General features: G+C 51.3%; 42 protein-coding genes. 16 read left to right on the top strand and 26 right to left on the bottom strand.

Translation table 11 applies throughout. The features are described from left to right. Positions 1-629, bottom strand: a 629-nt coding sequence (locus ACTS3T_RS15775; protein ID WP_462935255.1) for an ATPase domain-containing protein, incomplete at its 3' end; no start/stop codon positions are given. A gap of 336 nt (positions 630-965) precedes the next feature. Here ACTS3T_RS15775 and rpaB point away from each other — a divergent pair. The 7 genes from rpaB (at position 966) to ACTS3T_RS15810 (ending at position 7290) form a co-directional block, all read left to right on the top strand. After that, positions 966-1694: a response regulator transcription factor RpaB gene (gene rpaB, locus ACTS3T_RS15780; RefSeq protein ID WP_377966382.1), complete on the top strand. Its 729-nt coding sequence runs from the start codon at positions 966-968 to the stop codon at positions 1692-1694. Positions 1695-1732: 38 nt separating this feature from the next. Further along, entirely contained in the window at positions 1733-2767 is a 1035-nt protein-coding gene (gene plsX, locus ACTS3T_RS15785) for a phosphate acyltransferase PlsX (protein ID WP_377966384.1), read from the top strand. After that, entirely contained in the window at positions 2768-3766 is a 999-nt protein-coding gene (locus ACTS3T_RS15790; protein WP_377966386.1) for a beta-ketoacyl-ACP synthase III, read from the top strand. Between the two features lie 57 nt (positions 3767-3823). Beyond that, complete coding sequence (locus tag ACTS3T_RS15795) at positions 3824-4876, top strand: Rieske 2Fe-2S domain-containing protein (protein ID WP_377966388.1); 1053 nt, start codon at positions 3824-3826, stop codon at positions 4874-4876. A gap of 184 nt (positions 4877-5060) precedes the next feature. Continuing rightward, entirely contained in the window at positions 5061-6137 is a 1077-nt protein-coding gene (gene bchI / locus ACTS3T_RS15800; RefSeq protein WP_377966390.1) for a magnesium chelatase ATPase subunit I, read from the top strand. A gap of 14 nt (positions 6138-6151) precedes the next feature. Further along, entirely contained in the window at positions 6152-6640 is a 489-nt protein-coding gene (gene ruvC, locus ACTS3T_RS15805; RefSeq protein WP_377966392.1) for a crossover junction endodeoxyribonuclease RuvC, read from the top strand. A gap of 71 nt (positions 6641-6711) precedes the next feature. Further along, positions 6712-7290, top strand: coding sequence for a hypothetical protein (locus ACTS3T_RS15810; protein ID WP_377966394.1), 579 nt, complete (start codon positions 6712-6714; stop codon positions 7288-7290). 194 nt (positions 7291-7484) lie between these two features. On the opposite strand, the gene ACTS3T_RS15815 is transcribed toward ACTS3T_RS15810, so the two are convergent. Continuing rightward, on the bottom strand, positions 7485-7829 hold the full coding sequence (locus ACTS3T_RS15815) for a hypothetical protein (protein ID WP_377966396.1): 345 nt from the start codon (positions 7827-7829) through the stop codon (positions 7485-7487). A 224-nt stretch (positions 7830-8053) separates the two neighbouring features. Between ACTS3T_RS15815 and rpsO the strand changes: the two genes are divergently transcribed. The 3 genes from rpsO to aroF all read left to right on the top strand — a co-directional run bounded on the left by rpsO (position 8054) and on the right by aroF (position 10084). Next, positions 8054-8323, top strand: a complete 270-nt coding sequence (gene rpsO / locus ACTS3T_RS15820) for a 30S ribosomal protein S15 (RefSeq protein ID WP_377966398.1) — start codon at positions 8054-8056, stop codon at positions 8321-8323. 39 nt (positions 8324-8362) lie between these two features. Then, the gene (locus ACTS3T_RS15825; protein ID WP_377966400.1) at positions 8363-8845 is read left to right on the top strand and encodes a PAM68 family protein; all 483 of its coding nucleotides are present in this window, start codon (positions 8363-8365) and stop codon (positions 8843-8845) included. Between the two features lie 180 nt (positions 8846-9025). Then, positions 9026-10084, top strand: coding sequence for a 3-deoxy-7-phosphoheptulonate synthase (gene aroF / locus ACTS3T_RS15830; protein ID WP_377966402.1), 1059 nt, complete (start codon positions 9026-9028; stop codon positions 10082-10084). Between the two features lie 51 nt (positions 10085-10135). Here aroF and ACTS3T_RS15835 read toward each other — a convergent pair whose 3' ends face one another. The 3 genes from ACTS3T_RS15835 to ACTS3T_RS15845 form a co-directional block, all read right to left on the bottom strand. Further along, positions 10136-11392 carry a GspE/PulE/PilB domain-containing protein gene (locus ACTS3T_RS15835; protein ID WP_377966404.1) on the bottom strand — a complete coding sequence of 419 codons (1257 nt, stop codon included), beginning with the start codon at positions 11390-11392 and terminating at the stop codon, positions 10136-10138. Positions 11393-11526: 134 nt separating this feature from the next. Further along, the gene (locus ACTS3T_RS15840) at positions 11527-12660 is read right to left on the bottom strand and encodes a HetZ-related protein 2 (protein WP_377966406.1); all 1134 of its coding nucleotides are present in this window, start codon (positions 12658-12660) and stop codon (positions 11527-11529) included. Positions 12661-12815: 155 nt separating this feature from the next. Further along, positions 12816-13076 (bottom strand): hypothetical protein, encoded by a 261-nt coding sequence (locus tag ACTS3T_RS15845; protein ID WP_377966408.1) that lies wholly within the window; start codon positions 13074-13076, stop codon positions 12816-12818. Positions 13077-13521: 445 nt separating this feature from the next. On the opposite strand from ACTS3T_RS15845, the gene ACTS3T_RS15850 reads away from it, so the two are divergent. Then, positions 13522-14229: a sugar transferase gene (locus ACTS3T_RS15850; protein ID WP_462935256.1), complete on the top strand. Its 708-nt coding sequence runs from the start codon at positions 13522-13524 to the stop codon at positions 14227-14229. Between the two features lie 157 nt (positions 14230-14386). Here ACTS3T_RS15850 and nei read toward each other — a convergent pair whose 3' ends face one another. Beyond that, a complete protein-coding gene (nei, locus tag ACTS3T_RS15855) occupies positions 14387-15217 on the bottom strand; it encodes an endonuclease VIII (protein WP_377966412.1) in 831 nt (276 codons plus the stop codon). A 116-nt stretch (positions 15218-15333) separates the two neighbouring features. Between nei and ACTS3T_RS15860 the strand changes: the two genes are divergently transcribed. The 4 genes from ACTS3T_RS15860 (at position 15334) to ACTS3T_RS15875 (ending at position 21499) form a co-directional block, all read left to right on the top strand. After that, on the top strand, positions 15334-16572 hold the full coding sequence (locus tag ACTS3T_RS15860) for an LL-diaminopimelate aminotransferase (protein ID WP_377966414.1): 1239 nt from the start codon (positions 15334-15336) through the stop codon (positions 16570-16572). 114 nt (positions 16573-16686) lie between these two features. Beyond that, on the top strand, positions 16687-17811 hold the full coding sequence (locus ACTS3T_RS15865; protein WP_377966416.1) for a THUMP domain-containing class I SAM-dependent RNA methyltransferase: 1125 nt from the start codon (positions 16687-16689) through the stop codon (positions 17809-17811). A gap of 356 nt (positions 17812-18167) precedes the next feature. After that, positions 18168-20381 carry an APC family permease gene (locus ACTS3T_RS15870; RefSeq protein ID WP_377966418.1) on the top strand — a complete coding sequence of 738 codons (2214 nt, stop codon included), beginning with the start codon at positions 18168-18170 and terminating at the stop codon, positions 20379-20381. Between the two features lie 62 nt (positions 20382-20443). Then, positions 20444-21499 (top strand): hypothetical protein, encoded by a 1056-nt coding sequence (locus ACTS3T_RS15875; RefSeq protein WP_377966420.1) that lies wholly within the window; start codon positions 20444-20446, stop codon positions 21497-21499. Between the two features lie 49 nt (positions 21500-21548). Here the strand turns inward: ACTS3T_RS15875 and nfi are convergent, their stop codons facing one another. Next, entirely contained in the window at positions 21549-22271 is a 723-nt protein-coding gene (nfi, locus tag ACTS3T_RS15880; RefSeq protein ID WP_377966422.1) for a deoxyribonuclease V, read from the bottom strand. A 199-nt stretch (positions 22272-22470) separates the two neighbouring features. Here nfi and ACTS3T_RS15885 point away from each other — a divergent pair, with 199 nt between their 5' ends. After that, positions 22471-25269 (top strand): UPF0182 family membrane protein, encoded by a 2799-nt coding sequence (locus ACTS3T_RS15885; protein WP_377966424.1) that lies wholly within the window; start codon positions 22471-22473, stop codon positions 25267-25269. Between the two features lie 6 nt (positions 25270-25275). On the opposite strand, the gene ACTS3T_RS15890 is transcribed toward ACTS3T_RS15885, so the two are convergent. The 19 genes from ACTS3T_RS15890 to ACTS3T_RS15980 all read right to left on the bottom strand — a co-directional run. Beyond that, positions 25276-25773, bottom strand: a complete 498-nt coding sequence (locus tag ACTS3T_RS15890) for an OsmC family protein (RefSeq protein ID WP_377966426.1) — start codon at positions 25771-25773, stop codon at positions 25276-25278. Positions 25774-25926: 153 nt separating this feature from the next. Continuing rightward, on the bottom strand, positions 25927-26346 hold the full coding sequence (locus tag ACTS3T_RS15895) for a YidH family protein (protein WP_377966428.1): 420 nt from the start codon (positions 26344-26346) through the stop codon (positions 25927-25929). 32 nt (positions 26347-26378) lie between these two features. Then, on the bottom strand, positions 26379-27026 hold the full coding sequence (locus ACTS3T_RS15900) for an HAD hydrolase-like protein (RefSeq protein ID WP_377966430.1): 648 nt from the start codon (positions 27024-27026) through the stop codon (positions 26379-26381). Between the two features lie 106 nt (positions 27027-27132). Further along, the gene (locus ACTS3T_RS15905) at positions 27133-28083 is read right to left on the bottom strand and encodes a hypothetical protein (protein ID WP_377966432.1); all 951 of its coding nucleotides are present in this window, start codon (positions 28081-28083) and stop codon (positions 27133-27135) included. Positions 28084-29142: 1059 nt separating this feature from the next. Continuing rightward, positions 29143-30159, bottom strand: coding sequence for a dihydroorotate dehydrogenase-like protein (locus ACTS3T_RS15910; RefSeq protein WP_377966434.1), 1017 nt, complete (start codon positions 30157-30159; stop codon positions 29143-29145). Positions 30160-30343: 184 nt separating this feature from the next. Continuing rightward, positions 30344-33919, bottom strand: a complete 3576-nt coding sequence (nifJ, locus tag ACTS3T_RS15915; protein WP_377966436.1) for a pyruvate:ferredoxin (flavodoxin) oxidoreductase — start codon at positions 33917-33919, stop codon at positions 30344-30346. 480 nt (positions 33920-34399) lie between these two features. Then, positions 34400-34624 carry a HypC/HybG/HupF family hydrogenase formation chaperone gene (locus tag ACTS3T_RS15920; protein WP_377966438.1) on the bottom strand — a complete coding sequence of 75 codons (225 nt, stop codon included), beginning with the start codon at positions 34622-34624 and terminating at the stop codon, positions 34400-34402. Beyond that, positions 34615-36975 (bottom strand): carbamoyltransferase HypF, encoded by a 2361-nt coding sequence (gene hypF, locus ACTS3T_RS15925; RefSeq protein ID WP_462935257.1) that lies wholly within the window; start codon positions 36973-36975, stop codon positions 34615-34617. Before hypF ends, ACTS3T_RS15920 begins: the two co-directional genes overlap by 10 nt. A gap of 27 nt (positions 36976-37002) precedes the next feature. After that, positions 37003-37761, bottom strand: a complete 759-nt coding sequence (gene hypB / locus ACTS3T_RS15930; RefSeq protein WP_377966442.1) for a hydrogenase nickel incorporation protein HypB — start codon at positions 37759-37761, stop codon at positions 37003-37005. Between the two features lie 2 nt (positions 37762-37763). Further along, positions 37764-38105: a hydrogenase maturation nickel metallochaperone HypA gene (gene hypA / locus ACTS3T_RS15935; RefSeq protein WP_377966444.1), complete on the bottom strand. Its 342-nt coding sequence runs from the start codon at positions 38103-38105 to the stop codon at positions 37764-37766. Between the two features lie 211 nt (positions 38106-38316). Beyond that, positions 38317-38745 (bottom strand): hydrogenase maturation protease, encoded by a 429-nt coding sequence (locus ACTS3T_RS15940; protein ID WP_377966446.1) that lies wholly within the window; start codon positions 38743-38745, stop codon positions 38317-38319. 1 nt (position 38746) lies between these two features. Then, positions 38747-40174 carry a Ni/Fe hydrogenase subunit alpha gene (locus ACTS3T_RS15945; protein WP_377966448.1) on the bottom strand — a complete coding sequence of 476 codons (1428 nt, stop codon included), beginning with the start codon at positions 40172-40174 and terminating at the stop codon, positions 38747-38749. 38 nt (positions 40175-40212) lie between these two features. Then, positions 40213-40824, bottom strand: a complete 612-nt coding sequence (locus ACTS3T_RS15950; protein WP_377966450.1) for a CP12 domain-containing protein — start codon at positions 40822-40824, stop codon at positions 40213-40215. A gap of 19 nt (positions 40825-40843) precedes the next feature. Then, positions 40844-41392, bottom strand: a complete 549-nt coding sequence (locus ACTS3T_RS15955; protein WP_377966452.1) for an NADH-quinone oxidoreductase subunit B family protein — start codon at positions 41390-41392, stop codon at positions 40844-40846. Then, on the bottom strand, positions 41380-42096 hold the full coding sequence (gene hoxU, locus ACTS3T_RS15960; protein WP_377966454.1) for a bidirectional hydrogenase complex protein HoxU: 717 nt from the start codon (positions 42094-42096) through the stop codon (positions 41380-41382). Before hoxU ends, ACTS3T_RS15955 begins: the two co-directional genes overlap by 13 nt. Positions 42097-42242: 146 nt before the next feature. Beyond that, complete coding sequence (gene nuoF, locus ACTS3T_RS15965) at positions 42243-43880, bottom strand: NADH-quinone oxidoreductase subunit NuoF (protein WP_377966456.1); 1638 nt, start codon at positions 43878-43880, stop codon at positions 42243-42245. An 11-nt stretch (positions 43881-43891) separates the two neighbouring features. After that, the gene (gene hoxE, locus ACTS3T_RS15970) at positions 43892-44422 is read right to left on the bottom strand and encodes a bidirectional hydrogenase complex protein HoxE (RefSeq protein WP_377966458.1); all 531 of its coding nucleotides are present in this window, start codon (positions 44420-44422) and stop codon (positions 43892-43894) included. A gap of 355 nt (positions 44423-44777) precedes the next feature. Next, positions 44778-45731, bottom strand: coding sequence for a M23 family metallopeptidase (locus ACTS3T_RS15975; RefSeq protein WP_377966460.1), 954 nt, complete (start codon positions 45729-45731; stop codon positions 44778-44780). A gap of 36 nt (positions 45732-45767) precedes the next feature. Beyond that, positions 45768-45962, bottom strand: a 195-nt coding sequence (locus tag ACTS3T_RS15980) for a hypothetical protein (protein WP_462935258.1), incomplete at its 5' end; no start/stop codon positions are given.

Consider the following 45962-nt stretch of genomic DNA (forward strand, 5'->3'; position numbering starts at 1 on the left):
GGGATGGGGGGATGGGGGGATGGGGTAGCTGTTGGCTTAATGGGGGGCAAGCTTTGATCTTCAAGCCTTAAACTTGCCTCTTCCCTATCTCCCTCCCCTACTTCATCGCCCCCGTCTCTTTTCTCTTCACTCCCCGCGTCCCCGCGTCCCCGCGTCCCCGCGTCCCCTCCACTACCAATTCCCAACCGCTGCGATCGCAGCTTTACCTGTTGCCCCGACTCTTCAGCGCAAACATATAGCACCGGAAAGCTACGGGCTAGCTGATTAGCAACCTGTAACAGCAAAGTAGATTTGCCAATGCCTGGATCGCCGCCCACCAGCGTCAGAGAACCCGGAACAATGCCGCCGCCTAGCACCCGATCGAGTTCTCGATAGCCAGAGCTTAAACGGGCTTGAGGATGATCTTGAACTTGCTCTAGCGTTTGGGCAAGGCGCGGCTGGGGGGTTGAGGTACCCTGACGACGGCTCGAACGCGTTCGAGCCGTCGCTACTGGACTTGTTGCCGCAGCTTCGGTCGCCACCTGCTCAACTAGAGTATTCCAGCTACTACAAACCGGACAACGACCAAAAAACTGAGAGGATTCAGCACCGCATTCGTTGCAGACGTAAACTGTGCGAGATTTTGGCATACCCTATAAAACTAGACTAAAAAAAAGCTAATAATTTAGACCCACTTCTGAAGCCAACAAAAAATAGCAACATTAATTTACAGAAACGAAAGGATTCCTAAAGATAATCTCAACTTTTTTAACGACAAGATTTGACCTATCTAGAAGTTTTTTTTCGGATCCAGTTGAGTCGTTGAAGAATCTTAAAAAAGCTTGAAAACACCTAAGGCTCAGAGTTGCAAATAGATCAAGAACGAATAGAATGATTTATTATCTTAATATCACTGTACTAAAGTTTATTAACAGAAACTTACCTGTTGATTTAGGTATAGAACGTTCGGTAGGAGCCAGAAAGAATTGGAAAACGCAAAAGAAAAAATACTAGTTGTCGATGACGAGGCCAGCATCCGCCGAATCCTTGAAACTCGCCTCTCCATGATTGGCTATGACGTCGTCACGGCTGCCGATGGCGAAGAAGCTTTAGAAACTTTTCGCAACGCCGTCCCTGATTTGGTTGTCTTAGACGTGATGATGCCCAAGCTAGATGGCTATGGCGTCTGCCAGGAACTGCGTAAAGAATCCGACATTCCTATCATTATGCTGACAGCGCTAGGGGATGTTGCCGATCGCATTACTGGATTAGAGCTAGGAGCAGATGACTATGTGGTTAAACCGTTTTCGCCTAAAGAGTTAGAAGCGCGTATCCGCTCTGTTTTAAGACGAGTTGAGAAAAACAATACCTCTGGCATACCTAGTTCAGGGGTGATTCAGGTCAACAATATCCGAATTGATACTAATAAACGTCAGGTTTACAAAGGTGACGAGCGTATTCGCTTGACAGGTATGGAGTTTAGCCTCTTAGAACTGTTGGTAAGCCGCTCTGGTGAACCTTTTTCCCGTTCCGAAATCCTCCAAGAGGTCTGGGGCTATACGCCAGAGCGTCATGTTGATACTCGCGTCGTTGATGTTCACATTTCGCGGCTACGAGCCAAGCTAGAAGATGATCCTAGCAACCCAGAACTGATTCTGACTGCTAGAGGTACGGGTTATCTCTTCCAGCGAATTGTCGAACCAGGGGAAGAGTAGTCTGATAGAATTTCTTAAAGTTTCTACAGATTCAATCAATGGGGTTGACTCAGGCACGAATCGCAATTGACGCGATGGGTGGGGATTATGCGCCCGCCGAAGTTGTTTCTGGAGCTATTCGAGCTGCAGCCGAGCTTGGCGTGGAAATTCTTTTAGTTGGCGATCCAGAGGCGATTCGAGCTTCTACGCCACACCCTGAGAATTTGTCTCAGGTCGAAATCGTTCCCGCTGAAGGCACGATTGAAATGCACGAGGAGCCGTTGAGTGCCCTACGCCGTAAGCCGCAGGCTTCCATTAACGTGGCGATGGAGTTAGTCAAGCAGGGGCGGGCGGATGCTGTGGTTTCAGCAGGGCATTCCGGAGCCGCTATGGCTAGCTCTTTGCTGCGCTTAGGTCGCATTAAGGGGATTGATCGGCCTGCGATCGGGGCGGTTTTTCCTACGGTGATGGCTGACAAGTCAGTGCTGATTCTAGACGTTGGAGCCAACGTAGATTGCCGTCCCAAGTTTCTAGAGCAGTTTGCTGTAATGGGTACGGTTTATTCGCAGTATGTTTTGGGGGTTCAAGAACCCAGGGTTGGGCTGCTCAATATTGGCGAAGAACCTAGCAAAGGCAACGATCTGGCTTTGCGAGTTCACCAAGCCCTGAGCGACAATCCCGCCGTTCCTTTTGTGGGCAACGCCGAAGGCAGAGATATTCTCTCAGGTGATTTTGATGTGGTGGTATGTGATGGCTTTGTTGGCAATGTGCTGCTGAAGTTTGCGGAGGCGGTGGGGGAATCTATTCTGCAAATTTTGCGCGAAGAGTTGCCCCAAGGCGTGCGTGGTAAGCTCGGTACCCTGGTGCTGAAGAACAATTTACGACGTATTAAGCAGCGTGTTGACCATGCTGAACACGGCGGCGGTTTGCTGCTAGGTGTGGCTGGTATTGTAGTAATTAGTCACGGTAGTTCTCAGGCACCCTCTATTTTTAATGCTGTCCGTTTGGCGAAGGAAGCCGTGGATAATCGGGTGCTAGAGCGAATTAGAGCGCAGTACCAGAAGGTCGCTGCCCCTGCAACAGACGGAGAATAGATGCAGCAACAATTCAAGAACGGTGTTTCAATCATCGGCAGTGGTTCAGCTAAGCTAACGACTGCTCTCAGCAACGAGGATCTGAGTAAAATTGTTGAAACTTCGGATGAGTGGATTGCGACTCGAACCGGTATTCGGCAGCGGCATATTGCGAGTTCTCAAAACTCGCTGAGTAGCTTAGCGACGGAAGCCGCTCTTAATGCCATCGGTATGGCTAATCTGACGCCGATGGACATTGATTTGATCATTTTGGCGACCTCAACGCCAGACGATTTGTTTGGCAGCGCTAGCCAGGTACAGGCTGAGATGGGAGCTAGTCGAGCGGTTGCCTTTGATTTGACGGCAGCTTGTTCGGGCTTTGTTTTTGCTTTGGTGACAGCCGCTCAGTATGTTCGTACGGGTGTTTACAGGCATGTGGTGGTGATCGGGGCAGATTTGCTGTCGCGCTGGACAGATTGGGGCGATCGCCGTACCTGTGTGCTTTTTGGGGATGGGGCTGGCGCTGTGGTGGTGCAGGCTAATGAGCGCGATCGCTTACTGGGTTTTGAGCTTTGCAGTGATGGTTCGCTCAATCACTGTCTCAATCTGGCTTACCACTCCGAATCTAACCCGCTGATGGGCGATATTTCTGTGCAAACGGGACATTTTGCCCCTATCAGCATGAATGGCCGGGAAGTGTACCGCTTTGCCGTTAGCAAAGTACCTGAAGTCATTGAAAAAGCGCTGTTTCATGCTGGCTTATCAACTAGTGATATTGGCTGGCTGCTGCTGCACCAAGCCAACCAGCGAATTCTGGATGCTGTAGCTCAGCGTTTGAGCGTACCAAGCGATCGCGTGATCAGCAACATGGCTCGTCATGGCAATACCTCCGCCGCTTCTATTCCAATCGCCCTAGATGAAGCAGTGCGCGACCAGCGAATTCAGCCCGGTGACATTATTGCTTCTTCTGGCTTTGGTGCTGGCCTTACCTGGGGCGCTGCCATTTTTGAGTGGGGCTAGCATTGGAGCTACGTCTGCTAAGCTGCAAATCTGGCAAATATTGACGAGAAACAACCCGTGTCGGCGACTCCTCCGTTCTTTTTGCGTAATCTTTGGTATCACGCCATGCCCAGCCGTGCCCTCAAAGCAGGCAAACTGCTGGCGAAGACGCTTTTAGGCGAACCTGTTTTGTTTGGTAGAACCGCAGAGGGTAAGGCATTTGCGTTACAGGATATCTGCCCTCACCGAGCCATTCCGCTAAGCTGTGGCTGGTTTGACGGCAACGCTGTCCAGTGTTGCTACCACGGTTGGAAATTTGACTCAGCCGGACACTGCACTGAAATTCCGTCCCTCATGCCGGATCAGCAGCTAGATCTTAATCGCTTTAATGTGCAGGCTTATTCAGTTCAAGAGACGCAGGGCAATATTTGGATTTACATGCCCGAATCTGACCCCGCTAAGGCTGAGCCACCCCGGTTTGAGATTCCTAAAATTCCCGGTTTCGAGCCGCAAGCCCAGCCCAATGTCACCTATACCATGCGGTTTCCCTGCTTTATTGACCATGCGGTTGTCGGCCTGATGGATCCGGCGCATTCTCCCTATGTGCATCAGGCGTGGTGGTGGCGCACAAGCGAACTACATGACGAGGTTAAATGGTTTGATCCGTCTCCTTACGGCTTTACCATGCGGCGACATCGCATTGATCATGCCGGACGGCTATACGGGCTGATAGGCGGCATTCCAGAAACTGAAATTATTTTTTATTTACCCGGTCTGCGCACCGAAGAAACCACCACTCGCAAACATCGGGTGGTGAATTTAACCACGGTTACGCCCATTTCAGCTACCGAAACGGATGTCACCTTTGAGCTGTATTGGGATATTCCCTGGGGGTGGCTCATCAAGCCGTTGACGATTCCTTTGATCAAAGCCTTTTTGGGGCAAGATCGAGATGTGGTTGCCAAGCAGCAAATTGGCTTGAAACAAGATCCGGTATTGCGGCTGATTAAAGATTCGGATACCCCTGCCCGCTGGTACTATCAGCTTAAAAATGAATATGCGCGATCGCAGGCTGAAAAGCGTGAATTCGTCACCCCGGTCAAGTCTCAACAGCTACGCTGGCGGGCATAGGCCACAGTCGAACCTGTAGCCGCGTCACGTCAAGAATACTGACGCTGACTTGATTGCCTGACTCCCTCCTATGGCACAATGAGGAACAGTCATAAATTTTCGGTTAAATCTGTTAAATCTGTTCACGCATTTTAATGCGAGAGTCAAGATTTTTGTTCATTGCTGTTGCCAGTTTTGCAAGTCTATGTCAGCTCCCCGTCGCGCTGTTTTTCCCTTTACCGCTGTTATCGGCCAGGAAGATATGAAGCTGGCTTTGTTGCTCAATGTGATCGATCCCAAAATTGGTGGGGTGATGATTATGGGCGATCGCGGTACGGGCAAATCTACCACCATTCGTGCTTTAGCAGACTTACTGCCTGAAATTGAAGTGGTTGCAGATGATCCGTTCAATCGCGCCGCAGACGACCCCGCCCTACTGAGCGAACGCACTGGACAAGCCATTGCTACCGTGAAGAAGAAAGTACCCATGGTGGACTTACCCTTAGGGGCAACAGAAGACCGCGTCTGCGGCACCATTGATATTGAAAAAGCGCTGGCTGAGGGAGTAAAAGCGTTTGAACCGGGTTTGCTGGCAAAGGCCAATCGGGGCTTGTTGTATGTCGATGAGGTCAACCTGCTAGACGACCACCTAGTTGATGTGCTGCTCGATTCAGCGGCTTCTGGCTGGAATACCGTAGAGCGAGAAGGGATCTCGATTCGGCACCCGGCTCAGTTTGTTTTGGTGGGGTCAGGTAACCCTGAAGAGGGTGAACTCCGACCGCAACTGCTCGATCGCTTTGGCATGCACGCCGAAATTCGCACCGTCAAAGACCCAGAACTGCGGGTCAAAATTGTTGAAGAGCGCTCTGAATTCGATCGCGATCCCAGTGCTTATCTGGTACAGCACCAGACTCCTCAAACTGAACTACAGCAGCGGTTGGTTGAGGCGCAGGAACGGTTGAAGACGGTCAATATTGACCATGACTATCGGGTCAAAATCTCGCAGGTTTGCTCTGAGCTAGATGTAGACGGTCTACGGGGCGATATTGTCACTAACCGCGCCGCCAAAGCGCTGGCTGCTTATGAAGGTCGCACTGAGGTAACGGTAGACGATATTGGTCGGGTGATTGCCCTGTGTCTGCGGCATCGTTTGCGCAAAGACCCGCTAGAGTCAATTGATTCTGGCAACAAAGTCGAAAAAGTCTTTCGCCAGGTCTTTGGTTTACCGGAACCAGATGCCGAAACGGCAGCTAATGGTCGCCAGCCAGCCGGGGTGCGGTAGTCATCGCCATAGCAATGACGCAACGAATTCTTGGCTTAGACCCAGGGCTGGCAATCCTGGGTTTTGGCGTCTTAGACTGTCAAAATAGGGGGCAACTAGACGAATCTAGCGTTGCCATCCTTGACTTTGGCGTGATTGAAACCCCGGCTAAAACTGCTGTGGGCGATCGCCTTTGCACAATTTATGACGATCTCCATAGTTTGATTCAGCAATGGCAGCCAGACCTCATCTCCATTGAAAAGCTATTCTTTTATCGCATGGGCAATACCATTTTGGTTGCTCAGGCACGGGGGGTAATTATGTTGGTGCTGGCTCAGCAAAAGATTCCTTTTATTGAATTCACCCCCGCCCAGGTGAAGCAAGCGCTTACTGGCTACGGCAATGCCGATAAACAAGCTGTACAAGCCGCCGTTGCCAGAGAATTAAATTTAGCCAGTATCCCGCGCCCTGATGACGCTGCCGATGCCTTAGCACTGGCGCTAGCGGCTTGGTTTCAACGCTAGCTTTAGCATAAATGGCGCTTCTGGCCGATTAGCCAACAACCTTAACACCCTGGCCAAACTCACTTAAACCTATGGGACGCAACGCCAAACTTCGCAAACAACGACGCCAAGAACGACAGGGGGAAGCGGCGGCTACCGCAGCGAACAAGCCGTTGTTTCGCCAACCCCGAAAGAAAACGCAGCTAGAAGTGGCGGCTCTACCGTCGCCAGATTTACCCACTGCCCCACCTAAATCTTTTTTAAGTAAGCTATTTTCGCGATCGCTGTCTCCGTCTGCGCAATCGCTTAGCAGCACGGCTGAGGAAATGGAACGCTTTTTTGCGACTTACCAGCAGTGGTTAGGGGCGATCGCTTGGGAAGGTTATCAAACGCTGGGGCCAGGTTTGCTGCTAGCCGTCAATACTGATTCGCAAACAGTGCAAATCGAGTACGTAGCCAAAAAAGCGCTGAGCCGTCATTTCCCGGCTGAGTCAATCGACTCGGTTCAAGAACTGACAAAACTCTGCGATTTTGAAAGCGAAATCACGCTAGTTTATACCACCCTAGCGGGAGAAACGATGCTGGGTTCGCCGCGATCGCCAGAGCCGTCACCTGCCGAATGCCATCAGCTCTGGCAAGCAGGCCAATTGGTCATGCCTGAACGGCCATAAAAAACTGCTTCTCAACCAACCGGAGAGAAGCAGCTATCCCTATAGCCAAAGGTAAAAGATTGGGGGCAGAGAACAGAAGAAAAGCCTTTAATAGAAGGCTTTTAGCCATTAAAGTGTTTCAACACTTGTGGCGACAGCTCTCTCACACCCCCACAAACAGAAAGCGTTGTTGGTGAAACCTCGGCTCTGTTTGCCTACGAGTTTTGCTTAACAACAGGCGTAATGCCTTGACGCTCTAAGCAAGATTGAAATTCTTCTTCTGCCTGACTAATTTCGTATTCGCTGTAGTTGTCTTTTAAGTCGAAAACTCGCTCTAAATAGTCGTTGCCGAATTCGCCCAAAGCTCGCTGTAAATCGCCTTCGGTGAGTTGTTGAGGCAGACATTTGGCGATCGCCGTTACATCCTTACCATTAGGATCGACAAACCCATCACTGCTAGCCGCTTGAGCAGGCGCTGCTTGAAACCAAACCAGCACGCCTAAAACGGCTGCCATCAACCAACGACTCAAGGGTTGGCAAACTTGCTTAAAAATTTGCATAAGAAATTTTCCGTTAACAACTCCTCCACAGTTACAAATATTCATACTCTTATCCTCTCCCTAAAGGGATGTATTGCCAGCTAATGAGTCTTACCCTGGGGGGGTAGTGGCAGCCAGCCAACGGCTAGATCCGCCAAATCTCTGGTGCTGCATCCCAGAGCCGCTATGATAATATAGTTGACTCTGGCAAAAAGCGTTCAAAGTCGGAATATTACGTCAAATCTATGTCTCTGCTACAAGCCCGTAAACAAGAAATTATCTCTGACTATCAAGTACACGAAACAGATACCGGATCGGCAGACGTTCAGGTGGCTATGCTGACCGAGCGCATCAACAAACTAAGCGCTCACCTCAAGCAAAATAAAAAAGACTATTCCTCGCGGCGAGGTTTGCTGCAAATGATTGGTCGCCGCAAGCGTTTGCTCGGCTATATCCAAAAACGAAACAACGATCACTACCGTGAACTCATTGGCAAACTGGGTATCCGAGGTTAAGTCGGTTAATTAACTGTTGTTTCCCGTTGTCTAAAGCTCATGCCTTCAGAGTCAAAGCGCGATCGTCTACCGTTTGAGCCTAGCAGTAATCGTAAAAAGGCCGAAAAAACGGCTGCAAAACCAGTCAATCAAGGCAGCGAAGCCCCCAAAAATAGTGGCTCTGCTTCTAAAAAGAAGTCTAACCCGGCTCAGCGCAATGCTATCCCAGAGGTGGTGAGCCAGCGGATGCTGCGGCGCATGGCTTTCTTTTCGGGTTTGCCTACCGCTCTAGGGGTGGCTATCTTCTTCGGCAGCTATTTTTTGCTGACTCGGCAAATTATTGAGTTTCCTAAAGTGGTGGTTTTACTGTCTACGCTGGGCTGCTTTGGGCTGGGCGTCGTGGGTCTGAGTTACGGCGTTTTATCAGCTTCTTGGGATGAGGAGCGCGTAGGTACCCGTTTGGGCTGGGGCGAATTTGGCACCAACTTTGGCCGCATGACAGCCGCTTGGCGATCAGGCCGGACTGATTCAAAGGCCAACTAGCGCCGACCCAAAATTGCTAACTGTTTCCTGCATCCGCTTGAATGAGTCCTCAGTTGACCTTAGTTTTGGGTTGGCTGAGGACAAATGTTATTTTAGGGGCGGTTCCCGAAAGTTTTTTCAGCAAAACGCCAAGCTGTGGTTTGGCGGGTACTCACGTTTACACTAGCGGACTTCACCCGAATGATTGTCGTTCTCAAACCTGGTACGCCTAATCTCGAAATTGAACAGCTCACGCAAGAGTTCCAAAGCCAAGGCCTCAATCCTGAAAAAATTGTGGGTAAACACAAGGTCGTTATTGGCTTGGTGGGGGATACTGCCGATTTGGATCCGCTACAGCTGCGAGAACTCAGCCCCTGGATTGAGCAAGTCTTACGCGTTGAAAAGCCTTTTAAGCGGGCAAGTCGCGATTATCGCCACGGTGAAGCTAGCACAGTTACGGTTACAACTCCGGGCGGTTCAGTCGCTATTGGAGAACACCAGTCGCTGGTGGTGGTGGCTGGGCCTTGTTCAGTAGAAAATGAAGCGATGATTATTGAAACGGCTCAGCGGGTCAAAGCTGCAGGGGCTCATTTTCTGCGGGGGGGAGCCTACAAACCGAGGACTTCGCCTTATGCTTTTCAAGGTCATGGCGAAAGTGCTTTAGAGCTTTTAGCAGCTGCTCGACAGGCTTCGGGGCTAGGCATCATTACCGAAGTAATGGATACGGCTGATGTTGAAAAAGTGGCTGCGATCGCCGATGTATTGCAGGTGGGCGCTCGTAACATGCAAAATTTTGCATTGCTCAAAAAGGTCGGCGCTCAAGATAAGCCCGTTTTGCTCAAGCGCGGTATGTCTGCCACCATTGAAGAGTGGCTGATGGCGGCTGAGTATGTTTTGGCGGCAGGCAACCCTAACGTTATTTTGTGCGAACGGGGTATTCGCACCTTCGATCGCCAGTATGCACGCAACACGCTAGATTTATCTGCTATTCCGGTATTGCGGAGTCTGACTCATTTGCCAATTATGATTGATCCCAGTCATGGGACGGGACGGGCTGAGTATGTGCCCGCTATGGCTATGGCTGCGATCGCAGCGGGAACAGATGCCTTAATGATTGAGGTGCATCCTCATCCTGCCAAAGCGCTATCGGATGGCCCCCAGTCTTTATCGCCGCAGCAGTTTGATCAGCTCATGCCTCAGTTAGCCGTTTTGGGCAAAGCGATGAATCGCTGGCCTCAGCCTGCTGCTGCAATGATTTAACCCGTTTTGTGCTTAAGCTGGCAGGTTATTGGTGCGAGTTGAAGAGTTTGCTTACGCATCTGTTTGGGGTGGCTCAGGGGGCTTTGCGCCGCTGTTTTGAGTGCGCAAAATGTTTTGCACCTCTAGTTCCATTTGTTTCAGCAGTTCAATAATGGCTGGCAGCGCTTCCACTTGATTGGTGGCCACAACAAGGTTTTGCCGCGCCCGATCGCGAATTTCACAGATCCGCTGCTGTAGGGTTTGGGCAATGCCTAAGGCATCGCGGCCTAGCTTATCAATTTGTTGCTGTTGATAAAACTTTAAGGCAGCACCGCGTAAAACCTGTAGCGTGGCTTCTTCTCCCTGCGCTCCTGGCATGACGCGAAACCGGAGTAAAACCCGCGTGTTGTTGTAAAGCCGTTCAATTTCTACTTGTTTAGCTTTTTGCAGGGGAATCAGTGAAATGTGCGTCAAAAGCTTGAATTCATTGATCACGCCTTGAAAGCTGTCAATCTGTAAGTTATCTAAAATAGACTGGGGCACCCCATCTTTGCTCCATAGCACTCTGCCGCTATCGGCTAATCTTTCAAAGTAAAGACGGCCAATGCCTTCATCTAGCACTCGGCTAAGTAGTGCCTGCATCATTTCTTTGGGAGCTAGCGATCGCAGCGATTCAATCGATCCAAGCTGATGTTCAGACTCAACTTGCAGATGCAAGGGCGGACGCACCCCAGGACGGGCTGTTGGCTGGGCGGGCACCGTTGGCTCTGGCTGCTTACGAGGCTGGGACGACGGCGTAGATTGAGGTGTAGCGGTTGATGGCTGGCTAGCAGCGGCGGCGGCACTGGCTTCTAACTGTTCAGGGGTATCGACGACCAGCGTTGGCTGTTGATTTTGTTCTCGATAGTCGTCTTGGCGATTGGGGGCGCGTCGCTGTTCCTGCACGGGAGGAGCCGCTGGCTCTTGGACTTGAGAAGCTTGCTCGGCTTTTTGTTTCGCCTTGGCTGAGTGGCTGAGGTATTTTGAAAGGGTGTCTCGGTGCCATTCTGACGAAATTTGCCAGGATACAATTGAACAGTTGATATAAGCTACCAATCGGCGGACGTAGTCTGCGGCTGCGCGATCGGCAGGATTAACCATTCCCAGATTGAGGCAACTTCCTTCAATTGAAAGCGGCAAAACCTGGTAATATAAACAAGCCTCAAACGGCAAAATGCCATCGACTAGAGTGAACATTTGCCTTAAGTCAGCTCGCTGGGCAGCAGGAGATTGCTCAGCGCTAGGCGGTTTACTAGACGAATCAGCGGGATTTTCAGGAGCGGTTGGCATGGCGGCGGGTGGATCAACTGAGCCTGTTACTATTTTCGAGCCTATGCACCTGCATCAGGGAGTTACGGCTGTATATCAGGCAACTCGTAACAGATATCTAAAGATACCCTAGATTTAGAGGTGGCAATCGCTACTCAAACAGCAGCGTTACGCAAGTTCTGCGCAGTTAGATAAAGCTTAGCCCACTCTGAGATCACTTGTTTAGAACGCAAATTGAGTTCTTTGGCGATCGCGTCAATGCTTTTACCCGCTTTGAGGGCTTCTAGCAAATGCTGCTGTTGGGGATCACAGGTGGTCAAAAAATCTTGCCATTGAGCAGGGGTTAAGCCTAAGTTGTGTTCCTTTAAAGAAGTCTTCAGCCAGCTATGAACCAGTTGCGGCTGTTCTTTGAGGGTGAAGACCCGAATGGCGTGGTAGCTAATCTTTTCTCTTAAGCGATAGACCTGCTGAATGGGAATGGCTAGCTGCTTGGCGATCGCTTCCTGACTATAGCCTTGGAGATGCAGCTCTAGCCACTGCACGGCTTGAGCGTCTAAATGTTCTGCCAGGTAGATTAAAAAGCGGTCTTTAACCTGGGTGCGAACCGTTTGCTGCTCGATCCAGTCTTGCTGCTCTTGGTAACTGGCTAACGCCTGAACATCGAGCAGGCTGAGCGAACTTTCGTCATCATTAGTGGCAATTTCCTCCGAAATCAGCCGCACCAGGTCGCTAGTGGGAACCTGCGTCATGCCGCCTTTTTGGGAGCGCCGCAAATAATTGACAAAGCGGTACACCAGCAACGGCTGGTTGCGAATAGGGCGTAGACAGTACTCTTCAATACTGGCTAGCATCAAGGTATTGCGTAGACGATAGCTGGGCGTACAGTGAGAAATCCAGTCTATTTGCCGCCGCAAATGGTTATCGCTTTGCAGCATTTCCTGGATGACTTCTTGCAAAACATCCATGACTGTACGGCGGCGATCGCGGCTCAGGGCAATCCAGGTGCGAATTTTGCTGCGAATTAAAAACAGACTGCCCAGGCGCTTTAGCAACTGTTGATAGGCGCGATCAGGACTAACGCCCCAGTAGCGCTGCTGTAAAATGCGATAGCGATATTCAATTGCCTGACGGGCAACGGCTAGCTCAGCATCGCTGTATTGGTTGAAGCGTTCCTGATTTTCGCCAATCAGCCAGCGCGTCACCGCTGCATAAACTGCCAGATTGTGATCTGGGTAGTCTTTTTGCAGACGTGCTTGCCACTTATGCGTCAGGTCTTCAGCCAATGACATTCGTAAGCAGACTCCCGCTCTCCAATACAACCGCAAGTGGCCAAAAATGCTCAGCCCGGATACCCATACGGGGTTGGCTTTGATCCTACCAGTCGGTCACTGCAGCAAACTACATCATAAGGAATTCAGGGGAAATCTGCTCATTTAACCTGAGCTTACTCGTTTTTGGGCTGTTGCTTTTCCAGCGCCGAGGTCAGCCGTTGCAGCGTTTCAGTGAGTTGACCCAGTTGGGCTAAAGAGCGATCTTGATTTTCTACTAGCGTTTGAATCGCATCTGTGAGCGCAAAAATTTGATAGCCCTGCTGTTGAGTTTGCTGGGCGATCGCATCAACCCGTTCAGACAGGCGATTGATTGTTTCTGTACTGGCTAGCACCGTTTCTCCAATCTTTTGAATCACCTGATCATTCTGACTCAAAACAGTTGGCTCCCACCAAAATTCAGTGGTTATTATAATACCGTCTCTGTTTGATCAAGTCTTGATCGCTTCGACAAATTAGAGGCGGATCTATTCTGACAATTGGAAAGTGGAACTAATTATTGACAGCAGCGTCTAAAAGCCTGAGTTTAGAGGGTTTTAAGGCTGATATGGTATTCCTGATAACCTTTGAGAACTGCTTTTCCCCATTTCGGCAGCAAGTTTCCGAAAAATTGTTTGACTTCATGAGAACTTCATCAAATAGCGGTATTTGTTGATTGCATTGCAAAGATTCTCAGAATCTACCTCTAGGTGCTAGGCCAACTTTAAATAGAGTTTGTAACTTCGTAAGTAATCCCACTTAAGTAAATGTATATGCTGCACTTCCGTGCTACAGCCCATGACCCAATCGTCTAACCTGAAAGCATCGAAGCCAGCTTTTGCAATGGCTGCTTCCAACAACTTGTCAGAAGCCTTAGTGCAGCCAACGACCGCCCTCGCGCTAGAAACGGTAGCGATTCCAGCTAGTGTTTTTGATCGGCGGCCACATCCGTCTGCACTCAGCGCTGTTAAGCGTCTGATTGATATTGCCGGAGCGCTCGTTGGACTGATTGTTTTAGCAATTGCGTTTGTGCCAATTGCGATCGCGATTAAGCTCGATAGCCCAGGCCCTATTTTTTATTCTCAAACCCGCTATGGCTTGCAGGGCAAACCGTTTCAGATCTGGAAGTTTCGTTCGATGGTGGCCGATGCCGACAGGCTCAAAAGTATCGTTCAAAACGAAGCCGCAGGTTTGATTTTCAAAAATGAAGCTGATCCTCGCATTACTCGAGTCGGTCGGTTTTTGCGCAAAACCAGTTTGGATGAATTTCCGCAGTTTTGGAACGTTTTAAGCGGCGATATGAGTATTGTAGGGACTCGCCCCCCCACCAGCGACGAAGTTGCCAACTACTCAGACTATCACTGGCGGCGTTTGGATGTTAAGCCAGGGCTGACCGGGCAGTGGCAGGTGAGTGGCCGTTCTCAAATCAAAGACTTTGAAGAAATTGTCAGCCTCGACTTGCAGTATCAGTCTCGCTGGACGCCTGTTTATGATTTGCAAATTATTATTCGTACGGTGCTGGTGCTGCTGCGGGGTACGGGTGCTTGCTAATGACTGCATAACTAAAGGCAGAAGTTAGCATAAAAAGCTTTTTGGCAGCGGTTTATATCAATTCTCGATTTTGGATTTTCGATTTTGAATTGAACAATCTTTGCGCTGCATCCGTTTCGTCATTCTCCTCTGTACCTTTCTTTTGGAAGAATCGGTATTACTCGGCTTGCGACCCCTGGCAGCTAGGACAGTAGTAATAGCGTCGTCCCCCGGCTGAGTCTTTGATAATTTGGCGATCGCACTGAAAGCAAGGTTTGCCTTGACGCCCAAACACCCAATGGCGGTAATCTTTACGGGCATAGCCTGCGGCTTTAAGCTGGTTAGCTAGGTCGAGGTCGTTGGTAATGCCGTGATAGCGATAAGACTGATAAGGCAGGGCGATCGCGGCGGTGGCAAATTTTTGCAGTTGCTCAGGGGTGCATTCTAGCGGTCGCTGAGTGGGGTGAATGCCTGCTACATACAAAATTTCGCTGCGCAGGTAATTGCCGATGCCCGCTAAAAACTGCTGATCGAGCAGCAATGATTTAAACTGGCGTCGATAAAAGGGCTGGGTTTGTACTCTGGCTAAAACCGCTGCTGGGGTTGCTTCTGGTCGCAGCACATCTAGCCCAATTCGCTGAATAAAGGGGTGAGCTGAAATCTCCTTGTTGTGGAGCACTTCAATGTCAGAAGCGCTATAGAGCAAGGCTGATTTTTTCGCGGTATGTAAGGCCAAGCGTAGCTGCCGATTGGTTTCTGGATAGCTGTGGGCTGGCCGCACAAACCATTTGCCATAAAGCTGATTGTGACTATAAATATTGAGCTGATTGCTAAAGCGAATCAGCATTGCTTTGCCGTAGGTTTCAACGGCTTCAACCTGATATCTGGCTAGATCGGCTTCATACGGTTTGAGCTGAGCAAAGGCAAAAAAGACCGCTTTCATCGGCTGGTGGGCGATCGCTTGGGCAATTTTATCAGCGGCTCTACGAATTTCCGGGCCTTCGGGCATTTCAATGGCAAAGTAACAGCTTTTCTTATTATCAACAGCCGGCCTGTCTGACTGCGATCGCCTTTCCGTACACCTGATAAGCTGAATGAGGGCGTTTGTATGACTCAATTGGATGTATGGCAACCGTTAACGACAACTACTTAAAGCTGAAGGCGGGGTATCTCTTTCCAGAAATTGCGCGGCGGGTCAGTGTTTTTGCTGAGGCAAACCCGACGGCACCTATCATCAAGCTGGGCATTGGAGATGTCACTGAGCCACTGCCCGAAGCCTGCCGGACTGCCATGATTCAGGCGGTTAAAGATATGGGCGATCGCGAGACGTTTAAGGGATATGGCCCAGAACAGGGCTATCTTTGGCTAAGAGAAAAGATTGCCGCCCAAGACTTTCAGGCACGAGGCTGTGATATTGAGGCTGCAGAAGTGTTTGTCTCCGATGGAGCCAAGTGCGATACAGGCAACATTCTTGACATCTTCGGCAAAGACAACAAGATCGCCGTCACCGATCCGGTCTATCCCGTGTATGTCGATACCAACGTGATGGCTGGCCATACCGGAGCGGCCAGCGACAGCGGCGAGTACGAAGGGCTGGTTTATCTGCCCATGACCGCAGATAATCACTTCTCACCAGCGCTACCGACGACAAAGGTTGATTTAATTTATTTGTGTTTTCCCAACAACCCCACTGGCGCAACCGTCACCCGAACCGAGTTAAAGCAATGGGTTGACTACGCCCGTGAGCAAGGGGCAATTATCTTTTTTGATGCTGCCTACGAAGCCTATATTACGGATCCTGAACTGCCGCACTCTATCTATGAAATTGAAGGGGCACGTGACTGTGCTATTGAGTTTCGCTCTTTTTCTAAAAATGCTGGCTTTACCGGAACCCGCTGCGCCTACACGGTTGTCCCCAAAGGTCTGATGGCTAAAGCCAGCGATGGCGCTGAGGTAGAACTGCACAAGCTATGGAATCGGCGGCAGTCTACCAAGTTTAATGGCGTCTCCTACATTGTCCAGCGCGGCGCAGAAGCGGTTTATTCGCCAGCGGGTCAGCAGCAAATTCAGGGGCTGATTGATTTTTACCTTGAAAATGCGCGGATTGTGCGAGAGCAGCTAACCCAAGCAGGCATTGATGTCTATGGCGGCGTCAATGCCCCTTACGTTTGGGTGAAGACGCCTGAGGGGCTATCGAGCTGGGACTTTTTCGATAAGTTGCTCAATACCTGCTACGTGGTGGGAACGCCCGGTTCGGGTTTTGGTGCCGCTGGTGAAGGCTATTTTCGCATTTCGGCTTTCAACAGCCGCGAGAATGTGAACGAAGCGATGCAGCGAATTGTCCAAACTTTTAAGGCGCAATAGCAAAGCTAAAGGCAAAAGGCTGAAGGCCGCGGGCAGCATGAAAGCTTTTCGGCCTTCAGCTTGCGACAATTCTAGGGGCTTAACCCTGGTGGCTACCGTTATAGATTCGACTGAATGGCGCAGTATTTTGCAACCGTGGCTCGTGGGCTAGAAGCCCTGGCTGCTACCGAACTAGAAAATTTGGGTGCTAAACAAGTGACCCCTGGCTTTTGCGGGGTTGAATTTGTCGGCGATCGCCCTTTGCTGTACCGGGTTAACCTCTGGGCTAGGTTGCCCTTTCGCATTTTGTGCCAGCTAGGGGAATTTGCCTGCCAGGATGCTGACGACTTATATCGAGGGGTGCAAAAAATCGACTGGTCGCTTTACCTGACGCCAGACCATACCCTGGCTGTCACAGCTACAGGCAAAACTCAGCAGCTCAACCACAGCCACTTTACAGCGCTACGGGTCAAAGATGCCATTGTTGATCAGCAGCAGTTGACGGTGGGTCAGCGCTCTAGCATTGATACCGAAGCGCCTGACGTGCGGGTCAATGTGCATATCTATCGCGATCGCTGTACCGTGAGTCTGGATAGTTCGGGAGAGAGCCTGCACCGTCGCGGCTATCGCCCAGCGATGGGAGATGCGCCGCTCAAAGAAACTTTAGCGGCGGCTCTGATTCAGCTTTCAGACTGGCAGCCAGATTTGCCTTTTTTTGATCCTTTGTGTGGTTCCGGCACTTTGCCCTTAGAAGCCAGTTTGATTGCTTTGAAGATTGCACCAGGACTTTATCGCGATCGCTTTGGTTTTGAAACTTGGCCTGATTTTGACATTGACCTGCTAGATCAGTTGCTAAAAGAAGCTGATGATTGCCAACTCGAACAGTTACCCGCGCCGATTAGCGGTAGCGATCGCAATCCTGAAGTGATTCAACAGGCGCGTACCAATGCTACTAACTGTGGCGTGGGCGATCAGGTAACGTTTTCGCTCACTGACTTGGAAGCTGTCGAAGCCCCTAGCGATCGCGGCGTCTTGCTGTGCAATCCGCCCTATGGTGAAAGACTGGGTGATGATGCCGATTTGGGCGCATTTTATCGGCTGTTAGGGGATGTTTTGAAGCAGCGGTTTAAGGGCTGGACGGCTTATGTTCTCAGTGGCAACAAGTCACTGGCTAGCTACATTGGTCTGAAGTCGTCACAGCGCTTTGCGGTTTTCAATGGGGCGTTGCCCTGCCAGTTGATGAAGTATGAACTTTACTAAAATTCAAGCCCTAGCTAAAGGTAGAGGGCTGAGAAGGGCAGAAAGCTGAGGGCAGAATGTAGAAGGAAAGCTTTGCTGTCAGCGGCTTTCAGTGATTGAAGGGTTGCTGGGGACTACCGCAATAGATGGCTGCAAAAGCCGCTGATAAGACAGGCTATATGGCCTCTTGGCAATGGGCAGAGGTTTTTAGTGGGGAATTGTTTTCGCAGCTTGTTCAGCCGCCATAGCCGTTGATTTTGGTCAGTTTTGACTTAGCGCTGTTTTGCTGGGGTCGTCAACCCAAGCAAGACACAGATTGGAATAGGTCGTTAAGCTGAGGGAGAAAGCCGCCCTTTGTTGTTCTTACCGCCTCGGTTATGCAATTTTTCTCCAATCGCCCCGCCAAGCCGCCTGAAACTGTGCCTGCCAATAGTGAAGGCTTGGGTACCTTTGGCGGCGTCTATACCCCGTCTATTTTGACCATCTTGGGCGTGATTATGTATCTGCGCTTTGGTTGGGTGGTGGGCAATGTGGGGTTGCTAGGTTCATTGCTCATTGTGACGCTCTCTACTGCCATTACGCTGCTGACGGCTCTTTCTATTTCGGCGATCGCGACTGACCGGGTCGTCCGGGTGGGGGGAGCCTATTACATGATTAGCCGCTCTTTGGGCATTGAAACGGGCGGGGCTGTGGGCATTCCGCTCTATTTTGCTCAAGCTCTATCGGTAGCGCTTTATACCATTGGTTTTGCAGAGAGCGTCATTGGCGCTTTTAGCCAGCTCAATCAGTTTTATGTGGCTCTGATCACTACGGTTGGGGTAGCGGCTCTAGCGCTGGTTTCGGCGAAATTTGCTATTCGGGCGCAGTACTTTATTATGGCGGCGATCGCCCTTTCGCTGATTTCTCTGCTGCTGGGTCAACCGTTAGAACCCACCCGAATTGAAATGTGGGGTACCCCCGGCGGTGAGTCGTTTTGGCAGGTGTTTGCGGTTTTCTTTCCGGCGGTTACGGGCATCATGGCGGGTGTCAACATGTCTGGCGATTTGCGCAATCCCATTCGCGCTATTCCGATGGGGACATTGGCCGCAGTTGGGACGGGCTACGTCATCTATATGGGATTGCCGCTGATTTTAGCAACGCGGGTGGATGCCTCTACGCTGGTGAGCGATCCGCTGATTATGCAGCAAATCTCGCTTTGGGGGCCAGCTATTTTTTTGGGGGTGTGGGGTTCGACTTTATCCAGTGCGTTGGGCAGCATTTTGGGGGCACCTCGGATTTTGCAAGCCCTGGCGCGAGACGGGGTTTTGCCGCAGTGGATGTCATTTTTAGGCAAAGGCAGCGGTGCTGAAGATGAACCGCGCTTGGGCACAGCCGTAACGCTGGTGGTGGTGATTGCGGCGGTGTGTATTGGCGACCTCAACCTGATTGCCCCGGTTTTGACCATGTTTTTCTTAACCACTTACCTGGTTTTAAACGTTTCGGCAGGGATTGAAGGCTTTTTGAATAGCCCTTCGTTTCGACCCTTGTTTCGGGTGCACTGGTCGCTGTCGCTGCTGGGAGCGATTGGCTGTCTGGCGGCTATGCTTTTGATCAACCCCGTCGCTACGCTGGTGGCAGGGCTGATTGTGCTGGGTTTTTACCTCTGGTTAGAGCGGCGCGAATTGAGCGTTACCTGGGGCGATGTTCGCCAGGGCGTTTGGATGATGCTGTTGCGGACTAGCTTGTTTCAGCTCAGCCAGCGGAGCCAGACGGATGCTAAAAACTGGCGTCCGCACTTTTTGGTGTTGTCGGGGGCTTTGCCGCGTCGTTGGGGGTTGGTAGAGCTAGCCAATGCGCTCAATCACAATCGCGGTTTGTTTACGGTGGCCAGTATTTTACCCACGGGTTCGCGCGATTTGCCCCGGCAAGAAAAGCTAGAAGAAACCATTCGCGACAATATGCAAGCGCGCGGTATTCAAGCGCTAGTGCGGCTGCTAACAGCCCCTGATCCGTTTGAAGGGGCGAGGCGTCTGGTGGAAATCTACGGCTTGGGGCCAATGGTGCCGGATACGGTGTTGCTGGGGAACAACGAAGAACTTAGTAGCCGCGATCGCTATTGCTGGCTGATTGACCAACTGCACCAGGCCGAGCGTAACGTCTTGATTTTTCGAGATGCGCCCGCAATGCCTCCCAATCGTCACCGCAAAATTGATGTTTGGTGGGGCGGTCTACATGCCAATGGAGGGTTGATGCTGCTGCTGGCCGATTTACTTCGCGCCAATATTGATTGGCGTGGGGCTACCCTTTGCCTCAAGCTGATGGTTGAAGATGCCGCCGCCGCGGCAACGGCAGCCGCTAACTTAGCTCACTTAATGCAAACGTTGCGCATTGGTGCGGTGCCAGAAGTCTTGGTTATGGATGGCCGCTCGTTTGCTGAGATTGTGCAGGCTTCGTCGCAGCACGCCGATATGGTGTTTTTGGGCATGGCGACACCGGGGCCAGACTTTGGCAATTACTACGCCAAGCTGCAACTGCGCACGCAGAACTTACCGCCGACGGTTTTTGTCTTGGCTTCGCCTAGTTTCTCGTTTGCCGAAGTGCTGATGGAGTAAGCGCCGTTCCTCCCTTAGCCGAGCGATGGCATAATAGTGCGTCTGACTTCTAACTGTGTTTTATGTCATCTCCTCGTTCGTTCACCTCAGATTTAACCGCCAACGGACAAGATTCGCTCACAGATTTGAGCTTTCAGCTACCCGATCCGGCAGATGAACACATTTCAGAACCGGAGTTTTTACAGCAAATTGAGCAAGCCTGGCAGGTTTGCGATCGCTTTGATTTGCAAACCGATATCTGGCGGGGTCGAATTTTGAGGACGGTGCGCGATCGCGAAAAACGCGGCGGCGAAGGACGCGGCACTGGATTTTTGAACTGGCTAAAAGACCGGGAAATCAGCAAAAGCCAAGCCTACAGCCTGATTGAGCTAGCCGATAGTGCCGATACGCTGCTAGCGGAGGGGCTGCTCGAACCCGAAAGCGTCAATCAGTTTAGCAAGCGGGCTTTTGTCGAAACGGCGCAGGCCGCCCCGGAAGTGCAGCAGTTAGTCAGTGAAGCGGCGCGGCGCGGTGATGCCATTACCCGGCGAGAAGTCCGACAGCTTTCTGACGAATGGACGGCCATGACCTCAGACCTGTTGCCCCCGGAAATTAAAGAAAAAGCGGCTAATGACACAATTCCGACGCGCTATCTGGCTCCTCTGGTGCGCGAAATGGAAAAACTGCCCGAATCGCATCAAGATACGCTACGGACTGAAGTGGCGCTCAATCCTGACGTCGATACGCTCAAGCAGGTCACCGCCGAAGCCCGCTATTTGTCTAAATATCTGGCGGCAGCAGTGCAGGTGCAGGCGCTCAATCGCGATGACCTCAACCTGGAGCAGGCGTTAGAAGAAGCGTTGCGGGTCGGTTGTCTGAATGCGACGGCTGATTTGGTAAACCAGGCGGCTCAGCTAGAGCAGGCAGTGGCTAAGCTTTATACGGCGTGGCAGCGTCTGAAAAAGCTAGCCGATCGAGTCTATGTAGATAGCGGTGCCAGTACGCCCCATCTGCGATCGCTGCTAGATTGTCTCGGCCCGCTGAGCAGCGAAATTATTGAAATTCAGCTGGGAGAAGCTGAGAGTTCGTTCTCGCGCACAATTCGGCTGCGGCTGCTCTCGACCGATGCTGAAGCCTGAGGGTGGGCAACGTCGGCTTAGCCAGCAAGGGCTGACGCTGTAGGCTAAGTTAGCCAAATAAGTTCATTTGCTGATTGTTATGGCAGGGCGGTGGCGACTGGGGGCCGCTGCGGCGGTTTGAGGCTAGCTTGTCAGCCCAGCGGGTTGTCTCTGGCAGGCGATATTTAGGCGTACATTGCAACACATAGGCGATCGCGGTTTCTAAGCTAATACGATGACCGCTAGAAATATAGAGCGGCTGCGTATTCGTGCGGCTGCGTAAGACAGCACCAATGGTTTCGTTTCTGTCATGCAACGGAACCCAACTGCCTTTTTCAGGCGGTAGTTCAGCGTGTGTGCCTGTAAGCCGTGACTTAGCCACGCCAATGCTGGGTAAATCAACCAGCAACCCCAAATGAGCCGCAATACCGAGCCGCCGGGGATGGGCAATGCCTTGGCCGTCACACAGCAGCAAATCGGGCTGGGTTTGCAGTTGGCTTAGGGCTACCAGAATGGCGGGAACTTCTCGAAACGACAATAGCCCCGGAATATAGGGAAAGGTGGTCGGCTGATAGGCGATTTGAGATTCTACCAGTTGCAACGCGGGAAAGCTCAGCACCGCTACGGCAGCGCGGGTAACGGTTCCCGCTTCGGTAAAGCCAACATCCACCCCAGCGACCGTATGAACCGAGCCTAGGCGATCGCTGGTTTCAATTTGCGATCGCAGCTTTTGTTGCAGCGCGATCGCCGCTTGCGGCGTGGTCGGCCAATCGGGGGGGAGACTTAGCTTCATAATTAAGAAAGGGACAGACGAACTAGCTGCGATTAAAGAGAGCAGACTAGCCCCGTCATCACCGGCTTAGACGCTTGAGGACTGTTTTTATTGTGGCGCTACAGCTTGAGAAAAACAAAGTCCGGTTGAGGTCAGCGGAAGCAGGTGTTTAAGCTAGGAAATAGAGATGCTTGATTGTTGGTAAAGTCGAAGGCGATTTGTGAACAAAACTATTCAACTGCGTACCCGGCTGTTAACCGTGGCGCTGGTCGTATTTTTAGCCCTGCTGCTGCTATCGCGGACGCTGGTTCATTTTTTGACGGAGTCTTGGTGGTTTGCTGCTACTGGGTTTGCCGATGTTTTTTGGACGCGGATTACCTGGCAGGTCGGCATTTGGCTCGTCACCTTTTTGGTTTACGGGCTGTTGCTCAGCATGAATTACTGGCTGGCTATGCGGCTGACGCGCGATCGCCCGTTTTATACCTATCCCAACCTCAACCTCCAGCCCTACGCCCAGGTTCTACCGCGCTATGTGGCTTACGGCGTGATTGTGCTGTTGACCCTCTCAGCCGCCAGCAGCAGCGTCTCTGCCTGGGAAACGATTCTGAAGCACCTGAATCCTACCGATTTTGATCAGAGCGACCCAATTTTTGGTCAAGATATTGGCTTCTATTTTTTCCATTTGCCCTTTTATGAGGTGTTGCAGCGGGGGCTATTGGGGCTGGTGGTGTGGTGTATGGTGCTTTCTATCGCCGTCTATGCGGCTAAAGGCGAAATTCGCCCAGAGCGCGGCTGGAAATATTTTTTAACTGGCGAAGCCAAAACCCATCTGTGCATTTTGCTGGCGATCGCGGCGTTGACAATTGCCTTTGGCTTTTGGCTCAAGCGCTATGAACTGCTGTACTCTGCTGGCGGCGTTGTCTTTGGCGCTGGTTACACCGATGTTCATGCCCGCCTCCATGCCTATTGGCTTATGGGGTTTGTCACAGTGGCGATCGCCATTTTGTTTTTAGTTTCGCTGGGGCGTAGCGGCTTTTCGCTGCCGACGGTGGGTATTGCCTTTTATCTAGGGGTGTTGCTGCTGGTGAATGGGGTTTATCCCTGGTTTCAGCAAAAATTTGTGGTTGAACCCAACGAATTGGAAAAAGAGCGACCCTATATCGAAAACAATATTCAGTTTACGCGGGCAGCCTACGACCTCGACCAGGTACAAACTGAAGATTTTCCGGCTGAAGCCAGTCTCGATCGCACCGATTTAGCCAACAATCAATCGACCCTCGACAACATTCGCCTGTGGGACTATCGCCCTCTGCTGAGTACCTATAAACAGCTTCAAGAAATTCGCCTTTACTATTTGTTCAACGATGTTGATATTGACCGCTATACCCTAGATGGCGACTACCGCCAGGTGATGCTAGCCGCCCGCGAACTGACATTTGAAGAAGTGCCTGCCCAGGCTCAAACCTGGGTCAATCAGCGGCTGAAATATACGCATGGCTACGGGCTGGTGATGAGTCCGGTCAACCAGGTAACGCCTAACGGCTTACCGGAGCTGTTTATTCGAGATATTCCACCAGAGTCCACCGTTGATTTAACAGTAGACCAATCCAGCATTTACTACGGCGAAGAAACAGACACCTACATTTTTACTGGCACCAGTACCTCAGAGTTTGACTATCCGCTAGGGGATGAAAACGCCTTCACTCAGTATCAAGGGTTGGGGGGGGTGCCGATGGGGTCTTGGGGCCGACGGCTGGCCTATGCCTTTGACTTTAGCAGTTTCAAAATTCTCATTTCTAACTACTTTACGGCTGACTCGCGGGTTCACTATTACCGTCAAATTCTCAGCCGCGTGCGTCACATTGCCCCCTTTTTACAGTTCGACAGCGATCCTTACATTTCTGTGATTGATGGTCGGCTGCACTGGATTATCGACGCTTATACCATTAGCGATCGCTATCCCTATTCTGACCCACTAGCCCGCAACCTAGCGGGCAACGCGGTGATGTCTGACAACCTCAGACAAATTGCACAGCAAAACACTAACTACATGCGCGACGCCGTAAAGGTGGTGATTGACGCCTATGACGGAACGCTGCAATTTTTTGTCGTCGATGAGCAAGATCCGGTGCTGGCGACGTACCGCAAAATTTTTCCCAACTTGTTTATTAGTCGCGATCGCGTTCCGGCAACCGTCAAAGCTCATTTTCGCTACCCGCTTGATTACTTCCAGGCTCAGGCTCAAATGTACCAGGCCTATCACATGGCTAATTCGGAAGTTTTCTATAACCGGGAAGATCTCTGGCGATTTCCGCTACAGGTGTACGAAGACACCCAGGTACAGATGCAGCCTTACTACATCATCTTGCGGTTACCGGAGTCAGAACAGGAAGAATTTGTTTTGATTATTCCGTTTACGCCAGTAAATAAAGACAACATGGTGGCCTGGATGGCGGCGCGATCGGACGGTGACGAGTACGGTCGGCTGCTGCTTTACGAGTTTCCCAAACAGGAATTAATCTATGGCCCTAGCCAGGTTGATGCCCGCATTGACCAAAATCCTGAAATTTCTCAACAGTTGACGCTCTGGAGCCAGGAGGGTTCGCGAGTGATTCGGGGTGACTTGCTGGTCATCCCCATTCAACAATCGCTGCTGTATGTTGAACCTGTTTATTTGCGGGCTGAACAGGGGGAATTGCCAGAGCTAAAGCGGGTCATTATTGCCTATGGGGATCAAACGGTGATGGCCAATAATCTGGCTGAGGCGCTGACGGCGGTGTTTGGAACGGCGACACCAGAAGCGATCGCGGCTGCACCCGCTGCAGATTCTGCGGTTACGCCCCGTCTAGATCCGCAGTTGATTCAAGCGGCGCTAGAAGCCTATCAACAAGGGCAAAGTGCTTTGCAGCAAGGCAACTGGCAACGCTACGGCGAAACTCAGCAAACGCTAGAGAATTTGCTCCAGCAGCTAAACCAGCAGGCCAGCGAACCCGCGGTGTCTGAAGGCAGCGTTCCCTAAGCCAAATTAACAATCTGATCCCGGTGGAGACGCCGCTTTGGGCGCAGCGGTATCAATGACAATTTTGGCTTTAACGGAGTTGGCTAAAAAACAGCGGTGATGGGCGGCTTCATGCATTTGGGCAATTTGCTGGGCGCTGGGTTGCGCCTCGCCTGCAAACGTGATTTGAGGTCGCAGGCGCACCTGGGTAATGGCGAGATGGCCCGCTGCATCTTTGGCCAGTTTGCCGCTAGCGCGATCGCAGTAGGTATCGACGACAAATTGGTGCTGGGCGGCGATCGCCAAAAACCAAAGCATGTGACAGCTAGCTAGCGAAGCGACAAAGGCTTCTTCTGGGTCAACACAGGCAGCATTGGTATAAGCTGCTGGCACTACCTGCGGCGATGCCGAGGCCGCCACCGTCAGCCCGCCGTCAAACTGCCAGGTATGCTCGCGGCTGTAGCAATTGTCGATAAACTGGGCTTGTTGGCGCTGCCACTGCACCGTGGCTAGATGTTCAGACATGGTTAATCAATCTTTTTAATTAAAAAGTAAAGAAAGGCTGGGCTTGATGTATAAACAAAGCAGGCAAACGGCAGCCTAAAAAGTTTTTTTGTAAAAGGCTGAAAGCCATTGAACTGTCTTGACCTTAGGGGCTACAGCGATCGCTATATTTGCTTACTTCAACCGCAGCAAAATGACAAAAAAGGTAAACGCGCCAATCAGCAGCAGCGCCGCTGAAACTAACAAACTCAGCGATCGCCGGGGTAAGTAAACATAATCGTTGCGCTGAATCAGTTTGAGTTCTCGCTGATGATCGAGCATAGCGGCCAGCATGGCAAACGTCCCTAGCGATACAAAGCAAAGCCCCACCAAACGCGACAGCCGTAAAGAAGCCCCAGCGATCGCAGGATCTACTGTGGTAACGAGCTGATCAATGCCAAAACCAAACGTAATTAAGGCTAAACAAGTCCGCATCCAGGCCATTAGGGTTCGTTCAGCCGCTGCCCGGTTGCGTGCTTTGGCCAGTTCGTTGTTGAGGTTGTGGCGTGAGGGCGGCTCGTACTTGGGGGGAAGCTGGGGCGATTTGCGGTTCATAAAACCTCCGGCAAGGGTTCACGGCAGGCACACTACGGTTGAAAAGCAGGCAGCTCAAGCTGATTGGCAATGGGCAAAAGCTGGTCAGGCCGATCAATTAAAAAATCCGGACGTTTGGCTAAAAGTGCTTGATAAGAGTTAAAACCCCAAGTCACCGCGATCGCCGCAACCCCCACGGCATGAGCTGCCTCTACATCGCGCGTTTCATCGCCAATATACAGCGTGTTTGAGAGCAACAGATCGTATTGACGCACGATCCGCTGCAGCGCTCGTTGCTTACCAAACAAGCGGGTGCCTGTATGCACAAAACTAAACAACGTATCAATTTGATGATTTTGTAAAAACCGCTCAACATTGCCAGCAGTGTTAGAGGTCAAAATGCCGAGCTGATGGTCAGAGGCAAGCTGAGTTAGCACCGACAACATACCCGGAATTAAATCAATAGATCCAATTTCGCGATTTAGCTCAACGCTAAGCCGTCGCACAATAAACGGCAACTGCCACGGCGCTACTGAAACCTTTTGCAAAATCTGCTGCATATTCAAATCTTGCAGCACGGCTAGCTGCTCTGGCGTCGTTGGACGATAGCCATAGCGAGGAGCCAGTTGATTAGTAATGCGAAAAACGGTTTCTAAGGTGTCGGCAATTGTGCCATCAAAGTCAAAAATTAAGGTGCTCACGCAAGGGCTGTCAAAGAAGGCTACTCAACACATTAACAAGCTGCTGCCTCTGAGCTAAAAGGCTATCTCTAAAAGCCGCCTATCTCTTTAAAACCAGCAGCTATGGTTAATTAAAGTTAACCCAAACTTCAAACTGACCAACAGGGGCAGTGTAGGTTGATTGGGTAAAATCTAAAACCTGAAAGCGTTTAGCCCCACTCAGCTCAGCTTGGCTGGCAAAAAAGTTTTCAATTAATGCTTTTAGTTGAAAAGCCGTTTCTCGATCGGCGGGGTTGAAGTAGCGAATACTGTCTTGGTAGCTGTTGTCACCCTGAATAAATTCGATCTCAGGTACGCTAACGGTAGCTGGCGTTTCAGATACGTTATCGGTTTGAATTGCGGCTTGTAAGCTAGCGGCTAGATCGCGGTTCGGTTCGGTTTGATAAATGACTTGTAAATAGACAACGCTTGGTTGGGTTCTGGCCAACAACTGAGCGCTTTGCGTCGGCACCGGGGTTTCAGCCGCAGGCGTTGGCGAATTTTGGACGACAGCCACGTCTTCAGCCGCCGCCTGGGTTCTGGAGTCTTGACGCAGTTGATTTGCCCGCTGCCCGTGTCGTCTTTCTAAAATTTTGAAGGAAAGGCTTTTGAGCTTTTGTTCTTCCGGTACCTCTGAACCCAAGGAGTTGAGATAAATCTGCTCAGCAATTTCTGCCACTAAAATGCAGCGTTCGTTGGTATCTACCGTGTCGTCTTTACCACAGCCTACTGAGCGATCGAGGGCTACAAGGGCTACATCTTGGCGTAGCTTGGTGTCAGGCTGGTTGCTAGCGAGGTCTTGAATTAAGCTTTGGGTAAAGCGTCCCGTCTCTAGGGAGGTGGTAATGCGATCGGTAATGATGAAAGGAATAATGCCGAGCAGCAGCGTCGGTAAAAATCCGCCAACAATACCGACAATATCCCAAATGTCTTTGGCCGCTGACTGATCGGTGTTGGCTTTAGCCGCGCGATCGCTAGTTTCAGTTGGCGGTTGAGGTGAGTGATTCGATACGGAAGTTTGAGCAGGGGGTTGAGTCATAAAGGAGCGCCTCCTGTCACAGGTCAGGTAGCCAAAGAGTGAGTTGAATTTTGGCTGCAAGCCTACATTTTATAGCGACCGATCGATTGTATCGCTAAAGAATTGTATGTTTGCTGAGATACAAAGTCTTGAACACAATGATTCAAGAGTTGCCGACTTAAAAGCAATTTTCAATGCTCTACCACGGGTCGTTTATGCAAGGTTAATATTTGAGATGAATGCGTCAGCTTGTACTTGAAATTTTAGCCAAAATAGCTGACCTTAGAAGGCTGGAAGCGCCGCCAATTTTGGTCTTTTTTATCGCCCTGATAATTATCAGCGGTATTCAGGTAGTTTTTAGAAAAAAGCAATTCTTTCTTTGCCTAAAGTTTATTTTTTGAGCTTAGTTTTGATCTGGGCATATTGGGGCTTGAGTACGTTTTACTTGTTTACTCCCACTTATTTGGACCATGCTGAAGCGACCGTAGCAGCTACTACCGGGTTGTTTATTCAGAGAGAGCCTGTTTTTCCGAGTCTTGATAGCGCCCACAGATATATCAATAATTATGGGCCAGTACTTTATCAACGGCTGGATTTTGCGCTTACTTGGCTCTAGTTTAGTAACGTCTAAATTAGTGAGTTATGGGTCTTGTTGGCTGAGTTTGGAGATCTTAGAACCAGTTATGGCGAAAAAGGAACTATTTTTTCAGATAAGTTCAGAACCGAATTCAAAGCAAACTATTCACGCTTAGAGTCGCGCCGTTATTACGAAGTTTGGGGATGTCTTGATTAAACAATGCTGCCCTGGTTTTTAGAGAGTGTTTGAAAAACCAATGGTTGTGGTCTTATACCAATTCTTCAAAAGAAAGGTACAGATGAGACTGACGAAACGTATGCAGAGCCAAGACTGTTCAATTCAAAATCGAAAATCCAAAATCGAGAATTGATAGTAGGCACTCATCGACCTCCCTAACTACCCTTGAAAAGGGGGGAATCGGCTCAGAAATCTCTCTGAAAAAGCGAGATTTGGGGGGATTTAAACCGTTTTGCTACGCAGCAGATAACTTTTCAAATATCCTCTTAAGGCGCAAAGGCAAAATGCTTGGGCTGGTAAGACTGAATCGCTTTCATATACTGCACTCGCTCGAAGGCACTTTCATCCAGACAGTTGATCTGGCTTAGGCTGCCCTGCAATTGCTGAACCGATTCGTACTCATGTTCTTCCAGCCAGTGCAGCATCTCTTGTTCAATCACGCGAATATGTTCAATCCCATGACGTAGCAAAACTGAGCAAAGCTGAGTGACTTTAGCGCCCGTCATCAGCATTTTGATGCAGTCTTGACCCCGTTGAATGCCCCCTGTAGCTGCCAGGTCGGCTGCAATGCGGCCATACAAAATGGCAATCCAGCGCATGGGCAACCGCATGGCTTGAGGGGTACTCAATAGCAAGTTAGGGCGCACTTCTAAGGCTTCTAGGTCGATATCGGGTTGATAGAAGCGGTTGAACAAGACTAAAGCGTCTGCGCCCGATTGATCAAAACGCTTGGCCATATTGGCCATATTGCTGAAAAAAGGGCTGAGCTTTAAGGCGATCGGCAGGGATACTTCAGCTCTCACGGCTTGCAAAATGGTTAGGTCGTTGGCCTCTACCTCAGCGCCCGTAATTTCCATATCTGTGGGCAGGTTGTAGAGGTTGAGTTCTAGGGCGTCGGCTCCGGCTGCTTGAATAAGTTTGGCAAAGTGTGTCCACCCGCCTAGGGTGGCTCCGTTGAGGCTAGCAATAATGGGAATTGCTACCGCCTCTTTAGCCTGACGAATGTGTTCTAGGTATAGCTCTGGCCCGACATGAAAGGTATCTGGCTCTGGAAAGTAGCTTAGCGCTTCAGCAAAGCTCTCACTGCCATAGGTAAGGTGATGGTGTAGCTCATACTGTTCTTGCGTGAGCTGTTCTTCAAAAATGCTGTGGAGCACAATGGCCGCTGCGCCTGCGTCTTCCATCCGCTTAATGTTGTCAATCTCTTCTGTTAACAGTCCGCAAGCAGAGGGGACTAAAGGCGATCGCAAGTCTAAGCCCAAATAACGAGTCGCTAAGTTCATAATTTTTACGCTGTCATCCAATCATCTAAGCAAGTTTGGGGGAGGGAGCTTTTGAAGCCGCTCCTGTCGGCGTCAGGTTGGTTTAAGGGCTGATTTTGCCCTTTTTTGTTTGAGTGTGCCGATAGCTAAAGCCTGCTGCCTGACGATCTCTTTCTCGGCGCACCTAATAGCAGGCTACGCGTGTCTATGGCTGTGGCGGCTGCACCTGCCGCGCCGCTAGATACTCATACATTTGCCAGCGGGTGCTGACATCCTGCTGAGCTTCGGTGAGCAATTGCTTAGCGGCGGCGGGTCGGGTTTTGGTCAATAGCTTGAAGCGATTTTCTTGATACATCGAGTCGCGTATAGGATGTTTAGGCGATCGCATGTCTAGCTGCAACGGATTCTCGCCAGCTTGAGCCAGTTCTGGGTTATAGCGGTAGAGCAGCCAGCGGCCACTGTCAACCAGCGCTTTTTGATGCGTCATGGCCGTTTGCATATTAATGCCGTGAGCAATGCAGTGGCTATAGGCAATAATCAGTGAAGGCCCATTGTAGGCTTCAGCTTCAAGGAAGGCACGCAGGGTATGTTCATCTTTTGCGCCCATTGCCACGCTAGCGATGTAAATATTGCCGTAGGTCATTGCCATCAGACCTAGATCTTTTTTGGGGGCAGGTTTGCCGCCAGCGGCAAATTTAGCAACTGCGCCGCGCGGGGTCGCTTTAGAAGATTGGCCGCCCGTGTTGGAGTAAACCTCAGTGTCCATGACCAGCACGTTGACGTTGCGGCCACTGGCTAGCACATGGTCTAAACCGCCGTAGCCAATGTCATAGGCCCAGCCGTCTCCGCCAATGATCCAGACGGATTTTTTCACCAGGTAGTCGGCCAGAGATTTGAGGTGGTGCAAAGCCGATGACGCCCCAGCGTCTGCCAGCAGGGTTTCTAGGCGGCGCTTTAACTCGGCTACCCGTTCTCGCTGCTGCCAAATGTCGGCCTCTGTTTTTTGCTCAGTGTTGAGCAACTCGTTGACCAACGTTTCCCCAATCGCCTGCCTGAACTGACACAACAACTCAGTGGCAATTTGAGTCTGCTGGTCGATGGAGACGCGAAAGCCCAGGCCAAACTCGGCATTATCCTCAAACAGAGAATTTGACCAGGCAGGGCCGCGTCCAGCCGCGTCTTGACTCCAGGGGGTTGTGGGCAGGTTGCCGCCGTAGATGGAGGAGCAGCCAGTCGCATTAGCCACCACCAGGCGATCGCCAAAGAGCTGTGTTACCAGCTTTAAGTATGGGGTTTCGCCGCAGCCGGCACAGGCTCCCGAAAATTCAAACAGCGGTTGCTGGAGTTGCTGCTGCCGAATTTGATTGAGCTTGAGCTGGGTGCGATCGGGTAGCGGCAAAGTTTGGAAAAATTCCCAATTGAGCCGCTCTGGTTCGCGCAGCGGAATTTGGGGTTCCATGTTGATGGCTTTGCGGGCGGGTTGGGCTTTGTTTTTGGCAGGGCAAATGTCCACACAAATGCCGCAACCTGTACAGTCTTCAGGCGCAACTTGGAGGGTAAATTTTTCGCCAGCAAAGTCTTTGTCACGGGGGGCGGTGGCTTTGAAGCTGGCAGGTGCCTGATCGAGATAGCCAGGGTCATAGATTTTGGCTCGAATTACCGCATGGGGGCAGACCATGACACACTTGCCGCACTGAACACACACCTGCGGATCCCAAACCGGAATAAACTGGGCGACGTTACGTTTTTCCCACTGAGCCGTACCGCTGGGGTAAGTGCCATCGCAGGGGAAAGCGCTAACGGGTAAGTCGTCTCCAGCCTGTACCAGCATTTTGGCTTCAACCTGGCGAACAAAGTCAGGGGCTTGAGGTGAGACAGGTGACAGGCGATGCCAAGGGCTATTGACCTCGCCGACTTTAACTTCGTAAAGATGCTCCAGGGTATTGTCTACCGCTTGCAGATTCATCTGCACAATTTGCTGTCCCTTTTTGCCGTAGGTTTTGCTGATGGCCTGCTTAATCTGTGCGATCGCAGTGTCTCGTGGCAGCACCCCCGCCAAGGCAAAAAAGCAGGTTTGCATCACTGTGTTAATTCGCCCCCCCATGCCGCTTTCGCGGGCTACCCGGCTGGCGTCGATCACATAAAATTTCAGCCCTTGGCGAACAATCGTTTCTTGAATTTCAATTGGCAAATGCTGCCAAACCTCGTCGGGGCCGTAGGGGCTGTTAAGCAAAAAAGTAGCGCCAGCAGCGGCGGCTTTCAGCACATCTAGCTTTTCTAGAAAAGTCCATTGGTGACAGCCGACAAAGTTTGCCTGGTTAATCAGATAGGTGGCTCGAATTGGCGTAGGGCCAAACCGCAGGTGAGATACGGTGACCGCCCCAGATTTTTTAGAGTCATAAACAAAGTAGCCCTGGGCATAGTTGTCGGTTTCTTCGCCAATAATTTTGATTGAGTTTTTGTTAGCGCCGACGGTGCCATCAGAACCCAAACCGTAAAACAAGGCGCGAATGACCGTATTTGGCTCAATCGAAAAGTCGGCTGCGTAGGGGATAGAGGTGTAGCTAACGTCGTCTTCAATGCCCACGGTGAAGTGATTTTTGGGTTTAACTTCAGCTAGCTGATCAAAAACGCCTTTGATCATGGCTGGGTTAAATTCTTTAGACGACAGGCCGTAACGTCCGCCCACAATTTTGGGTAAGGGCGATTCCTGCGCCTCGGCCCACGCTTCATACAAACCATTGACGACATCTAAGTAGAGGGGTTCTCCGGCAGCCCCCGGTTCTTTGGTGCGATCGAGAACGGCGATCGCTTTGACTGTGGGGGGCAAAGCCGCCACCAAGCGCTGCATATCAAAGGGGCGATACAGCCGCACTTTGACGACCCCCACTTTTTCGGCCTGGGCACTCAGCGCGTCAACGGTTTCCTGTACTGCTTCACTGCCAGACCCCATCAAAACAATCACTCGCTCAGCATCGGCGGCACCGTGATAGTCAAACAGGTGGTACTGGCGACCTGTAAGGGCGGCAAAGCGATCCATCGCCGCCTGCACTTGATCAGGACAGGTGGCATAAAAGGGATTGACCGTCTCGCGAGCCTGAAAGTAGGCATCGGGGTTTTGAGCGGTGCCACGAATGACAGGGCGATCGGGCGTTAAGGCGCGATCGCGGTGAGCCAGTATCCAGGTATCATCGATCATTGCTTGCAGAACGGTGTCGTCAAGCAGCTCAATTTTTTGGATTTCGTGGGAAGTGCGAAAGCCGTCAAAAAAATGCAAAAACGGCACCCGTGTCTGTAACGTAGCCGCTTGGGCAATCAAAGCAAAGTCGTGTGCCTCTTGCACCGAGGCCGAGCAGAGCAGCGCAAACCCGGTGGCTCGCGCTGCCATCACGTCGCTGTGATCTCCAAAAATAGAAAGTGCTTGAGCCGCTAGCGATCGCGCTGCTACATGAATGACACAAGCCGTCAGTTCCCCAGCAATTTTGTAAAAGTTGGGGAGCATCAACAGCAAGCCTTGAGAGGCGGTAAAGGTAGTGGTGAGCGAACCCGTCTGCAAAGCCCCGTGAACCGCTCCGGCTGCACCCCCTTCAGCCTGCATTTCGACGACAGCAGGAACCGTACCCCAAAGATTGGGTCGGCCTTCTGACATCCAGGCATCGGCCCACTCCCCCATTGGAGAAGCGGGGGTAATGGGATAAATAGCAATAACTTCGTTGAGCTTGTAGGCAATGCGAGCGACTGCTTCATTGCCATCTAAGGTTGCAAAAGTTTTCTGAGGCATGATGGTTAGCCCGTCAACTGCTGGAGAGAGTCGTTAGCTGGGGTTAAATATTGGGCTGAAATTTGACGAATACTTTAACAACAAAAACCTTGTTTTTCTGGCTAGAAAAGATTGATTTTGAGGGTCGTTGGAAGGTTTAATGCAATATTTTCTTTAGCCAGCCAATATTCCCTTGACTGGTTTTATTATAGTTCTCTAGCTATGTTCAAGATGTTTATTTTTTTAACTAAATCGAATGAATTCAATAGCTAAAAAAGCCTGAAGTTTTGCCCTAGAAATAGGCGCTGATTTTCGCTGTAACCGACACTACAACCCGTCAAAAAAAACGTATCCAATATAGCCATACAACCTCAGACCGCTCAGCAAATCTGGCGTTATTGCGACAGACAGGCCAAGGGCCGCAGTAGAAAAGAAAGCTTTTTTGTCAGTAGCTTTCGGCAATTACAGTGTCTTAGCCTTGGGGCTACCGCTATACAGCCTTTAGGTCGCCATTTTTTGCAAATACGCTAGGGTTTCTTCAGCTTCGGCTTCATCTAGCAGGCTAATGGCAAAGCCAACATGGACAATCACATAATTGCCCACTTCGGCTTCTGGCACGTAAGCTAGGCTAACTTCTTTGACAACGCCGCCAAAACTGACTTTGCCACTTCGCATTAAATCGTGACCGCTAATACTTAAAATTTTGCCGGGAACTGCTAAGCACATGGACTTTGACTTTGAATCAAGGGACTTGAGATCTGGCTTTTGGGCTTGAGTAGCTGACTGTTAGCTGCAATCAGTTGGCCAAACGCAATGCTGCCATCATTGGGCGGAATTTGCTGCGGCCAGTAGGGTTGAAATCCCTGCTGTTGCAGTTGTTTTACGGTGCCTTCTAGCAGCCGTTGATTTTGAAAACAGCCGCCTGAGAGAACCACTTTTTCGATTTGCAGTTGTGCTGCGATCGCGCCAATGAGGGCAATTAAACTGTTGTGAAACTTGGCTGAGAGGTGATCCATAGCCACTCCTTGATCTAGATCTTGCAAAATAGCGATCACCAGCGATCGCCAGTCGATGACGCGGGATGGTTCAAGGGGATAGGTGGCTGTGGTGGCTTGAGACGATTGGGCAAATTCAAGCTGCATAGCGGCTTGCCCTTCAAAGCTAACGGTAGTGGCTAACCCCGCGATCGCAGCAATGCCGTCAAACAAGCGCCCCATGCTAGAGGTTAAGGGCACATTGATGCCTTGCTTAAGGCTATGGGCGAGGAGACTGCTTTCAGCGGTGCTAAATGCTGGCAACCAGCGCTGATAGGCGGGGTGGCTAAAGAGGGCTTCTCCCCAGAGGCCATAAAGCAGCCCCAACGCTGAGCGGCGCGGGTCTTTAATGGCGCGATCGCCTCCCGGTAGACCAAAAGGCCGCAAATGCGCCACCCGTTCAATGCTTAACGGCCAACCCGACACTCGAAAAAATTCGCTACCCCAAAGGGTGCCATCTAGGCCGTAACCTGTTCCGTCCCAGGCAATGCCCAACACGGTTTCGCCCAAAAGCTGATGCTCAGCCATACAAGCCAGTACATGAGCCTGATGGTGCTGAACGGCAACCACGGGCAGCCCAGTTGCCTCGGCGTATTGGGTTGAGAGGTAGTCGGGATGGCGATCGCAGGCGATCACTGCGGGCTGCCAGTCGTAAAGCTCAGCCAAACGGCTAATGGTTTGCTCAAAGGTGGTCAGGGTGGCTGGTGTTTCTAGATCGCCAATGTGCTGACTGAGCAGGGTTTGGCTGGGCAGGGCGATGGCGATGGTATTTTTCAAATGGGCACCGACGGCCAGGAGAGGGGGGGCGCAAGCGAGAGAATCAGTCGGGCTGCTTTGCTCCTGTGGGTTGTCGGCAATGGCTAAGCCATACCCGCGGGCGCGTCGCAGCACCATCACTTTGGCGGCCATGACGCGCACAATCGAGTCGTCAATGGGGCGGGCAATGGGGCGGTTGTGAACTAAAAACAGGTCAGCAATGCCGCTCAACTGCTGCAAAGCCTGAAATTCGTCAGTGCAGAGAGGTTCGCTAGCGCGGTTGCCGCTGGTAGCTACCAGGGGAGATCCCAGTTCGGCTAGCAGCAAATGGTGTAGCGGCGTATAAGGCAGCATAATCCCCCAGTGGGGGTTTTTAGGGGCGATCGCAGCCGCCAAATTTAAAGGGTTTGAGTGGCGACGCAGCAGCACAATCGGCGCAGCGGTGGATTGCAGCAAAGCCGCTTCTAAGGCCGAAACCTGACAAGCCTGTTGCACTTGCTGGAGATCGGCAAACATCAGGGCAAAGGGTTTGTCAGGGCGATGTTTCCGCTGGCGTAGGTTCTGCACGGCGGCGGCATGGCGGGCATCTACCATCAGATGAAAACCGCCCAACCCTTTAACCGCAACAATTTTACCCTGACGCAAGGCGGCGATCGCCGCCTGCAGCGCGGCGCTTTGGGAGGCTAAAATCTGACCGCTAGCCTCCCAAAGCGCCAGTTGCGGCCCACACTGAGGGCAGGCGTTGGGTTGAGCATGAAAGCGGCGATCGCGAGGATTGTCATACTCGGCCTGACATTGCGGGCACAAGGTAAAGCCCTTCATGCTGGTGTGGGGGCGGTCGTAGGGCAGATCTTCAATCAAGCTGTAGCGAGGGCCGCAGTGGGTGCAGTTGATGAAAGGATACTGATAGCGGCGATCGCGGGGGTCAAACAGTTCTTGTAGACAGGCGGCACAGGTTGCCAAATCAGGGAGAATTGGGGTGGTTTTAGGCCCTTTCAGGCTGGGGCGAATTGTAAAGGTGGGTTCGCCCGTTGGCTTTTGAGCTTGCCGGGTCAGTTGATGAATTTGAGCGTGGGGCGGTTTTTCAAGCTGTAGGCGATCGCAGAAATTTTCGATCTGTAGGCGATCGCCTTCTACCTCGATTAAAACTCCCTGGGCTGAGTTGGTGACCCAGCCAGTTAGCGACAGTTCTGTCGCCAGCCGATAGACAAAGGGGCGAAACCCCACCCCTTGAACTAAACCTGTTAAGGCAATTTGCAAACGCTGTTTCAACACAATCGTTTTCACCCTGGCGGCAGCCTAACCCAGCCCTACCTAGAAGCGGCTAATTGCAGCCGGAGAATGCATCTGTCGCAGCGTCGCCAGCAAATAGGCATACCAGGTCGGCATCCCGGCTCCTGTCCGAGCCGAAACCTCAAAGATTTGAGCCTGGGGGGCAATTTGCTGAATATTGGCGAGTGCTTGCGGACGGTCAAATCCAACCGCTTCTGCAATGTCCATTTTGTTGAGGATGACCACGTCGGCTGACTTAAACAGGGTGGGATATTTCAGCGGTTTGTCTTCGCCTTCGGTGACAGAGAGCAGCACCACCCGCAGGTTTTCTCCCAGGTCGAACGCAGCAGGACACACCAGATTACCCACGTTCTCAATGATCAGGGCGTCTAAGCGATCGAGATCGAGGTTTTGGACGGCTTGGGCGACCATTTGCGCTTCTAAATGGCAGACAACCCCGGTTGTAATTTGGACGGCTTCAACCCCTGCCTGCCGTAAGCGCTGAGCGTCGTTATCGGTGGCTAAATCTCCTACAATCACAGCCAGATGCAGCCGTTGTTTTAAGTCGGCCAGGGTGCGCTCTAATAGCGTGGTTTTGCCTGAGCCAGGACTGGAAACAACATTAAGCACTAGCAGCCCTTTGTCTGCAAACAAGTGGCGATTGTGGGCGGCTAGGTGATTGTTTTTGCTGAGAATCGATTGCTCAAGCGTCAGGGAGTGGGTAGGATGCCCCCGATCGACCTCAACTTGAGGCCAATCTGAGGCAGTCTGAACTTCGTTGCAACCACAGGTTCCACACATGGCTAAGACACCTCCAACGTTAACAGTTCAATTTCGCGGCCTGCCAGAATGCGATCGCTGAGTTGGCCGCATTCTGGGCATTGATAAATCCAGTCGGGGGGCTGAAAGGGGCGATCGCAGTAGTTGCAATGGCAGATCACAGGCACCGACTCGATCGCTAACGTGGCTCCGGCTGCCGGGGTATCGGCTATCACCACGTCAAAGGCAAAGCGTAATGCTTCAGGCACCGCCCCAGAGCCAACGCCAACCCGCATTTTCAACCCGTGAATTTGGCTGGCTCCTTGCTGCTGAGCTTGCGTGAGGGCAATTTCTAAGGTTTGCTGCATCAGACTGAGTTCATGCATGGGGCACCTCCGATCTGAAAGCTACAGGGGCTAAGGGCTGAGTCTGAGCGAATGTCTTAAAAGTTTTATGGCGAATAGCAAATCGGCAGAATTCCCCCAAACTCCGCTTAAAAAGAGCGGCTTCAAGGCTAGTCCCCCGCTTTTTAAGCGGGGTAGAGGGGATCTCTAAAGACTCAATATCACAACCCATACTTCTAAAACACCCGCTCAGTCACTTCACTAAGTTTTGAATAATCTCTAACGCCTGCAACGCTCCCGCTTGAGCCAATGAGGAAAGCTGCTCCCCAAATTCAAAGTTAGCGGCAGGTATCCAAATGGCGTAGGCAGTTGGTGTGTGGCTGTAGAGGGCTTGAGTAAGGGCTAGTAGCGATCGCGGCTGACTGAAATGCCCTAAACTCGCTTGCTGTTGACTGGGCTGTAATGGCTCAATCTGCACCTGCGGCATCAGATCTGCCGACACCGCATCGACAAAGATCACCGTTGCCACCGGAGCCATATCAGCCGCCAGTTCCGGGGTGAGTTGATGACAGGCCAGCGATCGCACCCCCGGCCATTGCCAATCCTCGACCTGCTCAGCCACACGCCACCCTACTCCATCGTCACTACGCAGCGTATTTCCGTAGCCAATCACCAAATACATATCAGTCTCGCTGCACCTGGTGCAGGATAGTGCCGTCAGCACTGACTAATTCAACCTGTAGCGGCATTTGCCCAGCGGCGTGGGTTGAGCAGCTCAAGCAGGGGTCAAAGCAGCGAATTCCGGCTTCAACGCGGTTGAGCATCCCTTCGGGAATTTCGGGGCCATGAATATAGTGCTTGGCAATTTGCGCCACGGTTTTGTTCATAGCCAGGTTGTTTTGCCCGGTGGCAATAATCAGGTTGACTTTTTGAATCAGGCCGTTTTCGTCAATTTTGTAGTGGTGAAACAAGGTACCGCGGGGGGCTTCGCTAACGCCGACGCCTTCTAGGGCATTGATATCGGCTTTGGCACGAACGCGATCGCTGCTGATATCGGCATCGTCCATCAGCGCCTGAATGTTTTCTAAGCAAGCCAGAATTTCAATCAGCCGCGCATAGTGGTAGTAAAAAGACGAAGTCGCCACACCGCCCGCCCGTTGGCGAAACTCCCGCAGTTCTCGATCAGCAGCTTCGGTGCCCATGCGATCGCAAATGTTGAGCCGCGCCAGGGGGCCGACTCGGTAAATGCCATCGGGATAGCCCAGCGGCTTGTAGTAAGGAAACTTCAGGTATGACCAGCGCTCAACCGCTTCTCCTAAAAAGTCGGCGTAGTCATCTTCGCTGAGGCGATCGGCCACAATATTGCCGCTGCTGTCGCTCAAGCGCAAATGGCCGCCGTAATGCTCCCACTCACCTTGCTCACCCACTAGCCCCATATACAGCGACGGAAATTCGCCAAAAATCTCAGCTTCTGCCTGAAACTGCTGATCTAGCATTTGCTTAAATAGGTGCAAAGCCAGATTAACGGTGGCAAACGCCTCCGGCAGATGAGCCTGAATCCACTGGCGACCTTCTGGTGCTAAAGGCGATCGCACGCCACCGGGTACTGCCCAAGCCGCGTGAATTTTACGCGCACCGAGCTTTTCAATAATGGTTTGACCAAACTGCCGTAGCCGAATGCCCGCCCGTGCCAGATCTGGATCGGCTGCAATCAGGCCAAACACGTTGCGCTGGGCGGGGTCGCTGTCCCAACCCAGCAAAAAGTCAGGGCTGCTGAGGTGAAAGAAGGAAAGGGCATGAGACTGAGTAATTTGCCCCAGATTCATCAGCCGTCGCAGCTTTTCTCCGGCTTTGGGCACCTGCACCGCCAGCAATTTGTCGCCTGTTTTAGCGGCAGCTAGCAAGTGGCTGACCGGACAAATGCCGCAGATGCGAGCCGTAATTCCGGCCATTTCGGTAAAGGGGCGACCTTCGCAAAATTTCTCAAAGCCGCGATACTCAACAACATGGAAGCGAGCGTCATCGACGTTGCCAGCCTCATCTAGAAAAATTGAAATTTTGGCGTGACCCTCAATGCGGGTGACGGGGTCGATAATAACGGTGTTTGCCATAATTCCCTATTGCCTGGAGTAAGAGTGGGGGCGATCGCCTAGCTATCGTACATACGAGCTTCGGGCGCTTCGGGGTTTTCGGCGAGATACTCTTCAAAAGCCGTACGCGGCAATTGGCGATCTCGCTGATGAGCGGCTTCTGCCTGGAGTTCTTCAACAATGTCCCAAGCAGCGGCACAGGCAGCGTCGGCTGGCCCTTTCTCGGCGCAAACTTCGCGAGCCTGGGCGATCGCTTGCTGAATTTGGTCTTGCAGCAGCACCTCTTTGGGCTGCTCAACAAAATCGCCCTTGGTCAAAATATCCGTGACAGAAATAATGCCAAGCAGGCGATCGCTAATCACCGGGGCGCGGCGAATGTGCGTGTTAGCAAACAAGCGAGCCACATATTCAATGCTTAAATTAGGGCTGACGCTAATGCAGGGTTTGGTCATAATTTCAAACACCCGCACCTGTTTGGCATCTTTACCGTAGGCCGTCACCTGATAAACCACATCGGTTTCGGTGACAATGCCATAGGCATCTTCTTCGTGACGGCGATCAACTATTAAACTGCGCAGCCCTTTTTCTTTCATTAGCTTCACAGCTTGATCTACCGTTGCTGAGCCTTTAATCGTAACGACTTCAGCGGTCATAATATCAGCAGCTTTCATACCTTTCCTGGCGTAGGGTTCAACCGAATTTAATCATGTCGCGGCCTGCCATAGTGGGCCACTCACCGCGCAGTAGCGGTTCGAGCGTAGCCCGAATGCGATCGGCAGGCGGCGGGCAACCCGGCATATAAATATCGACGGGGACAACCTGATGCACAGGCAGCACCTGATCTAGCAGTTCTGGAACGATGCCGGGTTCATGGGGAAGCTGGGGCGTTTTGTCTCCTAGCTCTAGATAGGCGCGACGCAGGACAGGTTCGGCTCCATCTAGCATGTTGCGCATGGCGGGAATGTTGGCGGTAACGGCACAGTCGCCAAAGGAAATCAAAATTTTGGTGCGCTGCCGTACCTGGTGAATCAGTTCCCAGTTGTCTTCGTTGGCGACGCCGCCTTCTACCAGGCAAACATCGACCTGATCGGGATAAACCTTCAGGTCAGATCCCACCGGGCTGTAGACAACTTCTATCTGCTCGGCTAGCTCAATTAGCCACTCATCGAGATCGAGAAATGACATGTGGCAACCTGAGCAACCCGCTAGCCAAACGGTGGCAAACTTTATCTTGTCCATTCTTGCTTCTCCCGCGCAGTGACCAAAAACTCAAGCTTGGCGCGATCGCGCTGCTTCTCAGCAGTGGTGGTTCCTTTTCGGAAAATAGCGCCTGTGGGGCAGGCATCGACGCACTTACCGCAAGACGTGCAGGCACTAACCTCACCCCAGGGCTGGTTCATCCCCGAAATGATTTTGCAGGTTTCGCCTCGATTGGCGACATCCCAAACATGGGCACCTTCTACTTCGTCACACACGCGTACACAGCGGGTACAAAGAATGCAGCGATTGTGGTCAATGCCAAACTGAGGATGCGATACGTCGATTTGCCGCTGCGGGAAGCGGTAGGGAAAGCGGGTGTGATCCATGCCCACCTGCACAGCCACCTCCTGCAATTCACAGTTGCCGTTGGCGACACAAAAGGCACAGACATGATTTCCTTCAGCAAACAATAGCTCTACGGTCATGCGGCGATAGGCTTGTAGCTTTGAGGTTTGGGTTTGCACCTCCATTTCTTCGGTCACTTCAGTGACGCAGGCTGGCAGCAGTTTGTTGATGCCTTTGACTTCGACTAGGCAGAGCCGACAAGCGCCAATATCCGAAATACCGTCTAAATGGCACAACGTAGGAATAGTAATTCCCGCTGCTTTGGCGGCTTCTAAAATGGTGGCACCCGCTTCAATGGCTACTGGCGTACCGTCAATGGTGAGTGTTCTAACTGACATGGCATTAAAGAATAAGGGACGCAAAAACGGGGATGCGCAGCGATCGCAGCGACAGGCAGCAACCGTCAAAATTGGATGAGATTACGTAGCGACTGGCAAACCTGCCCCTGTAGACCGCTTATGGGTCTGCCCCCGGCGACAGCAAGCTAGGGCGGTGAACCGCTCACTTCTAGCTCTGATGCCCTAGCAGTGGCTGACATCAGCGCGGTGTATTCATTCTGGAAATAGCGCAGCGTACTTAGTACCGGGTTGGGCGCACTTTGCCCCAAACCACACAGGCTCGACTCTTTCACCATGTGGCAGAGGTTTTCGAGCTTTTCTAAATCGCTGGGGGTCGCCTCTTGGCGCAAAAACTTATTGAGCAACTCGTGAAGCTGAACTGTGCCCGCCCGACAGGGAATACACTTGCCGCAGGATTCAGAGCGACAAAATTCCATATAAAACTGAGCCACATCAACCATGCTGGTTTGGGTATCCATCACAATCATGCCGCCCGATCCCATCATCGTGCCCAGCTCAATCAGCGACTCATAAGAGACGGGGGTATCTAAGGCCGCTGCCGGAATACAGCCCCCCGATGGCCCCCCTGTTTGGATGGCTTTGACCGTGCCGCCGGCGGGAACGCCGCCGCCCATCTCTTCTACAATGCGGCGCAGAGGGGTGCCCATTGGGACTTCAATTAGCCCTGGGTTGTTAATTTTGCCAGTGAGGGCAAACACCTTGGTACCCTTGCTTTTTTCGGTGCCGATGCTGGCATACCAGTCGCTACCCTGACGAATAATGGCTGGGATGTTGGCATAGGTTTCAACGTTGTTAATCAAGGTGGGGCAGCCCCAGAGTCCGCGTTCGGCGGGGTAAGGCGGACGTGGACGCGGCGTACCGCGCTTGCCTTCGACTGAGGCGATCAAAGCGGTTTCTTCGCCGCAGACAAAAGCTCCCGCCCCCACCCGAATATCAATTTTGAAGTCAAACGGTGAGCCAAAAATTTGTGCCCCCATCAGACCGTAGCGCTTGGCTTGAGAAATAGCTTTTTGCAAATGGGCGATCGCCAGTGGGTATTCTGCCCGGATGTAGATATAGCCATGATTAGCGCCAACCGCATACCCCGCGATCGCCATGCCCTCTAGCACCCGATGCGGGTCGCTTTCTAAAACGCTGCGATCCATAAAAGCGCCAGGGTCGCCTTCATCAGCGTTGCAGATGACGTACTTTTGCTCTCCCGGCATTTTTGCCACGGTTGCCCACTTTAGCCCGGTTGGATAACCGCCGCCGCCGCGTCCGCGCAGGCCACTGGCGCTAATTTCTTGAACCACCTCATCGGCAGACATTTCCATCAGGGCGTGATGGAGCGGTGCATAACCGCCTGCAGCAATATATTCTTCAATGCGCTCTGGATCAATTTGGCCGCTGTTTTCTAGCACAATCGGCATTTGGTGGGCAAAGAAGGGGTGATCTGCGGCCAGTTGTTGAGGCAGTGAGGCCGTTGCTTGGCCTTGCAGTTGAGCCACTATGGCCGGGGCTTGTTCAGGTGTTACCTGAGCGTACAATCCGGCCTGTTCGGTGGTTGCTACTAGCGGGCCTTGGCCGCAAAAGCGCAAACAGCCGACACTGCAAACCTCAATGGCCTCATCGAGTCCTGCTGACTGCACCGCTTTTTCTAGTTCAGCTTTGACGGCTAACGCCCCAGAAGACTGACAGCCCGCTGCAGTACAACAGCGGAGACGGGTTTTCTGCTGGCGATCGCGGGTTTTCTGGGCAATTGTTCGTAATTCTTGAATATCCATTGCCTTGGCTCCTACCTGTCACTTAGCCTACTGATCCCCTCGGTAACAGCCAGATTTTTTAGCTTTTCTAAAGCTGTGGTTGCCGTTACTTTCCCAGCGACATCGCCATCAAACACAACGGCAGGGGCAATGCCACAAGCACCCAAGCAGCGGGCTGATAGCAGCGAAACTTCACCGTCTGGCGTTGTTTCTCCCAGGCGAATTCCCAGGTGTTCTTGCAGCGTGTTGACAATATCTTGGCTACCTTTGACGTAGCAGGCAGTGCCCATGCAGACAATGCAGCTATGAACGCCGCTGGGCTGAAGCGAAAAAAGATGATAGAACGTTGCAACGCCGTAAACCTGGCTGAGGGGAAGCTTAATCTGGCGGGCAATATAGGTCAAAACGTTGAGGTCTAGATAGCCAAAGGCTTCTTGAGCTTTGTGCAATACCTCAATCAGGCTGTCTTGCTGATAATGATTGCGCTTGAGGGTAATGTCAATCACCTTCAAGCGCTTGTCTGGCTTAGCTGTAGAGTTGGGAGCAGTCGTCGGAGTGGGCATTGGCAGTTTCCTCCTCAAGCTTCTAGGCCCAGGTTGAGAACGTTCAGGCGATCGCGCTTTGGCAACTACCCGACTTCATCTCTGACGGTAGAAAATAAATCTGAGGAAACTGTGAGGATGCTGGAGGAAAATTCAATCGCTCTTTGAAAAGTGGATACAAGAAGCTCTCCAAGAGCGACTTCATAACTTCGTGCTACACTCGTTGCTGAAAAATTTGTCACAAGGTCTTAGATATACCAACCTTGCTTTTGTTTAACCTTTTTCTACAGATATGACGAGGTACGTTTCTGCAACTCTTGCTAGAAACGTACCCTTCGAACTCAGTTATCGAACGTGTTTAGCCTGATATCGAATTCTAACGACGAACGCGGTCACAAAGCTGTGCTCCACCAGTTGCAGAGTAACAAGATGTACGACGTTTAGCTGCAGATCCAGGTGGAATAGGATTTAGAGAAGCGACTAAGTAATAATCACTTCCTTGAAAGGTTGAGCCAGAACCATCTAAATCACGAAAAGTGAGGGAACTACTGGAGGCAATGCTTGAGGAGTTCCATTCACGAGCAGAATATCCATTAGCTGCTGCTCTCCACATTTGGACATAGACCCGCTTACCTGAGAGATTGGACGATCTCACTGTTAGGTTGATCGAATTTGTGCTAATAGATGGACTACTAGAACCGCTTCTAAAAGTAAAATTCTGGGAAATTAAATTGTCTTGGTAAAGAAGTTCTCGAGAAGAAAGCTCACTAAATCGCATTTGGATTTCTTTGCTTTGGTCGCCTGTACATCCATAGGTAACACTCAAATGTAAATGAGGAGCTACCCCACCTGAACTACCTGACACAGCGATTTTCTGACCTTGAACAACATAAGAACCTTGGCTAACACTAAATGAAGACAAATGCAAGTAATTAGAACAATAGCCATCACCATGATCAATTCTTAACGTGTTTCCTCCTCCGCTAGAATCATAAAAACGTGCAACAACAGTACCTGCTTTTATAGCTAAAACATCTTCGTTGTTCAAACCAAAATCAATAGCGTGACGAACAGTTTGAAGTCTATCAAGACGATCGTGACTAGCGGCCGCACCAGTTACAGTACGTCTTATACTATCTCTCCAAGGCAGCTTCAATCCTGTATAGACGCCAGAAACTTCTGCTCGAGCAACATTATTGAGTCCTAGATTGCTGTCTTCCAAATTCAAAGTCAGTCCTGAAATTATAGTACCTAAGAAAAACAGGAAAACGATCCAGAAGCTGTATTTTGATTTTGCATTAACAAGCTTGATAATATTGATGCGATTCATAATCTAAATCTCCTTGATGAATGTTTTTGAACTAGATCACAGTTGCCATCCTGCCCTTCTTGCTTGCTCTAAGAAAAGGCAAATAGTATTAACATAATTTGACTGGCAAGCAACTCCATTTTCTTGTTGAATTCTATACCACTCAGATTCATAAAGCTGGGGAGAAAGAAATCTAATATTTTGATTCTCAGGCTGATTTTCAGTTTCTAGAAAATCGGAAACAGATGTTTC

It is taken from the genome of Almyronema sp., from assembly GCF_052168255.1.
GTDB lineage: Bacteria > Cyanobacteriota > Cyanobacteriia > Phormidesmidales > Phormidesmidaceae > Sphaerothrix > Sphaerothrix epifaneia.

Bases quoted from the DNA above. Each gene is read 5' to 3' on its own strand.
- plsX (WP_377966384.1), top strand. From the start codon at position 1,733: ATGGGGTTGACTCAGGCACGAATCGCAATTGACGCGATGGGTGGGGAT.
- ACTS3T_RS15790 (WP_377966386.1), top strand. From the start codon at position 2,768: ATGCAGCAACAATTCAAGAACGGTGTTTCAATCATCGGCAGTGGTTCA.
- bchI (WP_377966390.1), top strand. From the start codon at position 5,061: ATGTCAGCTCCCCGTCGCGCTGTTTTTCCCTTTACCGCTGTTATCGGC.
- ruvC (WP_377966392.1), top strand. From the start codon at position 6,152: ATGACGCAACGAATTCTTGGCTTAGACCCAGGGCTGGCAATCCTGGGT.
- ACTS3T_RS15810 (WP_377966394.1), top strand. From the start codon at position 6,712: ATGGGACGCAACGCCAAACTTCGCAAACAACGACGCCAAGAACGACAG.
- ACTS3T_RS15815 (WP_377966396.1), bottom strand. From the start codon at position 7,829: ATGCAAATTTTTAAGCAAGTTTGCCAACCCTTGAGTCGTTGGTTGATG.
- rpsO (WP_377966398.1), top strand. From the start codon at position 8,054: ATGTCTCTGCTACAAGCCCGTAAACAAGAAATTATCTCTGACTATCAA.
- ACTS3T_RS15825 (WP_377966400.1), top strand. From the start codon at position 8,363: ATGCCTTCAGAGTCAAAGCGCGATCGTCTACCGTTTGAGCCTAGCAGT.
- aroF (WP_377966402.1), top strand. From the start codon at position 9,026: ATGATTGTCGTTCTCAAACCTGGTACGCCTAATCTCGAAATTGAACAG.
- ACTS3T_RS15835 (WP_377966404.1), bottom strand. From the start codon at position 11,392: ATGCCAACCGCTCCTGAAAATCCCGCTGATTCGTCTAGTAAACCGCCT.
- ACTS3T_RS15840 (WP_377966406.1), bottom strand. From the start codon at position 12,660: ATGTCATTGGCTGAAGACCTGACGCATAAGTGGCAAGCACGTCTGCAA.
- ACTS3T_RS15850 (WP_462935256.1), top strand. From the start codon at position 13,522: ATGGCTGCTTCCAACAACTTGTCAGAAGCCTTAGTGCAGCCAACGACC.
- nei (WP_377966412.1), bottom strand. From the start codon at position 15,217: ATGCCCGAAGGCCCGGAAATTCGTAGAGCCGCTGATAAAATTGCCCAA.
- ACTS3T_RS15860 (WP_377966414.1), top strand. From the start codon at position 15,334: ATGGCAACCGTTAACGACAACTACTTAAAGCTGAAGGCGGGGTATCTC.
- ACTS3T_RS15865 (WP_377966416.1), top strand. From the start codon at position 16,687: ATGGCGCAGTATTTTGCAACCGTGGCTCGTGGGCTAGAAGCCCTGGCT.
- ACTS3T_RS15870 (WP_377966418.1), top strand. From the start codon at position 18,168: ATGCAATTTTTCTCCAATCGCCCCGCCAAGCCGCCTGAAACTGTGCCT.
- ACTS3T_RS15875 (WP_377966420.1), top strand. From the start codon at position 20,444: ATGTCATCTCCTCGTTCGTTCACCTCAGATTTAACCGCCAACGGACAA.
- nfi (WP_377966422.1), bottom strand. From the start codon at position 22,271: ATGAAGCTAAGTCTCCCCCCCGATTGGCCGACCACGCCGCAAGCGGCG.
- ACTS3T_RS15890 (WP_377966426.1), bottom strand. From the start codon at position 25,773: ATGTCTGAACATCTAGCCACGGTGCAGTGGCAGCGCCAACAAGCCCAG.
- ACTS3T_RS15895 (WP_377966428.1), bottom strand. From the start codon at position 26,346: ATGAACCGCAAATCGCCCCAGCTTCCCCCCAAGTACGAGCCGCCCTCA.
- ACTS3T_RS15905 (WP_377966432.1), bottom strand. From the start codon at position 28,083: ATGACTCAACCCCCTGCTCAAACTTCCGTATCGAATCACTCACCTCAA.
- ACTS3T_RS15910 (WP_377966434.1), bottom strand. From the start codon at position 30,159: ATGAACTTAGCGACTCGTTATTTGGGCTTAGACTTGCGATCGCCTTTA.
- nifJ (WP_377966436.1), bottom strand. From the start codon at position 33,919: ATGCCTCAGAAAACTTTTGCAACCTTAGATGGCAATGAAGCAGTCGCT.
- ACTS3T_RS15920 (WP_377966438.1), bottom strand. From the start codon at position 34,624: ATGTGCTTAGCAGTTCCCGGCAAAATTTTAAGTATTAGCGGTCACGAT.
- hypB (WP_377966442.1), bottom strand. From the start codon at position 37,761: ATGTGTGGAACCTGTGGTTGCAACGAAGTTCAGACTGCCTCAGATTGG.
- hypA (WP_377966444.1), bottom strand. From the start codon at position 38,105: ATGCATGAACTCAGTCTGATGCAGCAAACCTTAGAAATTGCCCTCACG.
- ACTS3T_RS15940 (WP_377966446.1), bottom strand. From the start codon at position 38,745: ATGTATTTGGTGATTGGCTACGGAAATACGCTGCGTAGTGACGATGGA.
- ACTS3T_RS15945 (WP_377966448.1), bottom strand. From the start codon at position 40,174: ATGGCAAACACCGTTATTATCGACCCCGTCACCCGCATTGAGGGTCAC.
- ACTS3T_RS15950 (WP_377966450.1), bottom strand. From the start codon at position 40,824: ATGAAAGCTGCTGATATTATGACCGCTGAAGTCGTTACGATTAAAGGC.
- ACTS3T_RS15955 (WP_377966452.1), bottom strand. From the start codon at position 41,392: ATGGACAAGATAAAGTTTGCCACCGTTTGGCTAGCGGGTTGCTCAGGT.
- hoxU (WP_377966454.1), bottom strand. From the start codon at position 42,096: ATGTCAGTTAGAACACTCACCATTGACGGTACGCCAGTAGCCATTGAA.
- nuoF (WP_377966456.1), bottom strand. From the start codon at position 43,880: ATGGATATTCAAGAATTACGAACAATTGCCCAGAAAACCCGCGATCGC.
- hoxE (WP_377966458.1), bottom strand. From the start codon at position 44,422: ATGCCCACTCCGACGACTGCTCCCAACTCTACAGCTAAGCCAGACAAG.
- ACTS3T_RS15975 (WP_377966460.1), bottom strand. From the start codon at position 45,731: ATGAATCGCATCAATATTATCAAGCTTGTTAATGCAAAATCAAAATAC.